At 70.1% G+C, this 57360-nt stretch carries 47 protein-coding genes (2 of these 47 running past the window's edge); 18 read left to right on the top strand and 29 right to left on the bottom strand.

Annotation, left to right across the window (positions count from 1 at the left end; translation table 11 throughout):
* Nucleotides 1–826: the 5' portion of a glutamate--cysteine ligase gene (locus tag ACJ7VY_RS03010; RefSeq protein ID WP_409476339.1), read on the bottom strand. 554 nt of this gene lie to the left of the window's left edge; the window shows 826 of its 1380 coding nt (coding positions 1–826); its start codon is at nt 824–826; its stop codon lies beyond the left edge, outside the window.
* Nucleotides 827–1167: 341 nt separating this feature from the next.
* On the opposite strand from ACJ7VY_RS03010, the gene ACJ7VY_RS03005 reads away from it, so the two are divergent.
* From ACJ7VY_RS03005 to ACJ7VY_RS02995, 3 genes are all read left to right on the top strand, one after another.
* Complete coding sequence (locus ACJ7VY_RS03005; RefSeq protein WP_161613223.1) at nt 1168–1872, top strand: VIT family protein; 705 nt, start codon at nt 1168–1170, stop codon at nt 1870–1872.
* Nucleotides 1872–2705: a helix-turn-helix transcriptional regulator gene (locus ACJ7VY_RS03000; RefSeq protein ID WP_409476338.1), complete on the top strand. Its 834-nt coding sequence runs from the start codon at nt 1872–1874 to the stop codon at nt 2703–2705. Before ACJ7VY_RS03005 ends, ACJ7VY_RS03000 begins: the two co-directional genes overlap by 1 nt.
* Before the next feature lie 109 nt (nt 2706–2814).
* Nucleotides 2815–3777 (top strand): MBL fold metallo-hydrolase, encoded by a 963-nt coding sequence (locus ACJ7VY_RS02995; protein ID WP_409476337.1) that lies wholly within the window; start codon nt 2815–2817, stop codon nt 3775–3777.
* A gap of 214 nt (nt 3778–3991) precedes the next feature.
* Here the strand turns inward: ACJ7VY_RS02995 and yihA are convergent, their stop codons facing one another.
* A complete protein-coding gene (gene yihA / locus ACJ7VY_RS02990; protein WP_409476336.1) occupies nt 3992–4591 on the bottom strand; it encodes a ribosome biogenesis GTP-binding protein YihA/YsxC in 600 nt (199 codons plus the stop codon).
* Between the two features lie 125 nt (nt 4592–4716).
* Between yihA and ACJ7VY_RS02985 the strand changes: the two genes are divergently transcribed.
* From ACJ7VY_RS02985 to ACJ7VY_RS02970, 4 genes are all read left to right on the top strand, one after another.
* Nucleotides 4717–5493 (top strand): c-type cytochrome, encoded by a 777-nt coding sequence (locus ACJ7VY_RS02985; RefSeq protein WP_161613220.1) that lies wholly within the window; start codon nt 4717–4719, stop codon nt 5491–5493.
* A gap of 97 nt (nt 5494–5590) precedes the next feature.
* On the top strand, nt 5591–6238 hold the full coding sequence (locus tag ACJ7VY_RS02980) for a thiol:disulfide interchange protein DsbA/DsbL (protein ID WP_104938058.1): 648 nt from the start codon (nt 5591–5593) through the stop codon (nt 6236–6238).
* A gap of 119 nt (nt 6239–6357) precedes the next feature.
* On the top strand, nt 6358–7182 hold the full coding sequence (locus ACJ7VY_RS02975; RefSeq protein ID WP_293760758.1) for a thiol:disulfide interchange protein DsbA/DsbL: 825 nt from the start codon (nt 6358–6360) through the stop codon (nt 7180–7182).
* Between the two features lie 70 nt (nt 7183–7252).
* Nucleotides 7253–7990 carry an endonuclease/exonuclease/phosphatase family protein gene (locus ACJ7VY_RS02970; protein ID WP_104940113.1) on the top strand — a complete coding sequence of 246 codons (738 nt, stop codon included), beginning with the start codon at nt 7253–7255 and terminating at the stop codon, nt 7988–7990.
* A 140-nt stretch (nt 7991–8130) separates the two neighbouring features.
* Here ACJ7VY_RS02970 and ACJ7VY_RS02965 read toward each other — a convergent pair whose 3' ends face one another.
* Nucleotides 8131–9009: an EamA family transporter gene (locus ACJ7VY_RS02965; protein ID WP_104938057.1), complete on the bottom strand. Its 879-nt coding sequence runs from the start codon at nt 9007–9009 to the stop codon at nt 8131–8133.
* Between the two features lie 109 nt (nt 9010–9118).
* Nucleotides 9119–9526, bottom strand: a complete 408-nt coding sequence (locus ACJ7VY_RS02960) for an ExbD/TolR family protein (RefSeq protein WP_409476335.1) — start codon at nt 9524–9526, stop codon at nt 9119–9121.
* Between the two features lie 187 nt (nt 9527–9713).
* Here ACJ7VY_RS02960 and ACJ7VY_RS02955 point away from each other — a divergent pair, with 187 nt between their 5' ends.
* Complete coding sequence (locus tag ACJ7VY_RS02955; RefSeq protein ID WP_409476334.1) at nt 9714–11672, top strand: transglycosylase SLT domain-containing protein; 1959 nt, start codon at nt 9714–9716, stop codon at nt 11670–11672.
* On the top strand, nt 11669–12895 hold the full coding sequence (locus tag ACJ7VY_RS02950; RefSeq protein ID WP_409476333.1) for a multifunctional CCA addition/repair protein: 1227 nt from the start codon (nt 11669–11671) through the stop codon (nt 12893–12895). The genes ACJ7VY_RS02955 and ACJ7VY_RS02950 overlap by 4 nt, the downstream gene beginning before the upstream one ends.
* Nucleotides 12896–12905: 10 nt before the next feature.
* Here ACJ7VY_RS02950 and ACJ7VY_RS02945 read toward each other — a convergent pair whose 3' ends face one another.
* The 6 genes from ACJ7VY_RS02945 to ACJ7VY_RS02920 form a co-directional block, all read right to left on the bottom strand.
* A complete protein-coding gene (locus ACJ7VY_RS02945; RefSeq protein WP_409476332.1) occupies nt 12906–13946 on the bottom strand; it encodes a S41 family peptidase in 1041 nt (346 codons plus the stop codon).
* A gap of 161 nt (nt 13947–14107) precedes the next feature.
* Nucleotides 14108–15196 carry an acyltransferase family protein gene (locus tag ACJ7VY_RS02940; RefSeq protein ID WP_409476331.1) on the bottom strand — a complete coding sequence of 363 codons (1089 nt, stop codon included), beginning with the start codon at nt 15194–15196 and terminating at the stop codon, nt 14108–14110.
* A gap of 569 nt (nt 15197–15765) precedes the next feature.
* Complete coding sequence (gene nagA, locus ACJ7VY_RS02935) at nt 15766–16905, bottom strand: N-acetylglucosamine-6-phosphate deacetylase (RefSeq protein ID WP_161613210.1); 1140 nt, start codon at nt 16903–16905, stop codon at nt 15766–15768.
* A 173-nt stretch (nt 16906–17078) separates the two neighbouring features.
* Nucleotides 17079–18104, bottom strand: a complete 1026-nt coding sequence (locus ACJ7VY_RS02930; RefSeq protein ID WP_293760736.1) for an SIS domain-containing protein — start codon at nt 18102–18104, stop codon at nt 17079–17081.
* Nucleotides 18105–18108: 4 nt separating this feature from the next.
* The gene (locus tag ACJ7VY_RS02925) at nt 18109–19185 is read right to left on the bottom strand and encodes a LacI family DNA-binding transcriptional regulator (protein ID WP_240213452.1); all 1077 of its coding nucleotides are present in this window, start codon (nt 19183–19185) and stop codon (nt 18109–18111) included.
* A 43-nt stretch (nt 19186–19228) separates the two neighbouring features.
* The gene (locus ACJ7VY_RS02920; protein WP_161613207.1) at nt 19229–20512 is read right to left on the bottom strand and encodes a sugar MFS transporter; all 1284 of its coding nucleotides are present in this window, start codon (nt 20510–20512) and stop codon (nt 19229–19231) included.
* Between the two features lie 371 nt (nt 20513–20883).
* On the opposite strand from ACJ7VY_RS02920, the gene ACJ7VY_RS02915 reads away from it, so the two are divergent.
* The 6 genes from ACJ7VY_RS02915 (at nt 20884) to ACJ7VY_RS02890 (ending at nt 33894) form a co-directional block, all read left to right on the top strand.
* Nucleotides 20884–21936, top strand: a complete 1053-nt coding sequence (locus ACJ7VY_RS02915) for a glucokinase family protein (RefSeq protein WP_409476330.1) — start codon at nt 20884–20886, stop codon at nt 21934–21936.
* A gap of 60 nt (nt 21937–21996) precedes the next feature.
* Nucleotides 21997–24699 (top strand): TonB-dependent receptor, encoded by a 2703-nt coding sequence (locus ACJ7VY_RS02910; RefSeq protein WP_313254051.1) that lies wholly within the window; start codon nt 21997–21999, stop codon nt 24697–24699.
* 109 nt (nt 24700–24808) lie between these two features.
* Nucleotides 24809–27109 (top strand): beta-N-acetylhexosaminidase, encoded by a 2301-nt coding sequence (locus tag ACJ7VY_RS02905; RefSeq protein ID WP_409476329.1) that lies wholly within the window; start codon nt 24809–24811, stop codon nt 27107–27109.
* A 312-nt stretch (nt 27110–27421) separates the two neighbouring features.
* Nucleotides 27422–28468 (top strand): glucokinase family protein, encoded by a 1047-nt coding sequence (locus ACJ7VY_RS02900; protein WP_409476328.1) that lies wholly within the window; start codon nt 27422–27424, stop codon nt 28466–28468.
* A 115-nt stretch (nt 28469–28583) separates the two neighbouring features.
* On the top strand, nt 28584–31385 hold the full coding sequence (locus tag ACJ7VY_RS02895; RefSeq protein WP_409476327.1) for a TonB-dependent receptor: 2802 nt from the start codon (nt 28584–28586) through the stop codon (nt 31383–31385).
* Nucleotides 31386–31551: 166 nt separating this feature from the next.
* Nucleotides 31552–33894 (top strand): beta-N-acetylhexosaminidase, encoded by a 2343-nt coding sequence (locus ACJ7VY_RS02890; RefSeq protein WP_409476326.1) that lies wholly within the window; start codon nt 31552–31554, stop codon nt 33892–33894.
* Nucleotides 33895–33941: 47 nt separating this feature from the next.
* Here ACJ7VY_RS02890 and ACJ7VY_RS02885 read toward each other — a convergent pair whose 3' ends face one another.
* Nucleotides 33942–35174 carry an exo-beta-N-acetylmuramidase NamZ domain-containing protein gene (locus tag ACJ7VY_RS02885; protein ID WP_409476325.1) on the bottom strand — a complete coding sequence of 411 codons (1233 nt, stop codon included), beginning with the start codon at nt 35172–35174 and terminating at the stop codon, nt 33942–33944.
* A 99-nt stretch (nt 35175–35273) separates the two neighbouring features.
* Here ACJ7VY_RS02885 and ACJ7VY_RS02880 point away from each other — a divergent pair, with 99 nt between their 5' ends.
* On the top strand, nt 35274–37571 hold the full coding sequence (locus ACJ7VY_RS02880) for a beta-N-acetylhexosaminidase (protein ID WP_409476324.1): 2298 nt from the start codon (nt 35274–35276) through the stop codon (nt 37569–37571).
* Nucleotides 37572–37637: 66 nt separating this feature from the next.
* Here ACJ7VY_RS02880 and ACJ7VY_RS02875 read toward each other — a convergent pair whose 3' ends face one another.
* From ACJ7VY_RS02875 to ACJ7VY_RS02860, 4 genes are all read right to left on the bottom strand, one after another.
* Entirely contained in the window at nt 37638–38003 is a 366-nt protein-coding gene (locus tag ACJ7VY_RS02875; RefSeq protein ID WP_287130790.1) for a cupin domain-containing protein, read from the bottom strand.
* A gap of 62 nt (nt 38004–38065) precedes the next feature.
* The gene (locus ACJ7VY_RS02870; protein ID WP_409476323.1) at nt 38066–38461 is read right to left on the bottom strand and encodes a hypothetical protein; all 396 of its coding nucleotides are present in this window, start codon (nt 38459–38461) and stop codon (nt 38066–38068) included.
* A gap of 473 nt (nt 38462–38934) precedes the next feature.
* The gene (locus tag ACJ7VY_RS02865) at nt 38935–39339 is read right to left on the bottom strand and encodes a VanZ family protein (RefSeq protein WP_409476322.1); all 405 of its coding nucleotides are present in this window, start codon (nt 39337–39339) and stop codon (nt 38935–38937) included.
* Nucleotides 39336–40520: a class I SAM-dependent methyltransferase gene (locus tag ACJ7VY_RS02860; protein WP_409476321.1), complete on the bottom strand. Its 1185-nt coding sequence runs from the start codon at nt 40518–40520 to the stop codon at nt 39336–39338. The genes ACJ7VY_RS02865 and ACJ7VY_RS02860 overlap by 4 nt, the downstream gene beginning before the upstream one ends.
* A gap of 54 nt (nt 40521–40574) precedes the next feature.
* On the opposite strand from ACJ7VY_RS02860, the gene ACJ7VY_RS02855 reads away from it, so the two are divergent.
* Nucleotides 40575–41312, top strand: a complete 738-nt coding sequence (locus ACJ7VY_RS02855) for a pteridine reductase (RefSeq protein WP_104938039.1) — start codon at nt 40575–40577, stop codon at nt 41310–41312.
* 162 nt (nt 41313–41474) lie between these two features.
* Here ACJ7VY_RS02855 and folK read toward each other — a convergent pair whose 3' ends face one another.
* From folK to ACJ7VY_RS02790, 13 genes are all read right to left on the bottom strand, one after another.
* Nucleotides 41475–41963, bottom strand: coding sequence for a 2-amino-4-hydroxy-6-hydroxymethyldihydropteridine diphosphokinase (gene folK / locus ACJ7VY_RS02850; RefSeq protein WP_104938038.1), 489 nt, complete (start codon nt 41961–41963; stop codon nt 41475–41477).
* Between the two features lie 177 nt (nt 41964–42140).
* Nucleotides 42141–43661, bottom strand: a complete 1521-nt coding sequence (locus ACJ7VY_RS02845; RefSeq protein ID WP_104938037.1) for a response regulator — start codon at nt 43659–43661, stop codon at nt 42141–42143.
* 6 nt (nt 43662–43667) lie between these two features.
* Complete coding sequence (locus ACJ7VY_RS02840; RefSeq protein WP_054662938.1) at nt 43668–44108, bottom strand: response regulator; 441 nt, start codon at nt 44106–44108, stop codon at nt 43668–43670.
* A gap of 11 nt (nt 44109–44119) precedes the next feature.
* On the bottom strand, nt 44120–45925 hold the full coding sequence (locus ACJ7VY_RS02835) for a sensor histidine kinase (RefSeq protein WP_240213298.1): 1806 nt from the start codon (nt 45923–45925) through the stop codon (nt 44120–44122).
* 193 nt (nt 45926–46118) lie between these two features.
* On the bottom strand, nt 46119–46478 hold the full coding sequence (locus tag ACJ7VY_RS02830) for a BON domain-containing protein (protein ID WP_240213299.1): 360 nt from the start codon (nt 46476–46478) through the stop codon (nt 46119–46121).
* Between the two features lie 18 nt (nt 46479–46496).
* On the bottom strand, nt 46497–47411 hold the full coding sequence (gene gnd / locus ACJ7VY_RS02825; RefSeq protein ID WP_104938035.1) for a phosphogluconate dehydrogenase (NAD(+)-dependent, decarboxylating): 915 nt from the start codon (nt 47409–47411) through the stop codon (nt 46497–46499).
* A 2-nt stretch (nt 47412–47413) separates the two neighbouring features.
* Entirely contained in the window at nt 47414–48679 is a 1266-nt protein-coding gene (locus ACJ7VY_RS02820; protein ID WP_409476320.1) for a hypothetical protein, read from the bottom strand.
* Complete coding sequence (locus ACJ7VY_RS02815) at nt 48676–49221, bottom strand: DUF2242 domain-containing protein (RefSeq protein WP_161615595.1); 546 nt, start codon at nt 49219–49221, stop codon at nt 48676–48678. The genes ACJ7VY_RS02820 and ACJ7VY_RS02815 overlap by 4 nt, the downstream gene beginning before the upstream one ends.
* A 97-nt stretch (nt 49222–49318) precedes the next feature.
* Nucleotides 49319–51493: a carboxy terminal-processing peptidase gene (locus tag ACJ7VY_RS02810; RefSeq protein WP_161615594.1), complete on the bottom strand. Its 2175-nt coding sequence runs from the start codon at nt 51491–51493 to the stop codon at nt 49319–49321.
* Nucleotides 51494–51883: 390 nt separating this feature from the next.
* Nucleotides 51884–52891: a lipoyl synthase gene (gene lipA, locus ACJ7VY_RS02805; RefSeq protein ID WP_161615593.1), complete on the bottom strand. Its 1008-nt coding sequence runs from the start codon at nt 52889–52891 to the stop codon at nt 51884–51886.
* Between the two features lie 15 nt (nt 52892–52906).
* Nucleotides 52907–53611 (bottom strand): lipoyl(octanoyl) transferase LipB, encoded by a 705-nt coding sequence (gene lipB, locus ACJ7VY_RS02800; RefSeq protein ID WP_312348949.1) that lies wholly within the window; start codon nt 53609–53611, stop codon nt 52907–52909.
* Nucleotides 53599–53877, bottom strand: a complete 279-nt coding sequence (locus ACJ7VY_RS02795; protein WP_104940108.1) for a DUF493 family protein — start codon at nt 53875–53877, stop codon at nt 53599–53601. Before ACJ7VY_RS02795 ends, lipB begins: the two co-directional genes overlap by 13 nt.
* A 168-nt stretch (nt 53878–54045) precedes the next feature.
* On the bottom strand, nt 54046–54999 hold the full coding sequence (locus ACJ7VY_RS02790) for a CsgG/HfaB family protein (RefSeq protein WP_104938032.1): 954 nt from the start codon (nt 54997–54999) through the stop codon (nt 54046–54048).
* Between the two features lie 303 nt (nt 55000–55302).
* Here ACJ7VY_RS02790 and ACJ7VY_RS02785 point away from each other — a divergent pair, with 303 nt between their 5' ends.
* Nucleotides 55303–56361, top strand: coding sequence for a lipid A deacylase LpxR family protein (locus ACJ7VY_RS02785; RefSeq protein WP_409476319.1), 1059 nt, complete (start codon nt 55303–55305; stop codon nt 56359–56361).
* Between the two features lie 63 nt (nt 56362–56424).
* On the opposite strand, the gene ACJ7VY_RS02780 is transcribed toward ACJ7VY_RS02785, so the two are convergent.
* Nucleotides 56425–57360, bottom strand: the 3' portion of a protein-coding gene (locus tag ACJ7VY_RS02780; RefSeq protein WP_104938031.1) for a D-alanyl-D-alanine carboxypeptidase family protein. The gene runs 264 nt beyond the window's last position; only the last 936 of its 1200 coding nucleotides appear in the window; its start codon lies off the right edge, out of view — the gene reads right to left on this strand; the stop codon is at nt 56425–56427.

Raw genomic sequence — 57360 nt, 5'->3', positions numbered from 1 at the left:
CGCCGTCGCGGTAGGAGAAATACATCGGCACGTCGAGCAGGTAGTCGACGTAGCGCTCGTAGCCGAAGCCGTCCTCGAACACGAAGTCGAGCATGCCGGTGCGGTCGGCATCGGTGTCGGTCCAGATGTGCGAGCGGTAGCTGAGGTAACCGTTGGGCCGGCCCTCGGTGAACGGCGAATCGGCGAACAGCGCGGTGGCGATGGGCTGCAGCGCCAGCGACACGCGGAACTTCTTCACCATGTCCGCTTCGCTGGCGTAGTCGAGGTTGACCTGGACCGTGCAGGTGCGGGTCATCATGTCCAGGCCGAGCGAGCCGACCCTGGGCATGTAGTCACGCATGATGCGGTAGCGGCCCTTGGGCATCCACGGCATGTCGGCGCGGGTCCACTTCGGCTGGAAGCCCATGCCGAGGAAACCCAGCTGCAGCTCGCCGGCCACCTGCGCCACCTCGTTGAGGTGGGTGCCGGTTTCCACGCAGGTCTGGTGGATGCTCTCCAGCGCGGCGCCGGACAGCTCCAGCTGCCCGGCCGGCTCCAGCGTCACCGAGGCGCCGTCGCGCAGCAGCGCGATGGTGTTGCCCGGCCCCTGATCGATACGCTCCTGCACCGGCTCCCAGCCGAAACGGGTCAGCCCGGTCAGCAGCGCCTGGATGCCGCGCTCGCCCTCGAACGTCGGCGGGCGCAGGTCGTCCAGGCGGAACCCGAACTTCTCGTGCTCGGTGCCGATGCGCCACTGCGGGCGCGGCTTCTCGCCGGAAGCGAGCACCTCCACCAGCTGCGAGCGGTCGGTAATGGGCGTATCGGCAACGTGGCTGGGGCTCGACAAGGGCTGGCTCGCAGTGTTCTGGCTGGGCGGGGAAATGGGGGCCTGCCCCCGGCATCACAAGAACCGGCCCGCAGTCCGTCGCGCGCGTCACCGCGTCCCGTCCAGCGCCGGCAAGGCGCGCATCCACGCACGCTGCGCCTGCCCGGCTCCGCCACGGGCCACCGGCCCTCGCCCGCGATGGACCGCGAACAGCTCCCGAGCGCGCACTATATCGCGGCCCCTATTGCCGGCATGTCGCGGTGGCGGTTTTCAGCATCCCACCGGCGGCGACTTGACCGGTCCGGCGCCGCGGCTGCGAGTCGTTTTCACCAACGGTCCACGTGCCGTCCTACACTGCGGCCATGAAACCGACCCGACACACCGAATCCCACCGCTCCGAACGTGTCGGCTGGCTGCGCGCGGCCGTGCTCGGGGCCAACGACGGCATCGTCTCCGTCGCCGGCCTGGTGGTCGGCATCGCCGCCAGCGGCGCGCCGGCCTCCACCATCCTGGCCACCGGCGTCGCCGGCACCGTGGCCGGCGCCATGTCGATGGCCGCCGGCGAATACGTGTCGGTGCAGTCGCAGGCCGACACCGAGCATGCCGACCTGGCGCTGGAACGCCGTGAACTGCGCGAAGACCCGCATACCGAGCTGGAGGAACTGGCCGGCATCTACCGGCGGCGCGGGCTGACCCCGGAACTGGCGCACGAGGTGGCCGTGCAGCTGACCGCGCACGATGCGCTGGCCGCGCATGCGCGCGACGAGCTGGGCATCACCGAGGAACTGCGGGCGCGGCCGCTGCAGGCGGCGCTGGCCTCGGCCGGCGCGTTCGTCGTCGGCGCGATCCTGCCGGTACTCACCGCACTGCTGGCCCCCTACGCCTACGTCGCGCAGATCACCACCGCGTCCACCCTGGTCGGGTTGTGCATCACCGGCGCGATGGCCGCCCACGCCGGCGGCGCCTCGCGCCTGCGCGGTGCGCTGCGGGTGGTGTTCTGGGGCGCGCTGGCGATGGGCGCGGCGGCGGCCATCGGCAATCTGTTCGACACCCACCTGGCCGGTTGATGATGGCCCTGGCGACGACGCCCGGCCCGCTGCTGCAACAGCTGGCGACGCTGGCCGACTGCCAGAACGCCGGGGACTATGCCTGCATCACCGCGCGCCGCGAGCACGGCGCGTCCTCGGTCGAGATCCCGCGCCCTCAGTTCGCGATCCTGCTGCAGGGACGCAAGCACGTGCGCACCGCGCAGCAGGCGCTGGACCTGGCACCCGGCGACCTGTTCCTGATCACCCGCCGCTGCCGGATCGACGTGGTCAACGTCCCCGACCCCGACAGTGGCCTCTATCTCAGCGCCATCGTGCCGCTGTGCGCCGAAGTGCTGCACGCCACCCGCACCTTGTGGAGCGGGCCGTTGCCCGAAGCCGGCCCGCCGCTGGCGCGGCTGCCGCTGGCCGCGCATGGCGCGCCGCTGCTGCATTGGCGGCAGGCGCTGGAACACGGCGACTACACCGCGGCCCGGCTGGCGCTGGCCTGCCTGGCCGTGGCGTTCTGCGCGTCCGGCCATGGCAGCCTGCTGGTCGCGCCCGAACCCGGCCTGGGCGAGCGCATCCGCGACCTGGTCGCCGCCCAGCCCGGACGCAACTGGCAGTCGCGCGATTTCGAACAGCACCTGGGCATCAGTGGCGCCACCCTGCGCCGGCGCCTGGCCAGCGAACGGCTCGGCCTGCGCGAGCTGATCGGCGATGCGCGGCTGGCGCAGGCGATGCAGCTGCTCTACACCACCCGCCTGCCGCTGAAGACCGTGGCCGCGCGCGTCGGCTACCGCTCGCTGTCCAGCTTCAACCGGCGCTTCCACGAACGCTATGGCATGGAGCCGTCCGCGATCGGCAACCAGTGACGGCGCGGCGGCGGTGAGCGGATCGCGCGGCATTGCGAGCGCATCGCAGGCTGGGCCGGGCGCAACATGGCGGCTCCGCGGCGCGATGCCGCCCCTGACGGAACTGCCCATGTCCCACGCTGCCCTTCGTCCCCTTGCCCTGGCCCTGCTGCTGGCCGCCGGCGGCGCCCACGCCGGCACCGCCCATGTCCCGCGCGCGCAGGTACCCGGCGTGTATCACCAGCAGATCGGCGAGGTGCACGTCACCGCGCTGTTCGACGGCACCGTCGCGCTGCCGCGGCAGGCACTGGCCGGCATTGACCCGGGCGCGGTCACCCGCCTGCTCGAACACGGCTACGTGCCCGAGGACGGCAAGGGCCTGCAGACCGCGGTCAACGCCTACCTGGTGCAGCGCGGCACACACCTGGCGCTGGTCGATACCGGCGCCGCGCAGTGCTTCGGCCCGGGCCTGGGCCAGGTACTGGTCAACCTGCGCGCCGCCGGCTACGACCCAGCCGAGGTGGACGACGTGCTGTTGACCCACGCCCATCCGGATCACCTGTGCGGGCTGCTCGACGCCGACGGCAAGCCGGCGTTCGCCAACGCCCGCGTGTGGCTGTCACAGGCCGATGCCGGTTACTGGCTGGACCCGGCCAGTGAAGCCGGCGCGCCGCAGTCGCTGCGCTTCGCCTTCCCGATGGCGCGCAGTGCGGTGGCGCCGTACGCCGCGGCCGGACGCCTGCGACGTTTTGTCGCGGGCGATGCCCTGCCCGCCGGCATCACCGCGCTGGACAGCCACGGCCACACCCCGGGCCACGTCTCCTGGCGGATCGACGGCGGCAACGGCCAGCAGCTGCTGGTATGGGGCGACATCGTGCACTTCCACGCGGTCCAGTTCGCGCGGCCCGACGCCAGCTACGAAGCCGACAGCGACCGCACGGCCGCCATTGCCAGTCGCCGCCGGCTGATGGCCGAGGCCGCGGCGGGGCGGTGGTGGGTCGCTGGCGCGCACCTGCCGTTCCCCGGCCTGGGCCACGTGCGCCACGCGGGTGAAGCCTTCGCCTGGGTGCCGGGCGAGTTTTCGCCGCTGTGAGCGACCGCCCGCGCCGCGCGCTGGCACCCCACGGTCCGCACCGCAGACCGTGGGCCCCGTCTTCCGTTTGCCACACCCCCCGCCTTCGGCGCGCCCCCTGACTCAGGGGCTTTGCTCCCGTCACGTTCCGGCTTGGCCGGGCGTGGGAGCAGCCGCCCCACGGGCGGGTGCGCGGCGCGTGGGGAAGGGCTGGAGTGCCCGCCTGGTGCCGGCGTTACAGGTCCAGCCAGCCACCGATCACGGCGCGGGCCTCGTCCACGCCCTGCCTCGACTCGCCGGAGAACGCCTGCACGCTTACCGAATCGCCGAACGCGTCGGCCAGTTCCCTGCGCACCTTCTGCAGTGTCTGCGCCTGCTGGCCACGGCCGAGCTTGTCGGCCTTGGTCAACAGCGCATGCGCCGGCAGGCCGCGCTGCACCGCGTAGGCCAGCATCTGCCGGTCGTAGTCCTTGAGCGGGTGGCGGATGTCCATCACCACCACCAGTCCCTTGAGCGCGTCGCGGGTGCGGAAATAGTTGTCGATGAAGGCCTGCCAGTGCGCCTGCAGTTCCTGCGGGACCTTGGCGTAGCCATAGCCGGGCAGGTCGACCAGGTGCGCCTGCGGGGTGACCTGGAAGAACACCAGCTGCTGGGTGCGGCCCGGCGTCTTGGAGACGCGGGCCAGCGCGTTCTGGCGGGTCAGCGCGTTGAGCGCGCTGGATTTTCCGGCGTTGGAGCGACCGGCGAAGGCCACCTCGGCACCCTCGTCCGGCGGCAATTGCCGGGCATTGTGGGCCGAAAGCAGATATCGGGCGCGTTCTAGGAGCTGTGACATGTCCATAGGATCGCACGCCGCGGGCCCCGCTGGCGCCCGTGCGTTGACCCTGCCATGAAACGGCGTGGATAATCCGGTCGATGCCGGCGCGGACCCGCCCGGCCCGTTCCACACGGAGCTTCTGCATGCGCCACGCTCGTGTCTTAGCCGTTTCCGCCCTTGTCATCCCGCTGATCGCGGTCGTCGCGTTCGCACAGAGTTCGGTCACGCCGGTGCCCGACAACGCGCCGGTGCAGACCGCGCCGCTGGAGATCGACCTCAGCAAGACGCTGCCCGGCGATGCCGAGGCCGGCGAAGGCAAGGCACAGGCCTGCGCCGCCTGCCATGGCGCCGACGGCAACTCCGCGGTGGAGATGTATCCGCGGCTGGCCGGCCAGAGCGAGCGCTACATCGCCCGCCAGCTGGCGCTGATCGCCGGCGGCCAGCGCACCGAGGGCGCGGTCGCCGCCATGTTGCCGTTCGTGCAGGGCATGACCGCGCAGGACATGCGCGACATCGGCGCCTTCTTCGCCCGCCAGAAGTCCGGCGCCGGCGTGGCCGACGACACCGCCATCGCCGACGGCCCGTACGCCGGCATGAAGTTCTACGAGGTCGGCCAGAAGCTGTACCGCAACGGCGACGCCAGCCGCGAGATCCCGGCCTGCATGGCCTGCCACGGCCCGACCGGCGCCGGCAATCCCGGCCCGGCCTACCCGCACATCGGCGGCCAGCACGCCATGTACGTCACCCAGCGCCTGCAGCACTACCAGGCGGGCCAGACCCAGGAAACCGATCCGTCGCAGTTCCGGATCATGGCCCAGGTGGCCGGCAAGCTCACCGAGCAGGAAATCCAGGCGCTGGCCAGCTACGTGCAGGGCCTGCACGCGCGCGCCGACGACGTGGCCGTGGCCGCCGCGCGTTGACCGCCTGACGGTCGCGGTCGCCACGGCGACGGGCAGTCGTGTTCCCGGATACGCCGACCCCTGTGGTCGGCGTCTCTTTTTCCAGTTGGAGATCCCGATGACGTATTTCGCGCGCTTGTCCCTGCTGTTGCTGGCCCTGCTGCCCCTGGCCGCCTGTGCCGCCGACGCCGCCGCACCGGTGGAAGGCCAGGACTATGAGCTGATCGCAGAACCCGGCCCGTTCGCCCCCCTGGCCGGCAAGATCGAGGTGGTCGAAGTGTTCGGCTACCCCTGCATCCACTGCGCCCATTTCGAACCGCTGCTCGAAGCCTGGGTCGCCAGGCTGCCGGGCGACGTGCGCTTCACCGCGGTGCCGGCTGCCTTCGGCGGCCATTGGGACGCCTATGCGCGCGCCTTCTACGCCGCCGAGCAGACCGGCGTGCTCAAGCGCAGCCACGCCGATGTGTTCAAGGCCCTGCACGAACGGCGCAGCCTGCCGATGCAGAACGTGTCGCCACAGGAACTGGCGACGTTCTATGCCGCCTACGGGGTGCAGCCGGAGCGCTATGTCGATGCGCTGCGCAGCGACCAGACCGACGCCAGGGTGAAGGCCGCGCGCGCCTTCGCCCTGCGCGTGCGGGTGCCCGGTACGCCGGCACTGGTGGTCAACGGCAAATACCTGGTCAAGGGCCGCAGCTTCGAGGACCAGTTGCGCATCGCCAGCGCCCTGGTGGAACGCGAGCGCGCTGCCGCCCGGCGCCGCTGAGCCCATGCCGGCGCGCTCCGGCGACCGGTTCAGCCGCCGCCGCAGATAATGTCATCATGCGCCCCGCGGTCGCCGCTGGCGGCCCGACGACCCGACGAATCCCTGCTGGAGATCCACCCATGAAGATCCGTTTCGTACTCGCCTTGGCCGCCCTGCTGCCGCTGATGGTGGCCTGCAAGGCCCAGGACGGCTCGGCCGACGCCGTCGCCCCGGCCGCCGAACAACCGGCCGCCGCCAACGCCCCGGCCGCCCCCGCCGCCGACGCTGCCGCCGAAGCCGCCGCCACGCCGGAAGCGGCCAGCGGACAGGCCGCCGCGCAGAGCGCGGAGAACACCCCGGTGCCGGCGCAGGCGCGCCTGGTCGGCCCCGAGCCGGTGGCCGGCACCGACTACCTGGTCATCGACGGCGGCCAGCCGATCCAGCCGGCGACCGGCAAGATCGAAGTGGCCGAGGTGTTCGGCTACGTCTGCCCGGCCTGCGCGCGCTTCCAGCCGCTGATCGGGCCGTGGAAGGCCGGCCTGCCGTCGGACGTCAACTTCGTCTACGTGCCGGCCATGTTCGGCAGCATGTGGGACGACTACGGCCGCGCCTTCTATGCCGCCGAGGCACTGGGCGTGCAGGAGAAGACCCATGAGGCGCTGTACTCGGCCATCCATGTCGAGCAGTCGCTCAAGGGCGAGCTGGGCCGCGATTCGGTCGAGGACATCGCCAACTTCTACGCCAAGTTCGGCGTCAACCCGAAGACCTTCGCCGACACCATGGGCAGCTTCTCGGTGGTGGCCAAGACCAATCGCGCCAAGCAGTTCGCCCAGCGCAGCAAGATCACCGGCACGCCGTCGCTGATCGTCAACGGCAAGTACCTGGTCAAGGGCAAGAGCTACGAGGACATGCTGCGCATCGCCGACCACCTGATCGCACGCGAACGCGCCGCCAACGCCAAGTAAGGTATCAAGGGCCTCGTCGACACGAGGCCCTGGTTCCACCGCCGTGAATTCCCCCACCCACACCCTGCGCCTGCTCACGGCCAACATCCAGGCCGGCTCCAGCACGCGCCGCTACAGCGACTACGTGACCCGCAGCTGGTCGCACGCGCTGCCGTCGGGCAGCAAGCGCTCCAGCCTGGATGCGATCGCCAGGCTCGCCAGCGGCCGCGACATCGTCGGCCTGCAGGAGGCCGACCCCGGCAGCCTGCGCTCGGGTTTCACCAACCAGACCCACTACCTGGCCCAGCGCGCCGGCTTCAACTACTGGAGCCACCAGCCCAACCGGCGCATGGGCGGGGTCGCGTCCAGCGCCAATGGCCTGCTCAGCCGGCTGGAACCGGTGGAAGTGCAGGATCACGCCCTGCCCGGCCGCATCGGCGGCCGCGGCGTGCTGCTGGCGCGCTTCGGCGACGGCCGCGAAGGGCTGGCGGTTGCCGTCGCGCACCTGTCGCTGGGCGTGGGTTCGCGCCTGTCGCAGCTGGATTTCATCGCCGACCTGATGTCCGACTACCCCAACGCGGTGCTGATGGGCGATTTCAACTGCAAGGCCGAGCGCCCGGAAATGCAGGTGCTGTACCGCAAGACCCGGCTGCAGCCGCCCGGCTGCCTGGTGCCCACCTTCCCCAGCTGGCGCCCGGAACGGGCGATCGACCATATCCTGGTCAGCGACAGCCTGCGCGCGCTCGAAACCGGCGCCGTCGCCGCGGCCCATTCGGACCATCTGGCGGTGGAGATGCAGGTCGAAGTCCCCGCCAACAGCCTGCGCTAGCGTCGCCGCACGCGGCCGCGCCAAGGGCCGCAGCGCCGACGGGGCCACTGTCCCGATTCCCCGCAGCGACGCAGCCGCGCCCCTGGAACCGGGTGTCCCTGCGGCGCATCCCCGGCACAAGGGCTACGCCCGGCAACGGCTCATGTCACCACGGCAGCCGCGGGCGGTGGCCGGCGCCGCGCGGTCGCCGCGCTCCCCACCGAGGCCAATACCGTGCAGCCGATCGCCAGCCACTGCAGGCCGGACAGCTGTTCGTGCAGCAGCAGCAGCGCCCACAGCGCGGCCACCGCCGGCTCCATGCTGATCAGGATGCCGAAGGTCTCTTTCGGCAGCCGCTTGAGCGCCATCATCTCCAGCGACATCGGGATCGCGCTGGACACCACCGCCACCAGCAGCCCGGCCAGCAGGATCGACGGCTGCAGCAGTGCCGTTCCGGCGTGGGCCACGCCCACCGGCACCACCACGAGCGCCGCGACCGCCACCCCCAGCGATACCGAGTGCCCGGCATGCAGGTGCCCGGCGCGCTTGCCGAACACGATGTACAGCGCCCAGCAGGCCGCGGCGCCCAGCGCGTACAGCACGCCGGCCACGTCCAGCGCCGGCCCGCCGCCCAGCGGCAGCAACAGCAGCAGCCCGGCCAGCGCGCAGCCGACCCACAGGAAATCGATCGCCCGCCGCGAGGAGAACATCGCCACCGCCAGCGGCCCGATGAACTCGATGGCCACCGCGATGCCGAACGGAATCGTGCGCAGCGCCATGTAGAACAGCAGGTTCATCAGCCCCAGCGCCAGCCCGTAGCGCAGGATCGCGGCGCCGTCGGCGCGGCGGGTATGCCAGCGCCACGGCCGCCACAGCAGCAGCAGGAACAGCGCAGAAAAGCCCACGCGCAACGCGCTGGTGCCCTGGGCGCCGATCAGCGGGAACAGGTGCTTGGCGTAGGACGTGCCGATGGCCAGCGAAGTCACCGAGCCGAGCACCGCCAGCGCCGGCAACAGCGGCGCGAATCGTGAAGTCTGCATGCGCGTAGTGTAGTGCGGCGGGCGCCCCCGGCCGCCGCACGCGGCTCATCGTGCGCCGCCGCGCGCCTGTCCCGGGCCGCCCGCCTTCGCGCACGGCCCGGGCACCCCTTCATCGCAGGAAGGCGATGCGCTCCATCCGTGCGTTGTCGGCCGCCGCCAGCACCTTGGCCATCGTGTCGTACTCGGCGTCCGGACTGGCGTCGATGCGCAGCTCCGGCAGGTTGCCGGCATGCAGACGCGCCTGCTCCTGCAGCCGCGCCTGCAGCGAAGCGACCGGCAGCGCCTGGCCATTCCAGGTGAGCTGGTTGGCCGCGTCCACCCGCAATTTGATCGGCGGCGGCGGATCCACGCGGGGGACCTGGCGGGTGGTGGACTGCGGCAGGTCCACCGGGATCGGCCAGGACACCAGCGGCGCGGTGACGATGAAGATGATCAGCAACACCAGCATCACGTCCACCAGCGGGGTGACATTGATGTCGGCGATCGGTCCGGAACTGCCAGCTGCACTGAATGCCATGCTCCGCTCCTTCGGCGAGGCGTTGCGCCCCGGTGTCGACACTACGCCGGCCACAGCGGCGCACGGCAGCGGCGCGGCCGGTCACGTTCAGCCCGCGTTTCGGTTCAGCGGCCGCGCGACGGCGATGTTCATGCGCGAGCCGGAATCGCCGCGGCGCTGTTGACGATGCCCCGGCTATGCTTTGCCGATGAAACGAACGACCTGCCTGCTGCCTTTCGCCGCGTCCCTGCTGCTGGCCTGTACCGGCACCGGCGCACAGACCCTCGACGCCCGGCGCGCGGCCATGCGCGTGGCCATCGACAACGCCGAACGCGGCCAGTTCGATGCCGCCACGAGCGCGGGCCTGCGCGACCACCCGCTGTACGGCTGGCTCGAATACAGCGCGCTGCGCCGTGGCATCGACACCTTGGACACGCCGCAGGCGCTGGACTTCCTCAAGCGCTACCAGGGCCAGGCCGTGGCCGAGGCATTCCGCGCCGCGTGGCTGCCGGCGCTGGCGCGGCGCCAGGACTGGCCGACCCTGCTCGCCAACTGGCGGCCCAGCAACGACCCCGGGCTGCAGTGCGCCGAGCTCAACGCACGCCTGGCCACCGGCAAGGCCGATGCCGGCTGGATCCGCGACGCGCAGGCGCTGTGGCGCAGCAGCGGCAAGTCGCTGCCCGATGCGTGCGATCCGGTGTTCGCCGGTCTGGCCGAGCGCGGCGGGCTGACCCCGGCACTGCGCTGGGAGCGCATCGACGCCGCGGCCGACGCCCAGCAGCCCGGGGTGATGCGCGCGGCCGCGCGCGGCCTGCCGGCCGCCGAGCTGGCCCTGGCCAATGATTACGCCGCGTTCGTCGACAAACCGGACGGGCGCGCGTTGAAGTGGCCGCAGAACGAACGCAGCCGGCGCATCGCCAGCGACGGCCTGGCAAAGCTGGCGCGGACCGACCCCGACGCCGCCGAACGGCAGTTGCCGCAGTATGCGCAGGCGCTGCGGCTGGACGCCGCGCAGCAGGCGCAGGTGCGCTACCAGATCGCGTTGTGGACGGTGGCGTCCTACCTGCCGGATTCGGCGCGGCGGTTGGCCGCGGTGCCGGAATCGGCGTACGACGAGCGCCTGCACGAATGGCGCGCGCGCGAAGCGATGGCGCGCGGCGACTGGCCCGCGGCGCTGGCCGCGATCCGGGCGATGCCCGCGGGCCAGCGCGGTGACTCGCGCTGGCGCTGGTTCGAGGCACGGCTGCTGGAAAGGACCGGCAGGGCCGCCGAGGCCATGCCGCTGTACCGCGCCGTCGCCACCGAGCCGACCTTCCATGGCTTCCTTGCCGCCGACAAGCTGCGCCAGCCCTACGCACTGTGTCCGTGGAACCCCGGCAGCGATGCGCAGGCGCGCGCGGCGGTGGCGCGCGACCCGGCGCTGGTGCGCGCGCTGGAACTGTTCCGCATCGACCGCGCCACCTGGGCCGCGCGCGAATGGGCCGACGCGCTGTCGCGGTTCGACGACACCCGGCGCCGGCTGGCCGTCGAAGTGGCGGGTGAGGCGGGCTGGTTCGACCGCGCCGTGTTCGCCCTCAAGGGGCCGCAGGAGATGCGCCTGTACGCGCTGCGGTTCCCGCTGTACCACGACGACACCATCCGCCGCGAAGCGGCGCGCAACGCGCTGGATCCGGCGTGGGTCGCCGCCGAGATCCGCGCCGAGAGCATCTTCAACCCCAACGCGCGCTCGCCGGCCAACGCCCTGGGGCTGATGCAGGTGCTGCCCGCCACCGGCGCCAGCGTCGCCCGGCGCATCGGGCTCGACGGCTACGGCGGCGCGGCCAGCCTTTACGACCCGGACACCAACATCGCCATCGGCACCGCCTACCTGCGGCAGCTGCTGGACACCTACGGCGGCCTGCCGTACGTCACCATCGCCGCCTACAACGCCGGGCCCACGCCGACGGCACGCTGGCAGTCGCAGCGGCCGGGCTACGACCCCGACTTCTGGATCGAGACCATCAGCTACAAGGAGACGCGCGAGTACGTCGCGCGCGTGCTTGCGTTCAGCGTGATCTACGACTGGCGCCTCAACGGCAAGGCGGTGCCGCTGGGTGACCGCATCGCCGGCCGCAACGTCCCAGCCTCGCGCGGCTTCGCCTGCCCGGCGGCCAAGGACGGCGCATGAAGACCTACCTGGTCGGCGGCGCGGTCCGCGACCGGCTGCTGGGGCTGGATGCGGGCGACCGCGACTGGGTGGTGGTCGGCGCCACCCAGCAGCAGATGGAGGCACGTGGCTTCAAGGCCGTGGGCCGCGACTTCCCGGTGTTCCTGCACCCGCATACCGGCGAGGAACACGCGCTGGCGCGCACGGAGCGCAAGAGCGGGCGCGGCTACCGTGGCTTCGTGGTCGACGCCGACCCGTCGGTGACGCTGGAGCAGGACCTGCAACGCCGCGACTTCACCATCAATGCCATCGCCTGCGACGAGGACAGCGGCACGCTGGTCGACCCCTGGGGCGGCGCGCGCGACCTCCAGGCGCGCGTCCTGCGCCACGTCGGCCCGGCCTTCGTCGAGGATCCGCTGCGGGTACTGCGCGCGGCACGGTTCATGGCGCGCTTGGCACCGCTGGGTTTCACCCTGGCCCCGGAAACCGCCGCGCTGATGCGGGAGATCGCCGCCAGCGGCGAACTGGACGCGCTGGTACCCGAACGCATCTGGCAGGAACTGCGCAAGGCGCTGCGCGCAGCGCGTCCTTCCGCGTTCCTGCGCACCCTGCACGATACCGGCGCGCTGGCGCCGATCCTGCCGGAAGTGGCCGCGCTGTACGGCATCCCGCAGCGCGTCGAATTCCACCCGGAAGTGGACACCGGGGTGCACCAGGAAATGGTCAGCGACATGGCCGCGCGGCTGGCGCCGGGCGACGACCTCATCGGCTTCGCCGCGCTCACCCATGATCTCGGCAAGGCACTCACCCCGGCCGACCAGCTGCCACGCCATGTCATGCACGAACAGCGCGGGCTGAAGCCGCTGGCGGCGCTGTGCGACCGCCTGCGCATCCCCGCCGACCACCGCCAGCTCGCCACGGCGGTGTGCCGCGAGCATCTCAACGTGCACCGGATCGACGAACTGCGCGACGCCACTGTACTGGACCTGCTGCAGCGCTGCGACGGCTTCAGGCGCCCGGAGCGCATCGCGCAGATGGCGCTGGCCTGCGAATGCGACAAGCGCGGCCGGCTTGGTTTCGAGGACAGCGACTACCCGCAACGCGCCACGCTGCTGCGCCTGCATGCCGCGGCGCTGGCGATCAATGCGCGCGACCTCGCCGCCGAAGGCCTCAGCGGCCCGGCGGTGGGCGAAGCCTTGAACAAGGCCCGGATCAACGCCATCGGCGCGGCACGCCGGGCGTAGGGAGAACCAGTCAGGGGGCGGTTTTCCAGGATGGCGCGCCCGGCCCTGCACTTCCCGTGGGTTTTCCGCCACAGGCCGGCTGCGCCAGCAGCCATGCCTGCGCCAGGCGCAGCGCATCGGCCGGCAGCGCCGCCGGAACATCCGCAACGATGCGGCTGCCATCGCCCATGCCGTTGCGGTCCTTCATCACCGTGGTGGTGAGCAGCAGCGTGCTGCCGTCGACCAGTGTCACCGGAACGTTGCCAGTGGAGTAGCCCATCGTCGGCGTACCGAAACTGCGGCTGGCGCGACGTCCGCGCAGCGCCAGCACGATGGCCTCGCCGGAACTGGCGGTACGCCCGGACTGGAGCACCGCGAGCGGTGCCTCGGGATGGCGCAGGCGCCGGCTCCCATCGTCCGCCGCCAGCCGCAGGGCCTGGCCCACCCAGACCGCACCGTCGCGGTAGCGCCATGGCTGCAGCCCGCCTGCATCCTGGAAATGCCCGACCACGTCCGTGCCACCGACGCGGCCGGGCAGCAGCGGCCCCACCCCCAGCAGCATCGGCCACATGTTGCCGCCGGTGTTCTCGGCCAGGTCCACGATCCAGCCGCAACGGCTGCCATCGTCCAGGCGCCAGAGCGTGTCCCGCAGACGCTGCGCGTGCTGCTGCTCGGCTTCCCGCTGCTGCGCACGGGTGAGCCCCGGATCGGGCAGATAGGGCCCGATCGTGATCCGACCAAGCCGCGGGTCGATCCGCGCGGCCTCCGGCGCAGCAGACGCTTCCACAGCCGCGGGCAGCGCGGCCGCGGGCGCCGCCGCGCGGTACCTGTCGCGCAGCTCCGCGGCCGCCATCCACCCGCCATGACCGGCGGTCGCGCGGTGGATGGCGTCGGCCAGCAGCGCGCGTTGCCGTTCGGCATCGGTGGTCGCGGCAAGCTCGCGACGCAACGCCCTCCAGTCCACCAGGTTCCGATGCAGCGCCCGTTGCTCCAGCAGGCCCAGCATCTGCTCCCGCGCAGGCAACGAGGGCACCGGGGTGGCCGATAGCGCCCACGCCGGCAGCATCGCCATCCACAGCGTCACCGCCAGCGCGCGTTTCCGCTTCCTGCACATCGTGGTTCCATCCCATGGCACGTCGCTAATCGCTACCGATGCAGGATAGAACAGCGCCGGGAACAGGCCCAGGTCAACGTCCGTTGCCCGGGGAATGGGCGCGGACCCGGCTTTGGGGGCTAGATCTTCAGGTAGATCCGGCGCCGGTCCAGCCACCACATCGGCAGCCACCAGGCCGCGACGAAGGCGACGGCCATCGCCAGCGAGGCGGCTTCGGCACCGGCCAGCGGGGTGATCCAGCGGTCGAACACGTGGCTGTACAGCCACCCCCAGCTGCCGGTGCCCAGCAATGCCAGCACCGTCACCCCGGAGCCGGCGTAGGCGGTGATCGCATTGACGCCGAAGCGCCGGCCCAGCGGCGGCCACTGCACGCGGTCGATGAGCACGTGCGCCAGCCACAGCGCCACCAGTGCCCAACCGGACGTCCACAGCACGTAGGACGGCGTCCACAGGTTCTTGTTGAGCGGCTGCCAGCTGGACCACAGCGCCCCCAGCAGCAACAGCACCAGCGCGGCCGGGAGCAGCCGCGCCGCACGGCCCTGGCGCAGCAGCGCGCCGGCGCGCAGGCCAAGCAGGGTCGAGGCCAGGGCGCCGAGCGTCGACAGCAGCCCTTCCGGATCATGCCCCAGCCCGGTGGCGGCGTCGTAGCGGTAAGCCAGGTCGCCGAACACGACGGTGTCCACGCGACTGGGCAGGTTGTGCCACGGCTCGAGCGTGCCCCCCGCGGCCAGCAGCGCCGCGTAGCCGGACAGCAACAGCAGCAGGCAGGCCCACTGCGTGGTCGCGCGCGCCCAGATCGCCAGCACCCCGACGGCGGCGAAACACACGCCGATGCGCTGCAGCACTCCCAACGGACGGTAGTGCGCCAGGTCCAGCCACCACCACGCCAGCAGGTGCAGCAGCAGGCCCAGGCCGACGATGCGTGCCGCCCGCACCAGCACGCTGCGGGTCAGCGCGGCGCGGTCGGCGCCCTGCTCGACCCGCGGCACCACGCCCAGCGCGATCGACACGCCGACGATCACCAGGAAGAACGGGAACACCAGGTCGGTGGGCGTGCAGCCGTTCCACTCCGCGTGTTCCAGCGGCGCGTACACGTGGCTCCAGGTGCCCGGGTTGTTGACCAGCAGCATGGCCGCGACGGTGATGCCGCGCAGCGCATCGACCGATGCAAAGCGGGTGGGTGTCTGGCTGGATGGGGAACTGCTCATGGAGGGTATCCCGTGCGGTCAGGTAGCGGAGGCCGGCAGACACCGCATCGAGAAGCGATTGACCAGCCCTTCGGTCTGTTGAAAAGAACTGCCACCTTTGCCGGAACCGCAAGCAGAGGCCTGCTGTTGCTGTTGCTCGTGATTTGACTTGCCGGGTCCCCTTCCGCAGCGACGGCGCCGACGGACAAGTCCCCGCAAGCGGCGACGTGCTGGGATGCACGTCGTTCTTCGACGAGACAGTGATGTCTCGTCAAAAAAATCCCGGCGGCGGAGTGGACCCACGGCACGTCACTGCCGTGGGCGCGAAGGCAGGCGTGCTTGCTCTTGGCTACCTTCTCTTTGCACGAGCCAAAGATGAGTAACCGGCTCACGCGAAGCGGGAGCGAAAGCCGTTGCCGTTGCCCGGGGCCGATCAAAACGGGGCTTCGCACGATCGAACGCTGTGAGGCTCCGCCCGTACCCTCCCGCTCCGCGTCCCGGTCCACGCCAGCGGCGTGGGCGCTCGAACGCACACGCGCGCCAGTGGCGCGCAAACCGTGCCCTCCCGCCCCGAAGGGAGAGCGGCTCCCTCACTCGCGCTGCCCGGCGATCCACGTCGCCTGCACCTGCAGCCCTTCATCCAGCAGCACGAAATCCGCCTGGTAACCCGCGGCGATATGCCCGTAACGGTCGTCCACGCGCAGGAACTGCGCCGGATACGTCGAGGCCATGCGCGCGGCTTCGGCCAACGGCAGACCCAGCAGATCGACCGTGTTTCGCACCGCGGTGGCCATGTCCAGCGCCGAGCCGGCAAGCGAGCCGGCGGCGTTGCGCACCACGCCATCGACGGCGGTGATGACCTCGCCATACAGCGCGAACGACGGATCGTCGGCGCCGACCATCGGCATGGCATCGGTCACCAGCATCACCTTGCCGCGCGGCTTGGCCGCCAGCGCCACGCGCAGGCTGGCTGGGTGCACGTGCACGCCATCGACGATCACCCCGCACCAGCTGTGCGGGTCCTCCAGCGCGGCGCCGACCACGCCGGGTTCGCGCCCCTGCAGCGGCGTCATCGCGTTGTAGAGGTGGGTGAAGCCGCTGATGCCGGCCTCCAGGCCGGCGCGGGTTTCCTCGTAACTGCCGGCGGTGTGGCCGGCGCAGACGATGGCGCCGTTGCCGACCATCGCGCGGATGGTCTCCACCGGCACCCGCTCGGGTGCCAGCGTGATCACGGTGACACCGTTGTCGAGCGCGGTCGCCATCGCCACCTCGTCCGGCCCCGGCACGCGGAACTTGCCGGCATCGTGGGTGCCCTTGCGCGCCGGCGCGATGTACGGGCCTTCCAGATGGATGCCGAGGATGCCGGGGACGCCTTCGGCGATGGCCTGGCGCACCGCGGCGATGGCTTGGGCCATCACCGCCGCATCGTCGCTGATCAGGGTCGGCATCATGCCGGTGGTGCCGAAGCGGCGGTGCCCGCGCATCATCGTGCGCAGCGACGCCACGTCCGGGGCGTTGTTGAGCAGCGCGCCACCACCGCCGTTGACCTGCACGTCGATGAAGCCCGGCAGCAGCCAGCCGCCGCCCAGATCGTGCCGCGGCACGCCTGCCGGCAGCGAGGCCTCGGGCAGTACCGCCGCCACCTTGCCGTCCTGCACCAGTACCGCGTGGCCGGAGTGGAAGTCGTCGTTGCCCAGGATGCGGGCGTGGGTCAATGCGTAGCTGGTCATCTTCTTGGTTCCGGATGCCCTCCCGCGGCCCTGCGCCGGGAGGATGAACAACGGCAGCGTCCGTGCCCGTTCGATGGCGACGGCGGCAGGTCGCGCGCCTGGGTGGTGAGCCGGCGGCGGCCTGTGCCGCCCCCTGCGACGCGCGGCCCGCCGCGCAGGCCGGGGACCGGCGCTCAGACGGTTTCGGTCACCTTGTTCAGGTGCGGCGGCAGGTCCGGATTATGGCCCCGGCGCAGCGCCAGCGCGTTGATCGCGCGGTAGAAGCTCTGCACCGTCAGCAGCGGCGCGCACAGCGGGTGCGGCGCGGCCGCCACCGGCAGGTCGCCGCCCTCGCCCGCCAGCCACACGCGTGCGCCACGCGCGGCGAACTCGTCGGCCAGGGCGCGGGTACCGGCGCCGGTCTCGTCCGGCTGGGCGAAGGCCAGCACCGGGAAATCGCGGCCGACCAGCGCCATCGGCCCATGCTTGACCTCCGCCGAGCTGTAGCCTTCGGCATGCAGGCCGCAGGTTTCCTTGAACTTGAGCGCCGCTTCCTGCGCCGCGGCCAGGCCGGGGCCGCGGCCGACCACGAACAGGTTGTGGGCATCGACCAGGCCTTCGGTGAGCGCGCTCCAGTCGCACTGCCAGGCCTGGGTCAGGGCCGCGGGCAGGGCGTCGAGCGCGGCGATCAGGGTCGGGTCATCGCGCCAGTAGGCGCACAACTGCAGGATCGCGGCCAGCGAGGCCAGATAACTCTTGGTCGCGGCCACGCTGCGCTCGGCACCGGCACCGAGCGGGATCACCGTATCGGCCAGCTGCGCCAGCGGCGAATCCTCGACGTTGACCAGCGCCACCACGCGCGCGCCGGCGGCCTTGGCCGCCTCGGCGTTGCGCAGCAGGTCCGGGCTCTTGCCGGACTGCGAGATCACCAGGTACAGCGCGCCCTGCAGCTGCTGCCGGGCCTCGTAGACCGACCCCACCGACGGCGAGGCCGAGGCGGTCACCAGCCCCAGCCGGGTCTCGAACAGGTATTTGGCGTAGGTGGCGGCATGATCGGAACTGCCGCGCGCGCAGGTGACCACGAACGGCGGCGGGTTCTGGCGCAGGTCCGCGGCCAGCGCGCGCACGCGCTCGTGGTTGCGGGCGAACTGGGCGGCGATCACCGAGGCGCTGGACGCGGCCTCGTTGAACATCAGGGTTTCGGTCTCGCTGGGCAACATGGTTCTACTCGGAAAGATCGGGGGAAGGGGAAGGCGGCCGCAACGGCTGCTGGCGCAGCGGCGCGGTGGAGCCGCGCACCACCAGCTGCGGCACGAAGCCCTGGTTCTGCAGCTGCACCGGGTTGTCCTCGTAGGCGTCGGTGCGCAGCTGGCTGATCAGCAGCCGCGCGGCATGCCGGGCGATGTCGCCGGTGGCCTGCTTGGCGGTGGTCAGCGCCGGCCACGACTGGCGCGAGAACGGGCTGTCCTCGAAACCGGCGATGGACAGGTCGTAGGGCACGTTGAGCCCGGCCGAGTTGGCCGCCGCCAGTACCCCGGCGGCGATCTCGTCGTTGGAGCCGAAGATCGCGGTGGGCGGCTCGCGCAGCGCCAGCAGCCGGCGCGCGCCGCGGAAGCCATCGTCGAAGGTGTAGTCGCCCGGGATCACCAGGTGCTTGTCCAGCGGGATGCCGTAGTCCTTGAGCGCGGCCTCGTAGCCGGCATAGCGCTCGCCGCTGGAGCGGTGCTCCGGCCCGCCCCACAGGAAGCCGATGCGCTGGTGCCCGAGCTGGATCAGGTGCTCGGTGATCTCGTAGGCGGCATCGCGGTCGTCGACGAACACGCAGGCGCCGTCGGCCGGGTCTTCGGTGGCGGCGATGATCCGCACCGTCTTGATCCCGCGCGCGTTGAGCGCGGCCACCAGCTCCGGGCGCTCGGACATCGGCGCGGTCAGCACCAGCCCGGCCAGGCGCGAACGCTGCACCCAGTCGGCCAGTTCCTCGGCCAGCATCGGCGAGGTCGAGTCGCACGGATGGATCTGCAGGCCGAAGCCGGTCTCGCGGCAGGCCGACAGCACGCCGTTCTGCACGCCGATGATGTGGTACGGGTTCGGGTTGTCGTAGACCAGCCCGATCACGAACGTGGTGTTGCTGCGCAGGTTGCGCGCCGACGGATCCGGCTCGTAATCCAGCTCGGCGACCGCGCGCAGCACCCGCGCGCGGGTGGCCTGCATCACCGACGGTTCGTTGTTGATGACCCGCGACACGGTCTTGAGCGACACCTTTGCCCGCTCGGCGACGTCCTTGATGGTGGGCCTGCGCATGACGGTTTCCTGCCTGGACTGACTGGCCGCCATGATGCTCGATTCAGCCGCCATGCGCGCGGCCCGCACGCTGCCCGCGGACAGCGAAATAGAGGATGTACAGGTAGCACGGCACCATCAGCGCGGCGAACACCAGCTGGAAGTCGAAATGCTGCTTGAGCACCGCGAACGCCTGCGGAATGATCGCGCCGCCGGCGATGCCCATCACCAGCAGCGCCGAGCCGGTCTGGGTGAAGCGGCCCAGGCCGCGGATCGCCAGCGGGAAGATCGCCGGCCACATCATCGCGTTGGCGAAGCCCAGCGCGGCCACGAAGCCCACCGAGACGTAGCCGTGGGTGACGTAGGCGCCCACGCTGAACAGCACGCCGAGCGCCGCCGAGACCGCCAGCCAGCGCTCCTGCGAGATGAAGCGCGGGATCAGCACCAGGCCGACCAGATAGCCGACCAGCATCGCCGTCAGCGTATACGAGGTGAACAGCTTGGTCTGGTCCAGCGGCAGGTCGAAGCCATGGCCGTAGGTGCCGATGGCGTCGCCGGCCATCACCTCGGCGCCGACGTAGACGAACAGGCACAGCACGCCCAGCCACAGGTGCGGGAACTGGAAGATGCTGTGCTTTTCCGCGGCGCCGTCGGCGGCCACGGCGTTGGCCTCGGCCGCGCGCACTTCCGGCAGCGGCGAGAACAGCACGCCCACCGCCACCAGCAGCAGCACCCCGGCGATCACCATGTACGGGGTATGGATCTTGGCGGCGAAATCGCTGAGCAGCTGCGCCTTGGTGGCCGCGTCCGCGACCTGCACCTGGGCGTCGAGATCACCGATGCCGTGCAGCACCAGCGAACCGATCACGATCGGCGCCAGGATGCCCGCGACCTTGTTGCAGATGCCCATCAGCGCGATGCGCTGGGCCGCGCCCTCGATCGGGCCGAGGATCGAGATGTAGGGGTTCACCGCGGTCTGCAGCAGCGCCATGCCGCCGCCGATCACGAACAGGCCGCCCAGCGCACCGGCGAACCAGCGCTGCGTCGCGAACTGGCCGAACAGCATGGCCCCCACCGCCATCACCGCCAGGCTCAGCGCCAGGCCCTTCTTCATGCCGGTGCGGTTGAGGATCAGCGACGCCGGCAGCGCCAGGAAGAAGTAGGACAGGTAGAACACCATCAGCACCAGGAACGCCGACACCTCGCTGACCTCGAAGGCCAGCTTGACGAAGGTGATCAGCGGCCCGTTGATCCAGGTACAGAATCCAAGGATGAAGAACAGGCCGCCGACGATGGCGATCGACGACGCCATGCCGGTGCGCGGCGTGGAAGCGGGAACAGCGGACATTGGTCAAGGCTCCTGCAGCTGCGAGAGGGACGGCTCACGCCGACCGGTGGTAACTGGAAACAACGTTGTCACATTTATGGTTGGGTGCCGACGCGTTTGTCAACAACGCGTGTACGCGTGACCCGCCTGCCGCCCACGCTGGCAGCGCGCCGCACGGCATGCAGCCAGTGCTCGCGTGCTTGAAAACGCAGGGTTTGCCGGCCGCCTGCTTTCGAATGCAACCGAACCGCAGCCGTCGCCGCCGCGCAGAACGGCGCTGCGGCGCAGCATCGAAAGTTTCAACTATTCGTTGACATCGTTGTCAGAACGATTACAGACTCGGCTCCCGATGGCGCCTGACGGGCGCTCCCCCAACGCCATAGGGAAACCGAGTGACCGCTGCCGCCCCCACACTGCAGACCTTTCCGCTCGACAGCGCGTCTCTACCTTTCATGGCCGCCGACGTCGGCGGCACCCATGTCCGCGTCGGCCTGATCCGCGCCGGCGGCAGCGATGGCGGGACCATCGAGATCCTGTCCTACCGCAAGTACCGCTGCGGCGACCATCCGAGCCTGAGCGCGATCCTGTCCGACTTCGCCAGCCACCACCCGCAGGTGGCGCACTGCGTCATCGCCAGCGCCGGCTACGCGCTGGCCGACGGCAACGTGATCTCGGCCAACCTGCCGTGGCCGCTGTCGGCCAGCCGCATCCGCGACGACCTCGGCTTCGAGGCCGTGCACCTGGTCAACGACTTCGAGGCCGTCGCCCACGCCGCCGCCCACATCGACGGCAGCCAGGTGCTGCAGCTCACCGGCCCGGCGCAGGCGCCGCGCGGCCCCACCCTCGTCGTCGGTCCCGGCACCGGCCTGGGCGCCGCGCTCTGGATCCCCGTCGGCGAGCGCTCGGTCGTGCTCGCCACCGAAGCCGGGCAGGCCGCGCTGGCCGCCGGCACCGAACTGGAAATGGCCGTGCTGCAGCACATGCTGCGCAACCGCAGCCATGTCTCCATCGAGCACGGCGCGCTGTCCGGGCCCGGCCTGCTCAACCTCTACAACGCCCTGTGCGCGGTGCGCGGCACCGCGCCCGTGCACGCCACCCCCGACGCGGTCAGCGCCGCCGCCTGCGAGGGCAGCGACCCGCTCGCGGTCCAGACCCTGGAGCTGTTCTGCGGAATCCTCGGCTCCACCATCGGCGACATGGCCCTGCTCTACGGCGTGCAGGGCGGCATCTACCTGGCCGGCGGCATCCTGCCCAAGCTCGGCCCGTTCCTCATCGGCAGCACCTTCGTCCAGCGGTTCCTCAACAAGGGACCCATGGCCACGGCGCTGCAGCGCATCCCCGTGAAACTGGTCGAGCACGGGCAACTGGGCGTCATCGGCGCAGCCAGTTGGTATCTGGAAAAGTTGGCCACGCAAGCCTCGCAGCATAAGCAACAGATGCAATAGCAAGACCAGACGTAAAGCGGCACGCCCGTGCCTTTCATTCCGATGTTGAGGAGAGACAACATGCACCGCAAGACCCTGCTTTCGGCAGCCATCGCCGGCTGCCTTGCCTTCAGCGCCCACGCGCAGGAAGCGCAGCCCAAGGCGACCGACCTGGACACCGTCACCGTCACCGGCATCCGCGGCTCGATGGAAAAGTCGCTGGACACCAAGCGCGAGGCCAATGCCCGCGTCGAAGTGGTGACCGCCGAGGACATCGGCAAGCTGCCGGCGCACAACGTCGCCGACACCCTGCAGCGCCTGCCCGGCGTGAACATCAGCTCGTCCAGCGCCGACGAAGGCGGCTTCGACGAAGCCGACCGCGTCAGCCTGCGCGGCACCAGCCCGAGCCTGACCCAGACCCTGATCAACGGCCACAGCGTCGGCTCGGCCGACTGGTTCGTACTCAGCCAGGGCAACAACGTCGGCCGCAGCGTCAGCTACACCCTGCTGCCGTCGGAACTGGTGCGTTCGGTGGAGGTGAACAAGTCCTCGCAGGCCAAGCTGCAGGACGGCGGCACCACCGGCACGGTCAACATCATCACCCGCAAGCCGCTGGAGTTCGCCAAGCAGATCACCGCCGAAGCCTCGATCGGCGCGGTGCGCTCGGACCAGGCCAAGTCCAACGATCCGCAGCTGTCCGGCCTGTTCAATTACAAAAATGACGACAACACCTTCGGCGTGATGGTGCAGGCGTTCAGCCAGAAGCGCGAACTGCGCCGCGAAGCCCAGGAAGTACCCGGCGGCTTCTTCCAGATCGGCGCCTCCGACCCGGTGGCCGCGACCAACCCAGACCTGGTCGGGGTGTGGGCGCCCGGCCTGCTCGGCTCGACCCTGTTCGAACAGACCCGCGAGCGCAAGGGCGGGCTGGTCGCACTGCAGTTCAAGCCGTCCGACTCCCTCATCCTGGGTGTCGAGGGCTTCAGCTCGAAGATGGACGCCAACAACTACAACCGCAACTTCATGTTGTGGGGCAACCACTTTGCCGGCGCGCAGGCACCCAACCCCGGCTACGTGGTCAAGGATGGCGTGCTGACCGATGCCACGTACACCGGCCAGGCGGGCACCGACTACGCGGTGTACGACATGATCTACCGCGAAGCCACCGCCAAGAGCAGCTACGTCACCCTGGATGCCGACTGGCAGATCAACGACAACCTGAGCGCCAAGTTCCAGGCCGGCTCGACCAAGGGCACCGGCTCCACGCCACGCCAGTTCATCGCCGAAGTGACCCTGGCCAATGGCGGCGGCGCCAGCTGGAGCACCCACGGCAACGGCGCACCGATCGACTGGAACGTCGGCGGCGACCTCACCCCGAGCGGTGTGACCAGCTTCGGCACCTGGGGCAACCAGCAGGTCACTGCCGAGGACAAGGAAAAGTGGTTCACCGCCGACTTCAGCCAGTACTTCAACGACGGCACGCTGAGCTCGCTCGACTTCGGCGCCCGCTACGCCGACCACAAGCGCGAGGCAATGTCGCCGGAAGGCGCGAGCCCGGGCGACATCTGGAGTGCGCTCAAGAATGGCGCCACCGCACCGTACCCGGATGGCTTCGCCAGCAGCATCGGCGGCACCTTCCCGCGCAACCTGTGGTATTTCACCCCCGGCGCGCTGAAGGACGCGGTGGTCAACAACTCCACCTGGCTGTCCAACGACGACGGCCCCAACGGCCGCCACAACTATGGCGCCGAGTGGAAGGTCCAGGAGAAGAACTTCTCCGCCTATGTGCAGGCCAACTTCGTCGGTGACCGCTGGAGCGGCAACGTCGGCCTGCGCTACGTCAATATCGACCAGGACATCATGTCCTACCAGTCGGTCAGCGACGTCGCCAATGCGGATGTCACCAGCCTGTTCGCCCAGGGCCCCGGCCCCGGCTGCGGCTGGGCCTGCCCGGTGTGGGGCGGCTGGAAGATCATCAACACCAACAACAAGCACAGCCGCATCCTGCCGAGCGCGAACCTGAAGTTCGACATGGCCGACAACCTGGTGTTCCGCTTTGCCGCATCCCAGACCCAGACCCTGCCGGACTTCTCCGCGCTCGGCGCCTCGTCCTGGGGCTCTGACCTGAACAAGACCGGTGGCGGCGGCAATCCGAACCTGAAGCCGATCGTATCGACCAACTTCGACGCCAACCTCGAGTGGTACTTCATGCCGCGCGGCCTGCTGTCGATCGGCGCCTACTCGATGAACCTGAAGGACTACGTGGCCTTCGGCACCGAGACGCAGATGCTGTTCAGCGAATTGACCCACAAGCTCGAGCCGTACAACGTCTCGGTTCCGGTCAACTCCAACGGCAAGGTCACCGGCGTCGAACTGGTCTACGAGCAACCGATCGGCGAAAACTTCGGGGTCACCAGCAACTACACCTACGCCGATGGCAGCACCTCGCACACCTGGGCCGACGGCAGCAACAACCTGACCGGCACTTCGAAGAACACCTACAACGTGGGTGCCTACTTCGAAAACGAAACCTTCGGTGCACGCGTGGGCTACACCTACCGTTCGAAGTTCCTGATCGGCCTGTCCGGCGCCAATCCGTACTACCAGGACAGCTTCGGCACCCTGTCGGTGGCACTGAGCTACAAGTTCAACGACCACCTGAGCTTCAGCCTGGATGCGCTGAACCTCAACGACCCGACCTACAAGTACTACCAGAGCGCCAGCATTCCGACCGCGTTCTACAGCAACGGGCGCCAGTACTACCTCAATGCCCGCGTGAAGTTCTGATCCATCCCGGCACGCCGCACCGCCGGGCAGCATGACGCGCCGGGCCTGGATCATTCCGGGCCCGGCGTTTTTTTGAGTACCCTCCAGAAAACACAGGAGCTCCGCCCCGATGACGAAGTCCCTCCGTGCGCGTCGTCGCGCAACCCTGCTCGGCAGTTGCCTGCTGCTCGGCCTCACCGCCGTGCAGGTCCACGCCGCCGGCGCACCGTCGCTGATCCCGCTGCCCGCCAGTTACCAGGCCGACGGGGGCAAGGACTTCGTACTGAAGGATGCCGCCCGGGTCGGCGGCAATGACGAGGCTTCGCGCCGCGTCGCCGCCCAGTTCGTCGAGCTGCTCAGGCAGAACGGCGGCCCCACGCTTGCGGTGGCCGAGAACGCCAGCAAGGCGCAGATCCGCTTCCGCCTGGACCCGTCGGCGACCAAGCCGGCCGAGGCCTACACGCTGAAGGTCTCCAATACCGGCATCGATGTCAGTGCCAGCGATGACCGCGGCCTGTTCTACGGCGCCGTCACCGCCGCGCAGCTGCTGACCGACCAGACCCCCGGCGAGGTCGCCGCCGCCACCATCACCGATGCGCCGCGCTTCGTCTGGCGCGGGCTGATGCTGGATTCGGCCCGCCATTTCCAGAGCATGGACGAGATCAGGAAACTGCTCGATGCCATGGCCCAGCACAAGCTCAACACCTTCCACTGGCACCTCACCGACGACCAGGGCTGGCGCATGGAGATCAAGCGCTACCCGAAGCTCACCGAGGTGGGCAGCTGCCGGGTGCCGCTGGGCGACGCCGGCCGCGACCCGGCCACCGGCGAGCCACGCCGCTACTGCGGTTACTACACGCAGGCGCAGATCCGCGAGATCGTGGCGTACGCCGCCGAGCGCCACATCCAGGTGATCCCGGAGATCGACGTCCCCGGCCACGCCACCGCGGCCATCGCCGCCTACCCCGAGCTGGGCGTGACCGGCCGGAAGCTGGCCATCGATAACCAGTGGGGGGTGTTCCCCAACCTGTTCAACACCGAAGAGAGCACCCTGCAGTTCCTGGAAAACGTGCTGCTGGAAGTGATCGACATGTTCCCGGCCAGGTACGTGCACGTCGGTGGCGACGAGGCGGTCAAGGACCAGTGGATCGCTTCCCCCCGCGTGCAGGAGCACATGCGCCGGCTCGGCCTGAAGGACGAGATGGAAATGCAGAGCCATATGATCAAGCGCCTGGAGAAGTTCCTGGAGCAGCACGACCGCCGCCTGATCGGCTGGGACGAAATCCTCGAGGGCGGCCTGCCGCCCGAAGCCACGGTGATGTCCTGGCGTGGCACCGAAGGCGGCCTGAAGGCGGCCAGCGAAGGCCACGACGTGATCATGTCGCCGGTCACCCACATGTACATGGACTACCTGCAGACGTCCTCGCCGGACGAGCCGCCGGGCCGGCCGACGACCATCGAGCTGCGCAAGGCCTACGGGTTCGAGCCGGTGCCCGCGGAACTGGCCGCCGACAAGCGCCAGCACATCCTCGGCCTGCAGGCCAACATGTTCACCGAGCACACGCGCAACGACCGCAATCTGGAGCACAACCTGTTCCCGCGCCTGGCCGCGGTGGCCGAAACCGGCTGGAGTCCGGCGGACAAGCGCGATTTCGATGGGTTCCTGCAGCGCCTGCCGCGCCAGCTGCAGCGCTACCGCGCGATGGGCATCCACTACGCGCAGACGCCGTTCCAGGTGGACATGCACGACCAGGGCGACCGCAGCGCCGGCACCGCCACGGTCACGCTCGACAATCCGCTCGGCTACGCGGTGCATTACACGCTCGACGGCAGCGCGGTGAGCGCCGCGTCGCCGCGCTACGTACAGCCGCTGCAGGTCAGGCTGCCGGCCGAGGTGCGCGCCGCGGCGTTCTTCGACGGCAAGCCGCTTGCCGCGGCCAGCCGCTTCGCGATCACCGCCGATTCGCTGCTCACCCGCGACGACACCCGGCTCGGCCTCTGCCCCGGCGACGGCAAGCTGCTGTTGCGCCTGGAGGACGACGGCCCCGCCGACGGCGAGCGCGCGGTGTTCAACGTCAACATCTTCAGCCCGTGCTGGCTGTGGCAGGACGCGGACCTGGCGGGCGTGAGCGCGGTGAAGGTCCGCGCCGGGCGCATCCCGTACAACTTCCAGCTCGCCCACGACGAACCCAGCCGCCGCTTCGCGCCCGCCCGCACCGCGCATGGCGAGCTGGAGATCCTGGCCGACTGCAAGGGCACGCCGCTGGTGTCGGTGCCGCTGCCGGCGGCGCCGGGCGCCGACGGGTTCGTGGAGCTGCGCGCGCCACTGCACGCGGCGGCGCCGCGCGCCGACCTGTGCATCCGTTTCACCGGCGACACCCGGCCGGCGCTGTGGACGCTGGACTGGATACAACTGGAAACCACGCACTGAGCACGCCCCAGGGGCCACCGGAAACGGTGGCCCTTTTCTTCATGGGGACGGACCACGCAGGCCGCTGCGGTGCAGGCCCCCGGGCGCGGGCAGCGAGCCAGGTCCGGGCGATGCGAAAAAATTTCACGAATACAACCGACCGGTCCTGCGCACCGTCCAAATTTGAAGCATCGTTTCGAATGAAATAATTTTTGCCATTGCAATCATTGGGTTATTTGAAATTCTGGCGGCATTGTTGATCTGAAAATTTTTTGCATAACAGCTTGACATCGTTGTCAGGCAACGCCGAAACTCCGGATGCCGCAGCTCCCCATGGAACTGCAGACACTCCGGGGGAACCGCGTGGTCGCCAGCTTCAGTCCAACCCAGCACCAGCCCATCGCCGCGCCGGCCGTGCCGCTGATCGCCGCCGATGTCGGCGGCACCCATGTGCGGGTGGGGCTGGTCCGTGCCACGCCGGGCCAGGCCGTCGACGTGATCGCCTACCGCCGCTACCGCTGCGCCGACCACGCCGGGCTGGGCCAGATCCTGGCCGACTTCCACGCCCACGCCCCCGGCGCGCGCGAATGCGTCATCGCCAGCGCCGGCTACGCGCTGGCCGACGGCAGCGTGATCTCGGCCAACCTGCCGTGGCCGCTGTCGGCCAGCCGCATCCGCGACGACCTCGGCTTCGAGGCCGTGCACCTGGTCAACGACTTCGAGGCCGTCGCCCACGCCGCCGCCCACATCGACGGCAGCCAGGTGCTGCAGCTCACCGGCCCGGCGCAGGCGCCGCGCGGCCCCACCCTCGTCGTCGGCCCCGGCACCGGCCTGGGCGCCGCGCTCTGGATCCCCGTCGGCGAGCGCTCGGTCGTGCTTGCCACCGAAGCCGGGCAGGCCGCGCTGGCCGCCGGCACCGAACTGGAAATGGCCGTGCTGCAGCACATGCTGCGCAACCGCAGCCATGTCTCCATCGAGCACGGCGCGCTGTCCGGGCCCGGACTGCTCAACCTCTACAACACCCTGTGCGCGGTGCGCGGCACCGCGCCCGTGCACGCCACCCCCGACGCGGTCAGCGCCGCCGCCTGCGATGGCAGCGACCCGCTCGCGGCCCAGACCCTGGAGCTGTTCTGCGGAATCCTCGGTTCCACCATCGGCGACATGGCCCTGCTCTACGGCGTGCAGGGCGGCATCTACCTGGCCGGCGGCATCCTGCCCAAGCTCGGCCCGTTCCTCATCGGCAGCACCTTCGTCCAGCGGTTCCTCAACAAGGGGCCCATGGCCACGGCGCTGCAGCGCATCCCCGTGAAACTGGTCGAGCACGGGCAACTGGGCGTCATCGGCGCAGCCAGTTGGTACCTGCAGCACCGCAGCACCTGAGCACGCTCCCACCCACGCAGCCACGACACCGCCGCACGGGCACGCGCCCGCGCACCGGCCCCCCCCAGCAACCGCGGTTCAACCCACAATCACGCCAATGATGAGGAGAGACATCATGAGGTACCGCAAGTCCGTACTGTCCGCCGCCATCGTCACCTGCCTGAGCTTTTCCGCGCATGCGCAGGAGGCCGGCAAGAAGGAGGCCACCGACCTCGACCGCGTCGTCGTCACCGGCATCCGCGCCAGCCTGCAGCAGTCGCTGGAGACCAAGCGCAATGCCGACGCCATCGTCGACGTCATCACCGCCGAGGACGTGGGCAAGTTCCCGGCCACCAACGTGGCCGAGGCGATGACCATCATCCCCGGCGTGACCATCGACCGCGCCTACGGCCAGGGCGAGAAGGTCTCGATCCTCGGCACCGATCCGGCGTTGAACCGCACCCTGCTCAACGGCCAGTCCATCGCCTCCGGCGACTGGAACATGTCCGACTTCCCGACCCGCACCTTCAACTACTCGCTGCTGGCGCCCGAGCTGGTCGGCAAGGTGGAAGTATTCAAGTCGCCGGAAGCGCGCATCGATGAAGGCTCGATCGGCGGCACCGTGATCGTCTCCACCCGCAAGCCGCTGGACATGCCGGAGAAGGTCAGCCTGTCCGGCCGCGTCAGCTATGGTCGCAACGACCGCGTCGAGAAGACCGATCCCAATGCCTCGGCCGCGTTCGCGTGGAAGAACGACGCCGGCAGCTTCGGCGTGATCGTCTCGGCCCAGGCCTCCAACGAGAGCATCCGCCGCGACGGCATCGAGTCCTACGGCATCGTGCGGGCCAAGGACTACATCGCCGGCGTCGGCGGCGCCCCGGGCTCGGTGACCAACCTGCCGCCGGACTGGTCCAAGCCGCCGGTCAACGGCGTGCAGCCGACGCTGCCGGCCACCTGTACCGGCACCTGCGCCGAAACCCTTTACGCCAACCCGAACGCGGTCGGCCCCAACTCCACCAGCGCACACTTCTTCGAGCAGCAGCGCGAGCGCAAGACCTACTCGCTGGCGCTGCAGTTCAAGCCGGTGGAGCAGATGAACATCGAGCTGAACGCGCTGAAGATCGACGCCAACTTCGACCACATGGCGCAGTCGATGTTCACCCACCAGGGCAACACCTGGAACAGCCTGAAGACGCTGAGCGACATCACCGTCAAGGACGGGCTGATCACCAGTGCCAGCCACAAGAACGGGCTGGTGGTGTTCGACCTGCAGAACCGCCGCGCCAACGTCGAGTCGTCGACCTACGACGTCAAGCTCGACTGGAACGACGAGCGCTGGTTCGCGTCCACCCATATCGGCCGCACCAAGGCCGACGGCGGCCCGAAGCAGGTGTTCGGCGAGTTCCTGGCGCGCACCGACTACACCTGGTCCATCGCCGACGCCCCGGGCAATCCCGGCAGCGTCACCTTCACCGGCAGCAATCCGTTCCTGAACCCGGACCAGTTCCAGATGGACGGCGGCTGGGGCGGCGACCCGTCCAAGCCCGGCTGGAACACCGGCTGGGGCGGCAACCTGGTCGAGAAGCCGACCGTCGACAAGGAAACCTACGGCCAGGTCGACTTCGGCATCAAGCTCGACTCGCCGGTCTACCTGGTCCGCTTCGGCTACAAGCAGCGCAAGCACGAGACCAGCCAGGTCCAGCAGGGCATCGGCCTGGCCGCAGTAGCCACCTATGGCGACGCCAAGGCCTCGCAGTTCGATCCGCGCGAGCTGCCCGGCAACTACCTCAACGGGTTCAGCGGCTACGGTGACCTGGGCAAGCGCTTCACCATCGATGGCTGGAAGCTGGCCGAGTACATCAGCAGCGGCAAGTGGCTGGCACCGTGGCAGACCATGCCGGTCGTCTCGCCGTTCAGCGCCGAGGAGTTCGCGCGCAACAACTGGTCGATCAACGAGGACATCGGCGCGGCGTACGTGCAGGCCGACTTCAGCTTCGACAAGCTGCGCGGCAACGTCGGCGTGCGCTACGTGCGCACCGACCTGGAGTCGGGCAGCTACGAATGCAACACCGGCCTGGCCGGCTGTACCAAGCCGGAATGGTCGGCCGAGAAGCTGGCGGCGTCGTACGACCCGGTGGTGAAGAAGAACAAGTACAACAACGTGCTGCCGAACCTGAACCTGGTGTACGACGCCACCGAGTCGCTGGTGCTGCGTGCGTCCGTGGCCAAGACCATCGCCCGCCCGAACTACACGGACATCTCCTCCTACCTGTGGCTGTCCGACACCGCGCTGACCGGCGGCGGCGGCAACCCGAACCTCAAGCCGTACCAGTCCACCAACGTGGATTTCTCGGCCGAGTGGTATTTCTCGGAGAACGCCATCGTCGCCGGCTCGATCTTCTACCGCGACGTGGCCGACTACATCCTCACCGAGTCCACCCCGGAGACGCACTGGAACCAGAACCAGAACAAGAACGACACCTACCTGGTGGACCGTCCGCGCAATGCCGGCGACGCGAAGATCAAGGGTTATTCGCTGGCCTGGCAGCAGAACTTCGGGCTTGGCTTCGGCATCGTCGCCAACTACACCTACTCCGACGGCGAAGCCACCGGCGGCCGCCCGCTGCCGTTCAACTCGAAGAACCAGTTCAACATCAGCCCGTTCTTCGAGAACGATACCTGGACCGCGCGCGTCACCTACGGCTGGCGTGACAAGTACTTCACCAACATCAGCGCCGGCCGCCAGCTGTGGACCATGGACTATGCCTCGCTGGATGCGTCCATCGCCTTCCGGATCAACGAAAACCTGTCCGTCGGCCTGGAAGGCATGAACCTGCTGGACGAGCAGTACCACTCCTACTCGGGCGTGGAACAGCTCACCCGCGGTGCCTACCTGAGCGGCCGCCGTTACATGGCCTCGCTGCGCTTCGCCTTCTAAGGGCGGAGCTGCAGGAATACCGATTGCGTTCTTTCTCCTCCAACGGGCCTGGAGCTTTTCCAGGCCCGCTTTTTTTTCAGTGGCGGCCGGCGGCCCGCGTCGCAGGCCCCACCGCCCGGACACCGGCGCGGGCCGCCACGCCGCCATCCAGTTCCAGGGAGTCACGATGATCCGAAACCGAACCGCCGCCACACTGACGGTGGCCGCCCTGCTCGCCGCGGCCGCCATTGCCACCGGCTGCACGCCCAGCGCCTCCCCCGCGCCCGCACTGGCCGTGGCCGCCGCCGACGTGCAGGGCGCGCCGGTGATTCCATTGCCGGCCGTGGTGCAGCCGGCCGAGGGCCGCTTCGTCGTCGATGCGACCACCGCGGTCCGCGCACCGGGCGATGCCGCCGGTCGCGTCGCCACGCAATTCACCGAACTGCTGGCCAGGACCACGCCGCTGCGGCTGGCCGACGGCCAGGGCCCGGGCATCGAGTTCCGCATCGTGCCCGCAGCCGCCGGCACCTCGCCGGAGGCCTACACGCTGCACATCGGCGACGACGGCATCAGCGTCCAGGCCGGTGACGAACACGGGCTGTTCAATGGCGCGATGACGCTGTGGCAACTGCTCGCCGGGCCGCAGTCCAGTGCGGTGGCGCTGCCGGCGATGCGGATCGAGGACACCCCGCGTTTCGCCTGGCGTGGGCTGATGCTCGATTCGGCGCGGCATTTCTGGAGCGTGGAGCAGATCAAGGCGGTGCTCGACGCGATGGCCACGCACAAGCTCAACACCTTCCACTGGCACCTCACCGACGACCAGGGCTGGCGCATCGAGATCAAGCGCTACCCGCGCCTCACCGAAGTCGGCGGCTGCCGCGTGCCGCCGGGCGAGGCCGGGCGCAGGGCCGACGGCTCCCCCAACCGCTACTGCGGCCACTACACGCAGGCGCAGATCCGCGACGTGGTGGCCTATGCCGCCGCCCGCCACATCACCATCGTTCCGGAAATCGACGTGCCCGGCCACGCCCAGGCGGCGGTGGCGGCCTATCCCGAGCATGGTGTGGTCGATGGCCCCACCGAACCGTCGCACAACTGGGGCGTGAATCCCTACCTGTTCAATCCGCGCGAGGAAACGCTGCAGTTCCTGGAAGGCATCCTGACCGAGGTGATCGAGCTGTTCCCGGGGCCGTACGTGCATATCGGCGGCGACGAGGCGGTGAAGTACCAGTGGCAGGCATCACCCGCGGTGCAGGCGCACATGCGCCGGCTCGGGCTGAAAGACGAAGAAGCGCTGCAGTCGCACATGCTCAAGCGGCTGGAAGCGTTCCTGGAGGCGCGCGACCGCAAGCTGATCGGCTGGGACGAGATCATCGAGGGCGGGCTGCCGCCGCAGGCCACGGTGATGTCCTGGCGTGGCATCGAAGGCGGCATCGAGGCCGCCACCCATGGCCACGACGTGGTGATGTCGCCCGGCAACACCCTGTACCTGGACTTCCTGCAGACCAACCTGCCGGACGAGCCGCCGGGCCGGCCGAAGTTCACCTCGATGCAGAAGATCTACGCGTTCGACCCGGTGCCGGCGCAGTTGCCGGCGGCGCAGCGCCGGCACGTGATCGGGGTGCAGGCCAACATGTGGACCGAACACACCCGCACCCGGGAGCGGCTGCAGCACAACCTGTTCCCGCGCATGGCGGCGCTGGCGGAAATCGCGTGGACGCCGCTGGAGCGCAAGGACTACGACGGCTTCCTCGCACGCCTGCCGGTACAGCTGCACCGCTACCGCGCGCTTGGCATCGCCTACGGGCAGACCGCACTGTCGGTGGCGATGCAGCGCCAGGACGACCGCGCCGGCAACCGGGTGCGGGTCGAGCTGTCCAATCCGCTGGGTTATGGCGACATCCGCTACACCACCGATGGCAGCGTGCCGACCTCGCGGTCGCCTGCCTACACCGCGCCGCTGGACGTTCCGGTGCCCACCGAGCTGCAGGCCGCGGCGTTCTTCGACGGCAAGCCGCTGGCCGACCGCGCGAGCCAATGGACGCTGGACGCCGCCGCGCTGCTGACCCGCACCGACAAGACCCTGGCGCAGTGCCCGCAGGGCGGCCGCCTGCTGCTGCGGCTGGAGGATGACACCCCCACCGAAGGCCCGCGCGCGAGCTTCGACGTGACCATCTTCAACCCGTGCTGGTTGTGGGAGGACGCGCAACTGCAGGACGTGGCGTCCATCCAGGTGCGCGCCGGCCGCATCCCCTACAACTTCGGCCTGCTGCGCGAGGAAGAGGCCAAGCGCGGCTTCCGCAAGGCGGTGGCGGCACATGGCGAGTTCGAGGTGCGCGATGGCTGCGAGGGCCCGGTGCTGGCGTCCCAGCCGTTACCGCAGGCCACGGACGCCGATGGCTTCATCACCCTGGAGGCGCCGCTGCGCGTCCCGGCCAGCGGTCGCGCCGACCTATGCATGACCTTCAGCGGCGACACCCGGCCGCAGATGTGGGTGTTGCAGCAGGCGACCCTGCGCACGCGCGATTGAGCCCGCATGGCCGCCGGCGGACAGCCGGCGGCCGCGCGCGGGTCGGCTCACGGGTACAGCAGATAGCGCGTGCGCAGCGCCTCGAACCGCTGCAGCGCCGGCTGCCAGCGCGCCTGCATCGCATCGAGCGTGTCGCCGCGCCCGATCGCCTCGCGCAGCCAGGCGTTGCCGGCCAGTTTGTCGAAGAAGCCGGGCGTCGCGCCCGGCGCATCGGACTGGAAGCGGAACGCGTCCGGATACAGGTCGTGCAGGGTCTTGACCACCGCCAGCCCGGTGCGGAACGGCAGGAACGCCTCGCGGTCGGTGACGTGGATCTGCACCCCGCCGCAGGCCTTGCCGGCGTGCTTGGAGAAACTCGGGGTGAACGCGGTCGGGCGGAAACGCACGCCCGGCAGGTCGAGCGCGTTGAGCGCATCGGCCAGTTGCCGCGCATCGACGAACGGCGCGCCGAGGGTCTCGAACGGGCGCGTGGTGCCGCGGCCCTCGGACACGTTGGTGCCCTCCAGCAGCGCCGTGCCCAGGTAGACCAGCGCGGTGTCGCGCGTGGGCATGTTCGGCGACGGCGGCACCCACGGCATCGCCCCGCCCGGCTCGGCATCGCCGCGCCGCCAGCCACGCATCGGCACCACGGTCAGATCGGCGCCGATGCCGAACGCGGTGTTGAACAGCCGCGCCAGCTCGCCGATGGTCATGCCGTGACGCACCGGGATCGGGAACATGCCGACGAACGAGGCCTGCGCCGGCTCCAGCACCGGGCCTTCCACCTGCAGCCCGCCCACCGGATTGGGCCGGTCCAGCACCCACACCGGGATGCCATCGCGCCGCGCCGCGCGCAGCACGTTGGCCAGGGTGTACGGGTAGGTGTAGAAACGCGCGCCGACATCCTGGATATCGAACAGCAGCAGGTCGATGCCGCGCAGCATCTCCGGCGTCGGTTCGCGGTGCTCGCCATAGAGGCTGTGCACCGGCAATCCGGTGGCCGCGTCGCGCGACGAATCCACGTGTCCACCGGCCTGCACGTCGCCGCGCACGCCATGTTCGGGGCCGAACAGCGCGACCAGCTCGACGTCGTCGCGCGCGGCCAGCAGGTCGATGTCGCTGCGCAGCGCGCGGTCGACGCCGGTCATGTTGGTGACCAGGCCGATGCGCTTGCCGTGCAACCCGGCGGCGCGTTCGCGCAGCAACACCTCGATGCCGGGTTCGGGCCCGTTGCCGGGCGCCGTGGCGGCCTGCACGGGCGTCGCCGCCAGCAACAGTGCGCACAGGAAAAGGTTTCTCATGTATCCATGCATGCGTGCGTCCGCAACGGCTTCGGCGATGCGCAACGATAGCCGATCATCGGATAATCCGGCCTGGCCTTGGTCCAACCGGAACCCCTGATGCGTCGATCCGCGTGGCTGTCCCTCTGCCTGCTGGCGCTGTGCCAGCCGGCCCGCGCCGGCGGCGACGCCATCGTCCCCTCGCTCATCCCACAACCGGCCTCGATGCGGGTCGATGCCGGTGCCGCGGCCTTCGCCGTGGACGCCAGCACCGTCGTGCAGGCCGAGGGCGACGCCGCGATGCGGGTTGCGGGCCAGCTCAACGCGTTCCTCGCAAAGGCCGGGCGCACGCCGTTGTCCATCGCCGCGCGCGGCCAAGGTGCACGCGGCATCCGCCTGGCTGTCGACCCGGCCAGCGGCATCCCGGCGGAAGGCTATGCGCTCAGCGTCGGCGACGACGGCATCACGATCCGCGCCAGCAGCGAGGCGGGCCTGTTCCATGGCGCGATGACCCTGTGGCAGCTGCTCACCCAGAGCGACGCGGCGCGGGTGATGCTGCCGGCGATGCGCATCGAGGATGCGCCGCGTTTCCCGTGGCGCGGCTACATGCTCGATTCGGCCCGGCATTTCCAGACCCCGGCCCAGATCAGGCAGCTGCTCGACACGATGGCGCTGCACAAGCTCAACGTGTTCCATTGGCACCTGACCGACGACCAGGGCTGGCGCATCGAGATCAAGCGCCATCCGCGATTGACGCAGGTCGGCGGATGCCGCATCCCCGCCGGCGACGCCGGCATCGATCCGGCCAGCGGCAAACCCGCGCCATACTGCGGCTGGTACTCGCAGGACGAGATCCGCGACATCGTCGCCCACGCCACCGCGCTGCACATCAGCGTGGTGCCGGAGATCGACATGCCCGGCCATGCCACCGCCGCCATCGCCGCCTACCCGGCGCTGGGCACCGAGGGCCGGCAGATCCCGATCTCGGCACACCGCGGCATCCACGCCAACCTGTTCAACGTGGACGACGCCACGTTCGACTTCCTCGACGGCGTGTTCGCCGAAGTCGCGCAGCTGTTCCCCGGCCGCTACATCCACGTCGGCGGCGACGAGGCCATCAAGGCGCAATGGCGGGCATCGCCGCGCGTGCAGGCACGCATGCGCGCGCTCGGGCTGGCCGACGAGGATGCGCTGCAGAGCTGGTTCATCCACCGCCTGGAAGCGCTCGTGCACGCGCACGGCAAGCGCCTGATCGGCTGGGACGAAATCCTCGATGGCGGCCTGGCGCCGGACGCCACGGTGATGTCCTGGCGCGGCATCGACGGTGGCTTGGCCGCGGCGCGCCAGGGCCACGACGTGGTGATGTCGCCCAACGCCGACCTGTACCTGGACTACCTGCAGACCGACTCGCCGGACGAGCCCGGCGGGCGCCCGCGGCCGAAGCTGATCCCGATGGAGCGGTTCTACCGCTTCGAGCCGGTGCCCGAGGCGCTGGACGCGGAACGGCGCCAGCACATCCTTGGCCTGCAGGCGAACATGTGGACCACCGACGACGTGCGTTTTGCCGCCGTCGAGCACAACACCTTCCCGCGCCTGCTGGCGGTGGCCGAGACCGGCTGGACGCCCAAGGCCGGCAAGGACTACGCCAGCTTCCTGCAGCGGCTGCCGGCCTGGACCCGGCGTTACGCCGCGCTGGGCGTCGGCTACGCAAGTACGCCGTTCCGCGTGCTGCTGGCCGACGCGCCCGCCGGCCACGACAGGGCGTCGCTGCAACTGTCCAATCCGCTCGGCTACCCGGTGCGCTACACGCTCGACGGCAGCGAGCCCACGCTGCGCTCGCCGCTGTACACCGGCCCCATCGAGACCGCGCTGCCGGTGCAGCTGCGCAGCGCCGCCTTCGCCAGCGGCGCCGCGCTGCAGCCGGCGGACCGCTTCGAGGTGACCGCCGCCAGCCTGCGCAGCCGCGGCAACGCCCAGCTGCAGCCGTGCAGCGCCGAAGGCCCGGTGCTGCGCATGCAGGACGACACCGTGCAGGCCGACGGCCGCCGCGCCCTGTTCAACGTCGCCTTCATGCAGCCGTGCTGGCGCTGGGAGCAGGCGCCCATGACCGGCGCGCAGCGCATCGAAGTACGCGCCGGCCGCCTGCCCTACATCATCGACCAGAGCGAGGAAGAGAACGCCCGCCGCCGCTACCTGCCCGCGCGCAGCGCGCACGGCGAGCTCGACATCCGCGCCGGCTCCTGCGACGGCGAGCGCATCGCCACCGCACCGCTGCCCGCACGCCCCGACGCCGACGGCTTCATCACCCTGCGCGCGCCGCTGCTGCGCCGCGCCGACAGGACCGAAGCGCTGTGCATCCGCTTCAGCGGCGACTTCCGTCCGGACATGTGGGTGCTGGACCGGGTGACGCTGCGCTAGCGGCGCACACGGGCGCGGGCGGGCCGCGGCAGGGGCCGTCCGGCTGCGCCGGCAGCTGCGCGCGGGTTACACCCAGACGTCGTTCGCTGCGGTGTAGGCGCCGCCGGCGTCGCCGGTGTTGATCACCCCGCGCGGCTCCACCAGCATGATGCTGCACTCGCTGGACGCCACCGGGCGGTGCTCCACGCCCCTGGGCACCACGTACATTTCGCCAGCGGCCAGTGCGACCGTCCTGTCCCTGAACTCGAGCACCATTTCGCCGGCCAGCACGATGAACACCTCATCGGTGTCCGCATGCGAATGCCAGACGAACTCACCCAGCACCTTGGCGAGCTTGAACTGGTAGTCGTTCATTTCCGCGATGACCCGGGGCGACCAATGCTCCGAGAACCGGGCCAGCTTTTCCTGCAGGTTGATGGCGGTGTCCGACATGCGCTTCCAAAGCCTGGGTTGAGTTGTGCCGCAAAGCGGCGGTCGCAGGGACGAACCAAGATCTATCGCGGCCGCTCGGAGACCACCGGAGCATGGGCACTGAGTACATGAGTGACCGCGTTCTCCGCGTACACGATGTGGTGCCGCAAGCTCCCAGGCTCAATATCGCGCGCGAGTTCCAGCCGCTCCCCCATTTCCTTCATGTAGGCGCTGGAAGACTCCTGGAACAAGAAGGCCCTCACCTTCTCGGCCCCTTCCGAGACCTCATCGAACATCTCTGGCACGGTCTTGAATGCACCGACCTCCCCGAAGTGCACTGAAAAGCGGGGCGACTCAGGTTTGACTACAAGGGGAAGACCGATAAATTCATCCTGCTCACCACACACGAGTTGCGCGAGATGAAGGACGAGCGATTCCCCGTCGTGCTCCATTTTTTCGAGCCAGTAATAGCTATGCATGCGTCCCGATGCCTGAGTTGGACCGCGCCATGATGCTGCATCGGCCTGAAGTGTTCGCCGTACGCCCCTTGGTAGAAGCGGCCAGCAGATGTTGATGCGGCGATGATCCTGATACCAAAGGAGATCGCGCAAGATCTGCACAATGACAGCGATCGGTACTCCGCACTCCGTGAAAGACTCCCGCTCGGAAGATGGAGGGCGGGTACTTCTCACCCGATCCTGGCATGTATCACTGGTGCGCAGGCGTGCCGTGTTGCCTGCATGGACGGTATCCAGGCGGTACGCTCTCAACGCAGGTGCCGGACTCCGGAAAGCGGGGACATTTTCGACAGAGGCCGGTCAGCATCCTCCCGAAACAACACGTGGAGGCAGCGGCAGCGGCGAAATCGCCTTCCCGCCACCTCGAACTGCCGGCAACCCTCAGGAGGCACCGCCTGCCTGCTCCTGGGCATGGAGGCGCGCTTCTACTGCTTCTACGCAGCTTCGCGGCGCGGCTGCAGCCGCAGCAGCAGGTCACGCAGCGGGGTGAATGCCGTTGCCAGTCCCACCGCCACGCCGAGAGTATTGGCCAGCGCGTCGAGCGGGTCGGCGCTGCGGGTGTCGGTCAACGCGCCCTGCGCGAATTCGATGCATGCGCCCATCGCCACCAGCGCCAGGCCCACGGCCAGCAGCGTGCGGCCACGGCGGAACAACTGCACCGCGCTGGCCGAGAGCAGCAAATAGGCGATGAGATGCTCGGCCTTGTCGCCGTTCTCGGGCAGCGGCGGCAATGGCGGCGGGGGGATCAGGCACACCACGATCACGCCCAGCACCGCCAGCGCCCACAGCCCGATCCAGAACGGCAGGTGGCGCAGCGGCTTGAACGGCGGGCCGCTCACAGGCGCCAGGTCAGGTCGCCCATCGCGAACGCCGCCGACAGGTCGACGTCGCGACTGAAGCCCATCACCTGGAAGCGCTCGCCCATTTCGGTGGGGAGGGTCAGCCGCTTGAACTGTTCGCGCAGACGCACGCGCCCGACCTCGTCGGTGCGTTCATCGGCCTCCTCGAGCAGGCCGGTGATGCCGTTGCCGAACAGGAAGCCGGCCTGGTGGCAGTAGCCGGCCAGGTCGAAGCCGGCGCCGGTGCCGGCCTCGGCCAGGGCGGTGAAGTCCACCGAGGCGGTGATGTCCTGCAGGCCCGGCCACAGGTACACGTCGTTGTGCACGCGGTGGCGGTAGAACGCGCGCACGGTGCCGTCGCGGCGGTCGTCCTGGTAGAACTCGGCGCGGGTGTAGCCGTAGTCGACGAACAGCATGGCGCCGCGGCGCAGGCCGCCGGCCACCGCCTGGATCCAGTACGGCAGCTGCGGCAGCAGTTCCGAACGGTAGCCGTGGGCGAACGGGCGTTCCAGGTAGCGCTCGAGGTGGCGGACCGCCGCCGACAGCAGCATGTCCGCCGGCTGCGCGCCGCGCACGAAGCGGCCTTCGCCGTCGAGCTCGACGGTTTCCTCGTAGACCTCGCCCTGGTCGATGAGGAAGCGCGGCGTGGGCAGCGCGTCGATCACCTCGTTGGCGAACAGCACCCCGTCCCATTCATCCTCGAACGGGCGGTCCAGCCATTCCACCCGCGCGAACACCGCCGGGTCGAGCGCGCCCTGCAGGCGCTGGCGCTGGCGCTGGCGCAGGTCGGCGCTGGGCTCGAGGATGGCGTAGCGCGCCGGCAGCGCGTCCAGCCCGGCCAGGTGGCGTAGCGCGGCCTCGGCGAACGCGCCGCTGCCGCCGCCCAGTTCCAGCACCCGTGCCTGCGTGCCCAGCTGGCGCAACACCGGCGCCAGCGCGTTGGCGGTGGCCGCGGCGAACAGCGTGCCCAGCTCCGGCGCGGTGACGAAATCGCCGGCGGCGCCGAACTTGCTGGCGCCGGCGCTGTAATAGCCCCAGCCCGGCGCATACAGCACCAGTTCCATGAACCGCGAGAACGGCATCGCGCCGCCCTGGGCGAGGATCTCCGCGCGCAGGTGCGCGGCCAGCTGCTCGCTGTGGGCCAACGCGTCGGATTCGGGCAGGGGCAGGTCGGAATGCATGGGACGGCGGTTTGCGGAGACAATGCACAGGATAGCCGAGCGAGGAAAACGCAGATGACGGATCCGCAACGGGTGGCTTTGGTGACGGGCAGCGCGCGCCGTATCGGCGCGGTCATCGCCCGTCACCTGCACGCCCATGGTTACCGGCTGGCGCTGCACGCGCACCAGTCGGGCGAGGAGCTGCAGGCGCTGGCCTTCGACCTGGAGAGCGAGCGCCCGGGCAGCGTGCTGGCGGTGCAGGCCGACCTGCGCGACCCACGGGCGCTGCCGGAGCTGGTCGAGGAGGTAGTGGCGCATTTCGGCCGGCTCGACGCGCTGGTCAACAATGCCTCCAACTTCTTCCCCACGCCGCTGGGCCAGGTCGAGGTCGAGCAGTGGGACGAGCTGTTCGCGGTCAACGCGCGCGCGCCGTTCTTCCTGGCCCAGGCCGCCGCCGGGCACCTGCGCCGCCAGCGCGGGGCCATCGTCAACCTGACCGACCTGCACGCCAGCCAGCCGCTGCGCGACCACCCGGCCTATTCGGCGGCCAAGGCCGCGCTGGAAATGACCACCCGTTCGCTGGCGCTGGAGCTGGCGCCGCACGTGCGGGTGAACGCGGTGGCGCCCGGCGCGATCCTGTGGCCGGAACAGGGCAAGAGCGAAGCCGCCAAGCAGAAGCTGCTGGAACGCACGCCGCTGGCGCGTACCGGCACCCCGCACGAGATCGCCGCGGCGGTGCGCTGGCTGCTCGACGATGCCGGTTACATCACCGGCCAGACGCTGCGGCTGGACGGTGGGCGCACGCTGACCTGAGCGATGGCGGCGGCGGTCGCGCCGATGCCGGCCAGGTTCAGCGGCAGGAGCCAGATGCGGGCGATGCCTGGCCAGAACCGCCGCCGCCGCGGCCCCGGCGGCGCACCACGTGGCTTTCCGCGGTGCCGCGGAAAGCGGGCCACCGGCCGTCGGACGGCGCGCTCAGTCCGCCAGTTCGACCGTATCGAACACGTCGCCATGCTGCGGGTGTGCCTGCCACATCTGCCGCAGGCTGAGGCCGCGGACCGGATCGATGAAATCCGGCGCGATGTCGGCCAGTGGTTTGAGCACGAAGGCGTGCTTGAGCTCAGGCCGGGGAATGCGCAGGTGCCCGGGGCCTGCCACCACCAGGTCGCCGTAGTACACCACGTCGATGTCCAGGGTGCGGTCGCTGAAGCGCGGCCCGCTGCGGTCGCGGCCGTGCGCGTCCTCGACCGCATGCAGCCAGTCGTCCAGCTCCAGCAGCGGCATGCCGGTGTCGAGCATGACCGCGTTGTTGAGGAAATCCGGGCCGTCGAAGCCCACCGCCGGGGTGCGGTAGGCCGGGGAAACGGTGATCTGCCCGAAGCGCCCGCGCAGCACCCGCAGCGCCGCCTGCAGGTGATGGTGCGGGCGCACGTTGCTGCCCAGGCTCAGTAGGACGGTCGTCATCGAAGGGGAGGCGCGGTGTTGCGCCAAACGGTCGGAATCGGGACGCACATGATAGGGCTTCGGGCCAGGAACCACTGCAGCGGAAGCAGGAACCAGGGAGGGCGCAAGCACGGGCGGTTGCCGCGGCTGTGACCCGCTCCCGCCTTCCCCCACGGGTTCCTGGCTTGTCCCGGCTTCCTACCCCGTGCCCAGTGCGTCGGCCACGACCCGGAACACGCGCCGCATCTCCAGCGGGCGCGGCAGCACGTGCACGCTGATGCCAGTGGGCGCACCGCCATCGGCAAACGCGGCATTGCCGCTTTCCTCCAGCACGATGGCCGGCCCGCGGTAGCCCATGCCGTGCATCTCGGTGAGCAGCTGCCCGGCGGACAGCAGCGGGATGCCGCTGTCGACCAGTACCGCGTCCGGCATGCCGGCCTCCTGCAGGTGGCGCATCGCCGCGGCACCGTCGGCGGCCAGCCGCAGCCGGTAGCCCTGGCTGGCCAGCGCGTTGCCCAGCAGCGACAGGCGCGTGGCCTCGTCGTCCACCACCAGTATCCGCTGGCCACGGCCGGCCGGGACCACCGGCATGGCGCTCTCCTCGCGCTCCACCACCGCGCCATGCAGTGGCAGCAGCAGGTCGAAGCGGGTGCCCTCGCCCGGGCGGCTGGACACCGCAATGGTGCCGTCCAGGCTCTCGACGATGCGCTTGCACGACACCAGCCCCAGCCCGGTACCGCTGGCCTTGGTGGTGAAGAACGGGCTGAACAGCCGCTCCACGGTCGCCGCGTCCATGCCGATGCCCTGGTCCTGCACGCGGATGCACAGGCGCTCGCCGTCGGTGGTGGCCACGCGTTCGGCCACCAGGCTCAGGCGGCCACCGTCGGGCATGGCCTGGATCGCGTTGAGCGCCAGGTTGAGCAGCACCTGCTGCAGTTCGGTGTAGTTGCCCTCCACCGCCAGGCGCTCGTCGCGCACCTCCAGGTGCAGGTCGATGTTGCCCGGCAGGCTGCTCTTGAGCAGCATGCCGACCCCCTGGAACAGGCGTTGCAGGACGATGCGCTCGCTGGGCAGCCGCGAGCCGCGCACGAACGACAGCATCGACTCGACCATCTCGTGGCCGCGCCGCCCGCACTCGGCGATGACATCGGCCAGCCGCACCACCTTGGGGTCGTCGCTGCGGTCGCGGATCAGGTCCGGCACGATCAGCAGCGGCTGCAGGATGTTGCGCAGGTCGTGGCTGAGCCCGGCCGCCAGCAGCGCCAGGCTTTCCAGCCGCTGCGCGCGCATCAGCTCGTCCTCGACCCGCAGCCGTTCCATCTCGCGCCGCGCCTCGCGGATGGCGCGCGCCACCGCCGAGGGCAGCCGTGCCGGCTGGTGCTTGATGATGTAGTCGTTGGCGCCTTCGTGCAGCGCCTGGACCGCGGTTTCCTCGCCCATCGTCCCGGAGACGAAGATGAAGGGCACCAGCGGATGCGTCTCGCGCAGGATGCGCAGCGCCTGGTAGCCGGAAAAACCCGGCATGCTCAGGTCCGACAGCACGATGTCCGGGGTCCACTGCGCCAGCAGCGTGCGCAGCTCCGGCTCGTTGTCGACCCGCTCGAAGCTGCATTCCAGCCCGGCTTCGAGCATCTGGTCGCACAACAGTTCAGCGTCCTCGGCCGAATCCTCGACCAGCAGGATGCGCAATGGACCCAACGGCGTCCCTTTGTTGGGCATGGCGGCTTACTCCAGCTCCGGGGCCTGGTTGATGACCGCCCAGAAGGTGCCGAGCGTCTTGACCGCGTTGAAGAACTGGTCGACGTCCACCGGCTTGACCACGTAGGCATTGACGCCCAGGTCCCAACTGCGCGCCAGGTCGCTTTCCTCGCGCGAGGACGACAGGATCACCACCGGCAGGCGCTTGAGCTCGTCCTCGGCGCGGATGCGCTGCAGCACTTCCAGCCCGTCCATGCGCGGCATCTTGATGTCCAGCAGCAGGACCGCCGGCAGGCCCTCCTCGCGGTTGGCATACGCCCCGCGGCGCATCAGGAAATCCAGCGTCTCCACGCCGTCCTCCACGTGCACGATGGGATTGGCCAGGCGCGCGTCGCGCAGCGCGTCGATCGCCATTTCGGCGTCGGCGGGGCTGTCTTCGGCGATGAGGATGGTACGCAGGGGACTCATTCGGGTGGACCTCAGCTGTGCGCCTCGGGCGCAGGGGGTGGCAGGATGAAATGGAAGGTGGCGCCCTGGTCGACCTGGGCCTCGGCCCAGATGCGGCCGCCATGGCGGGTGAGCACGCGGCGCACGCTGGCCAGGCCGATGCCCGTGCCGGGATAGTCGCTGGCCTTGTGCAGGCGCTGGAACACGCCGAACAGCTTGCCGGCGTACTGCATGTCGAAGCCGGTGCCATTGTCGCGCACCGTGAACTGGTGGCTGCCGTCGGGCAACTGCTGCGCGGACACCTCGATCAGCGCATGTTCGCGGCCGGCGGTGTATTTCACCGCGTTGCCGAGCAGGTTCAGCCACACCTGCCGCATCATGTTCTCGTCGGCCACCAGCACCGGCAGCGGGCCGATGTTCCACTGCACGTCGCGCACCGCGCCGTCGGCACCGGCTTCGGCGCGCAGGTTGGAATCCAGCAGCGCGCGGGTGTCGGCGACCAGCGACTGCATGTCCACCGCCTGCAGGCGCATCGCGCCACGGCCCAGCCGCGAATAGACCAGCAGGTCGTCGATCAGCGCCGCCATGCGCCGCGCCGAGTCGCCGATCACCTGCAGGTAGTGGCGCGAGCGTTCGTCCGCGTCCTCGCCCAGGTGCCGCGCCAGCTTGTCGGAGAAGCCGGCCACGTGCCGCAGCGGCGCGCGCAGGTCGTGCGACACCGAATAGCTGAACGCCTCCAGCTCGCGGTTGACCTCGGCCATCTGCTCGACCTTGCCTTCCAGCTGCCGGTTCAGTTCCTCCACCCGCAGCTGCACGGCACGCTGCAGGGTGATGTCGCTGACCGTCATCAGCACCACTTCGTCGTCGCTGTCGGGCAGCGGCATGCGCCTGGCATTGACCAGCATGATCCGCACCAGGCCGTCGACGCCCCGCTGTTCATGCTCGTAGTCCCACAGCTCGCGGCCGCGCAGCAGCACGTCGGCCAGGCGCTGGTGGATGATGGGGTCGGCCCAGGCGCCATCGCCGATCGACTGCAGCAGCTGGCCGTTGGCATCACGGCCCTCGACGCCGTACAGCTCGGCGAACGCGGCGTTGTGCAGCACGATGCGCTGCTCGGCGTTGAGCAGAACGATGGGTTCGCGCACCGTCTGCAGCACCGCGCTGGCGCGGGCGCTGGCCTGCAGCAACCGCTGCTCGGCGCGGGTGCGGCGGCCGATCTGCCGTTTCAGCAGCCACAACACCAGCCCCAGCAGCAGCAGCTGCGCGGCCAGGGTGCTCCAGGTCACCAGGGTGGACAGGCGTTGCTGGCGCTGCGCCGCGGCCACGCGCTTGGCCAGCAGCTGCTCCTCGTGGCGCTGCAGCTCGACGACGATGTCGCGGATCGGATAACTGAACGTCATTTCCTCGATCAACTGCCGCTGGCGCGGCGAATCGACGCTGTCGGCGATCTGCTTGGCCAGCGCCATGCGCCGTTCCAGCATGGAGGTGATGCGGCCGATGCGCACCAGCTGCTCGGGGCTGTCGCTGACCAGGCTGGACAGCTCGCCGACGGTCTGCCCGACATCGTCGGCCCGCCGCAGGCGTTGCCGCAGCGCGTCCGACGACACGCCCTTGGACATGGTCAGCGCGGCCGACTCCACGTCGCGGATGTCGGCCTGCAGCACGTACAGCCGCGCGCTCACCGCCTGGGTGTGCGCCACCCAGTTGGCGGCATTGACGCTGTCGCGCGAAAGCTGCAGCAGCAACAACGAGGGCACCACCACGATCAGCAGCGCGGCGAGCGCCAGGCCGGCGAAGCGCCAGCGGTCCCAGCCCTCGTCGGTGAATCGATAAGCCATCCTCATTCCTTAAGCCTGTGGCCGGTACGAAAACCGGGATCAGCGTGAACGGTTTCCCAGGGACGCCAGGCCGTTGGCAGGCAGTGCCGCGGGCACGGCTCCCCTGGGACTGGAGCCGGCCGAGTGCATGCGAACCGGTACGCAAGCATTGCATGATTCGGCGCCGGAGTGAACGCGGCGCACGCGGCCGTCGTCACGGCTGCGGCGCTGCCCCGGCAATCCGCAGCGCCTGCGCCTCGACGCCGCGCACGCCCCTGACCGCGGCCACCCGCTCGAGCACGCGCTCGCGGGCCAGTGGGCTGTCGACCACGCCTTCCAACGTGACGATGCCCGCCGTCGTGTTCACCCGCACGTCGACCGCGGCATCGCGCTGCAGCGGCACCAGCGCCGCACGGATCCGCGTGGTGATCCAGGCATCGCTCATCGGGTCGGTTTCCGGCGCTGGCGGTAGCGGCAACGGCCCCGGCGCTGGCAGCGCCTGCAACGGCAATGCCAGCGACAGGCCGCACCCGAGTGCGGCCAACAGCATCCACGTGCGCGCGTGCGTGCTCATCGTTCCGCCCCTCCGCATTCATTCAGCATCGTTGGCCGCCTTCACCGCATGCCCGCCGAACCCGCTGCGCATCTGCGCCAGCATCCGGTCGGCGAAGGAATTGGCTTCGCGCGAGCGCAGCCGCTCCAGCAGCGAGAGCGTGATGACCGGCGCCGACACGTCCAGCTCGATCGCCTCGCTGACCGTCCAGCGGCCCTCGCCGGAATCCTGGACATAGGGCGCGATGCCTTCCAGCAGCGGGTTGTGCCGCAGCGCATCGGCGGCAAGGTCCAGCAACCACGAGCGGACCACGCTGCCGTGCCGCCAAGTCTCGGCCACCTGCGCCAGGTCCAGGTCGAACTCGCGCTTCTTCTGCATCAGCGCGAAGCCCTCGGCGTAGGCCTGCATCATTCCGTACTCGATGCCGTTGTGGACCATCTTGCAGAAGTGCCCCGCGCCAACCGGCCCCACGTGCGCCCAGCCACGCTCCGCTGCCGGCGCCAGCACCCGCAGCGCCGGCGCCAACCGCGCCAGTGCCGCCGGCTCGCCGCCCAGCATCAGGCAGTAGCCTTCCTGCAGGCCCCAGACGCCGCCACTGGTGCCGCAGTCGACGAACGCCACCCGCGCCTGCTGGCAGCGCTGCGCGCGGCGCAGCGAATCGCGATACCAGGAATTGCCGCCGTCCACGACCAGGTCGCCCGGCGACAGCAGCGGCAACAGCTGGTCCAGCAGCGCGTCGACCGCGCCCGCCGGCACCATCAGCCACAGCGCGCGCGGTGCCGGCATTGCCTGCACCAGCGCTTCGAGCGAGGCGGCCGTGGCCACGCCGGCCCCGGCCATGCGCTCGCGCGCGGCCAGCCCGGGGTCGAACCCGGTCACGCCGATGCCCCCACGGTGCAGGCGCTGCGCCATGTTGGCGCCCATGCGCCCCAGCCCGATCATGCCCAGTTCCATGTTCAACCTCGTTCGTCGATGTCAGCGGGTACCGGCGCACAGTCGCGCAACTGCGCCTGCAGCCAGCGTTGGTACAGCGTGGTGTGCAGATTGTGCAGCGCCAGGTCGATGCTGTACGGGGTGCGCGGGTTGCGGTCGAGCAGGCGCGCGATGTGGTAGCCCAGCGGGCGGATGCCCTTGGGGTGCACGTAGAGCATCAGCCCGGCGTAGACCGGGTCGGCCAGCACCTGGTCCATCTGCGCCAGCAGCGGCCGCTGCGCTTCGGGAACGGCGGCACGCAGCGCCGGGTCGCGTTCGTGCAGCAGCCGCTCGAAATAACGCCGGCCGGCGCGGGGCAGCTGCCGCGACAGTTCCCACAGGCGCCGGTTCTGCCCGTCGTAGTAGCTGAAGCCGCCGTGCCGCGCCAACGCGTCGGCCGCCTGCGCGCTGACGTCGGTGATGACGAAGTTCTCGGCCTGGTTGTTGATGTCGTCCAGGTAGCGCTTGTCGAACACGTGCTCGATGAAGCCGGGCACGCCCATGAACGCCTGCCGCCCCAGGCGCGCCGTGCGTACCGCCTTGCCGTCGGCGAAGAACTCGCCCGCGTTGCCCCCCAGCAGGATGCTGGGCGTGTCGTGCAGGGTGAGGAAAGTGCCGATCGACAGCTCGCCCGGGGCGAATTCGCGGTCGAAGCCGGCGTCGCCATACAGCTCGCGCTGGGTGGCCAGCTGCGCGACCTGGCGGCCGACGCCGCATTCCGAGCGCACGCGGCCGCTGTAGAACGCCTCGATCGCTGCGGAATTGGAACCGGCCGGCGCATAGCCGCGGCCGAAGCTGCGGAAGCGCTGCCAGCCCTGCGCGCGGGCGCCGCCGGGCCCGAAGCCGATCCAGCCCAGCTGCAGCGCGGAGAAGCGATACCCGCGGTTGTCCTGCAGCTGCGTGGCGGCGCGGCGGGCGGCATCGCCCAGTTGGAAGGCGTAGGCGCACAGGGTCGCAGGATGCCCGAGCAGGTCGCGCTGCAGGCGCTCACGCAAGGCACCGGCGTAGCCGCGCGGCACCTGCACCTGCAGGTCGCCGTGGCGGCGCGCGTCGTCCAGCGAGGCGCGCCGGCAGGGTTCGCCCCCGTGCACCACCGGTGCGGTCACGTCGCTTTCGCGTATCTGCCAACCCAGCCGCTGCAGCAGCGGCGGCAGGCATGCGGCGCCATCGGCGGCCGTTGCCGGCGGCGCCAGCCCCAGCGCCAGCGCGCAGCCGCCCAACCAGGCCGGGACACGACGGACGCGCCTCACCGCGCGGCGTCCCCGGGAGCCGCCGGGGCCAGGTACTGCTGCAGGCGATCGAAGAAATGGCGGTAGAACACCGGGTCCTGCACCGTACTGCTGGCCACCCGCACCAGCGAATCGTCCTTGCCGCCGAACGGCAGCGACACCGAGCCCAGCGCGCCGACGCCGACGCTGGCCGAGGTCGGCGATTTCTTCAACGCGTAGCGGTCCTGGACCGCGCTGGCGAACACCTGCGCGCGGCCATCGCCATGCGCCGCGCAGGACACCCGCAGCACCAGCTGCTCGTGGAGTTCTTCCCGGGGCTGGAAGTTCTTGTTGGCCTCGACGCTGTCGGCGCCGGCGCGGGTGATCGCATACCCCTGCCCCAGCAGCGCGCGGCGCGCGGCTTCGCAGGCCTGCGCCGGGCTGGCGTCGATGTCGCGGGTATAGGTGTCGCCGGAGTCGAACGACTCGCGCAGCAGCGTGGTGTCGGCCGCGCGGCCACCGCAGCCGCCGAGGGCGGCGCAGCAGGCCAGGACCAGCACGACGCGTGAACGATGCCTGTGCATGGCGCCTCCACTTGCCGAAGGCCCCGAGCATAACGCCGCCGGCGTGCAGGCACGCTGACGGCGGCTTGAACGCGGGCGGGGGCGCCCCGCCCTGCGCTCAGTCGGCCCAGCGGCCAGGGCCGGTGGACTGCGGCAGCACCTGCGCCGACAGCGGCCGGTCCTTTTCCAGCAGGTTCACCGCGTCGGCCAGGATCGACGCCGACTCCTTGAGCAGCGGATCGGGGCGCTTCTCGGCGGCCTTCTCGCGCGCGGCGTCCTTGACGATGTCGCGCTCGTTGCCGGTCAGGCCGTCGTCGCTGCCATCGTCGGCCAGCGGGTCCAGCGGCAGGCCCAGCTGCCGGCGCACTTCCTGCCGCTGCTTGCGCTGCGCGTCCTGCTTGTCGCGCTCGGCACGGCGCTCGGCCTCGTTGAGCGAGACGTACTTCTTCTCCGCTTCGGTGCGGAACTGCTGCACGTCCTCTTCCCACCACTGGAACTCGCGGTCGCCGCGGATGCGCGCGGCATGGCGGGTTTCCAGCTTCGGCAGGATCGGCGCGAAGTTGCCGTACTGGGTGTGCGGCACCGCGGCGATGCGGGTCCACGGCAGCGCGTTGTCGTAGGTGCTCTCGCCGAACTCGCTGGCATCGACGCTGGCCGGGAACGCCAGGTCGGGCACCACGCCCTTGTGCTGGGTGGACGAGCCGCTGACGCGGAAGAACTGGGCGATGGTCAGCTTGACCTGGCCGAAGCGCTCCTTCTCGCTGGCCGGCCAGCGGTCCAGCGGCACCACGTTCTGCACGGTGCCCTTGCCGAAGGTGGTCTCGCCGATGACCAGGCCACGGCCGTAGTCCTGGATGGCGCCGGCGAAGATCTCCGACGCCGAGGCCGAGCCGCGGTTGATCAGCACCGCCAGCGGCCCGTCCCAGGCCACGGCCGGGTTGCGGTCGCTGTTGACGGTGACCCGGCCGCCGGACTCGCGCACCTGCACCACCGGCCCCTGTTCGATGAACAGGCCGGTCAGCTCGATCGCCTCGTCCAGCGAACCGCCGCCGTTGTTGCGCAGGTCCAGCACCACGCCGTCGAGCTTGTCGGCCTTGAAGCCGGCCAACAGGCGCGCCACGTCGCGGGTGGCCGACGCGTAGTCGCTGGCGTTGCGGCGGCGGCCTTCGAAATCCTGGTAGAAGGTCGGCAGCTTGACGACGCCGATGCGGCGCGCGGGTTCGCCGGCCGCGCCGGGGATGGTCATGGTCTCGCCCTTGGCCGCCTGTTCGGCCAGGCGCACCTTCTGCCGGGTCAGGGTCACCATGCGGTGCTTGCCGTCCAGGCCTTCGGCGGCGGGAATGAACTCCAGCCGCACCTGGGTGTCCTTGGCGCCGCGGATCTTGGCCACCACGTCGTCGATGCGCCAGCCGATCACGTCCTCGACCGGGCCCGAGCGGCCCTGGCCGACACCGACGATGCGGTCGCCCGGCTTGAGCGTGCCGTCCACCGAGGCCGGACCGCCGGCGATGATCTCGCGGATCACCACCACGTCGTCCTGGCGCTGCAGCTGCGCGCCGATGCCTTCCAGCGACAGCGACATGGCCTGGTTGAAGTTCTCGGCCGTGCGCGGGGTGAAGTAATCGGTGTGCGGGTCGACCGCGCGGGTGTAGGCGTTCATGAAGAAGGAGAACACGTCCTCCCCCTTCACTTCGTTGACCGACTTGAGCAGCGTGGCGTAGCGCTTGTCCAGGGTCTTGCGGATGTCGGCCGCCGGCTTGCCGGCCAGGCGCAACCGCAGCCAGTCGTTCTTCACCGACTTGCGCCACAGCTCGTCCAGCTCGGCGCTGGTCGCCCACGGTACGTCCTTGCGGTCGTAGTCGAAGCGCTCGTTGCTGGTGAAGTCCGGCTCCTGCCGGAGCAGGCGCCGCGCATAGGCGACGCGTTCGCTCACGCGCTGGCGGTAGACCGCGAACACCTGGAACGCCGGGTCGAGTTCGCCCGTGCGGATCGCCGCGCCGGTCCGCTCGGCCAGCGGCGCGAAGCGCTCCACGTCCTCGCGGGTGAAGAACTGCTTGCCGCTGTCCAGCGATTCCAGATAACGCTTGAACACATCCTGCGAGGTCGCCGCGTCCAGCGGACGCGGGCGGTAGGCGTAGCGGCTGTCGGACAGCAGCCCGTAGACCAGCTTGGAGGTGGTGGCCTGGTCGAGCGTCGCGGCGGACGGCAGCGCCGAGGTGTCGGCGCGCGCCAGCAGCGCGGCCGGTGCGGTCAGCGCGAAGGCCAGCAGGAAAGCGGGTACTCGGTAGTTCATCAAAATACTCGTGGCACCGGGCGGTGGAGTGAGACTGCGGATGACTCGGACAACGGGACAGTGCCGGAAGTTGCAGCGCTTGTCATCCGGACCGCCCACAGCCTAGCGGCCCGACCGTAGCGGAACGTGAACCGAGCCGGGGCACTGCGGCGGCGGCCACCCCGGCGACGGCCGCGGTGGTCGTTCCCGCAGGGGCAAGCGTGGTGCCCGGCGATCGCCCGGCGGCCGGGGCGAGGCTCCCGGGCCAGGACGCGGCCGGGGCGGCGGAACCGGAAAAGCAGGCCTGTGCCACGTGGCCGGGCCGCGCGGCGCGGGTACCGGCGGCGACACGGCGCCGTGCCCCCCTGCGGTGGCACGGATCAACGGCCGGCGGCGTGCGCCGGACGCGGGTCAGCCGACCCCGGCGCCGGCGGCCTGGCGGTCGGCGTGGTAGGACGAACGCACCATCGGCCCGGACGCCACGTGGTGGAAGCCCAGCGCGTAGCCGTACTCCTCCAGCGCCTTGTACTCGTCCGGCGTCCAGTAGCGCAGCACCGGGTGGTGATGCGGGGTGGGCTGCAGGTACTGGCCGATGGTGACCATTTCCACGTCGTGCGCGCGCAGGTCGCGCAGGGTGGCCTGCACCTGCTCCAGGGTTTCGCCGAGGCCGAGCATGATGCCGGACTTGGTCGGCACGCCCGGGTGCTGCGCCTTGAACTTCTGCAGCAGGGTCAGCGACCACTGGTAGTCCGCGCCCGGGCGCACGTTGCGGTACAGGTCCGGCACGGTCTCGATGTTGTGGTTGAACACGTCCGGCGGATTGGCCGCCAGGATCTCCAGCGCGCGCTCCATGCGCCCCTTGCCACGGAAATCCGGGGTCAGGATCTCGATCCGGGTGCCCGGGCTGAACTCGCGGATAGCGCTGATGCAGTCGACGAAATGGCCGGCGCCGCCATCGCGCAGGTCGTCGCGGTCGACGCTGGTGACCACCACGTACTTCAGGCCCATGTCCTTGACCGTCTGCGCCAGGTGCAGCGGCTCGGCGGCGTCCGGCGGCTTGGGCCGGCCGTGGGCGACGTCGCAGAACGAGCAGCGGCGGGTGCAGACCTCGCCGAGGATCATGAACGTGGCGGTGCCGTGGCCGAAGCACTCGTGGATGTTCGGGCAGCTGGCCTCCTCGCACACGGTCACCAGGCGGTTCTCGCGCAGCTTGGCCTTGAGCTGCTGGACGGCGTTGCCGGAGGGGATGCGCACGCGGATCCACGACGGCTTGCGCAGCACCGGGGCCTCGGCGAACTGCACCGGCGAACGGTTGATCTTGTCGCCACCGAGCTGCTTGGCGCCGGCCTGCAGCGGCGCGGACGGGGTGTCACCCTGCAGGACCTGCAGGGGAATGGAGCGGTGGGAGGATTCGTTCATGGCGTTCCGGCGGCGTCAGGGCCGCATGGTCAGGTCGGGCAGTCCGGGGTCGTCGCGCAGGTCCAGCCCGAACTGCCGGGCCAGGTGGGACAGCAGCACCGGCTTGACCGCCGCGATGCCCGAAGGACCGCCCAAGTCTAGCACCGAGGTCACCTGCATCCCGGCATAACCGCAGGGATTGATGCGGTGGAAGGGCTCCAGGTCGAGGCTGACGTTGAACGCCAGCCCGTGGAAGCTGCAGCCACGGCGCACGCGGATGCCGAGCGCGGCGATCTTGGCGCCGCCGACGTACACGCCGGGCGCGCCTTCCAGGCGTTCGGCGACGATGTTCCACTCGTCCAGGGTGTCGATGATGGCCTGCTCGATGCGGCACACGTAGTCGCGCACGCCGATGCCCAGCCGGCGCAGGTCCAGCAGCGGGTAGACCACGATCTGGCCGGGGCCGTGGTAGGTCACCTGGCCGCCGCGGTCCACGTGCAGCACCGGGATGTCGCCCGGCGCCAGCACGTGTTCGTCCTTGCCAGCCTGGCCCAGGGTGAACACCGGGTCGTGCTCGACCACCCACACTTCGTCGACGGTGGCGTCGTCGCGGGCGTCGGTGAAGCGCTGCATCGCGTGCCAGACCGGCGCGTAGGCCTGGCGGCCGAGGTCGCGCAGCGTCGCCACGCGGACCCTGCCGCCGCCTGCCGCCGCAGCCGCGCAGGCGCCTACAGCGTCCACTTCACTTCCGGGTGGTTGCGCAGGGCCACGTGCGCGGCGTCGTACTGGGCGCGGCTGTCGGCCTTGAAGGCGATGCGCACGGACACGTACTTGCCGTTGGACGAGTGCTTCCAGCTGATGCGCTCGTTGAGCACATCCACGCCCGCCTGCAGCAGCAGCCGCGGCAGCTCGTGCTCCAGCCCGATGTTGGCCGCGCCCATGGCGCTCAACTCGAAGGTGCCGGGAAACTGGAAGCCGTGTTCGGGGTTGTCGGACTTGATTTCCATGCCCGCCATTATCGGGGCGCGGGCCGGCAAACCCAAGGTCCGGGAACGCGGAAGGGCCGCTGCGGGCGGCCCTTCCGTGGAAAGCTGCGTTGTCGCTGGCGCCGGTGCATGTGCCGGCCAACGGCCGGCACCTACCCGAAGCGTACCGGCCGCGGCCGGTACCCTCGCTTATTTGGACAGCTCCAGCAGGGTCGAGGAGACCCAGCCCTTGTTGCCCAGCTCGTCCTCGACTTCCCACATCACGCCTTCCTTGTTGCCGGTGGGGTACAGCATCATGCCCGGATCCAGCGAGCGCACCGGCGCGCCGGTGCCCTTGGCGTTGGCCAGCAGGCGGCCCGGGCGGGTCACCGTGACCGCCTGCTGGGCGTTGGCCGCCGAGGCGTTCTCCGGCAGGCCGCCGAGCTGGGCGACGATGTCGGTATAGGCCTGCAGGTAGGCCATGGTGATCACCTGGCCGATTTCGGTATTGGCATAGCCGCCGACGCCGGCCGCACCGAAGCCGCCGCCGCCGAACAGGCCGCCGCCGGCACCGAAGCCGATGTCGCTCTTGCGCGCCGAGCCCTCGGAGATCGCCACCTGCTCGGAGGAGCGCACGTCGGTCACGGTCAGCACCACGTCGGCGGTCTTGCTGCGGAAGTTCAGGCCACCGACGATCGCGCCGGCCTTGCCGCCGATCAGGCCGCCCAGCAGGCCGCCGATGGCGTTGCCGCCGGCGTTGCTGTTCTGCGACACCAGGTCGGGGATCATCACGTAGTCGGCGGCCTTGATCTGGCCCTTGCCGACGTTGGAGCGGCCGCGCAGGTCGCCGCTGGCGGCCAGCTCACGCTCGAACTGGCCGGCGGCCATGCCGGCGCCGCGGTCCACCAGGGTGAAGCAGCGCGAGCGGCTGACGAACACCTTGATCAGCCGCGACGGCGCCGGCAGCTGCTGGCCGGTCCACCAGTTGGTGGCGTCTTCGGGCTCGATCACCGAAATGGTGCCGATCGGGCGCTGGCACACCGGGATCTGGGCGGCCGCCTGCTTGCGCTGCTCCTGCGCCTGGGTACCGGTGTTCTTGAACGACGCCTGCGCCGGCTGGCTGGACAGGACCGCGGCGACACCCACGGTCAGGGCAGCCGCCATCAGCGGCGAAAAGACATTACGCATAGTGTTGTATTCCCCGTTAACCTGCGCCGCGTGGCGGGCGCGTTCCTTTGGTCTGAAAACCCAGCGACAGGGTCCTGGTCCTTGCAGGCAGCCAGTATGGCAAGCGCGGAGTGGTCGGCGGCGATGCTACCGCAGGGCCATGACGCTTTCCAACCGGCACCGGTCACGGTTCGCGGCGCCCGCCGGCGGCGCTGCAACGATGTGATCCGCGATCGCCACTGCGCCCACCCGGGCCGCGCGGGTAAGCTGCGCGCACTTCAACGACCCGGATCCGAGCGCATGCACACCCGCCTGCGGCTGCCCCTGGCGCTGGCCCTGGCGCTGGCCGGCAGCCCCCTCAGCGCCGCGGCCGCGCCGCCCGATAGCTGCAGCGGCAGTGCGCTGCACGACCACCCGCCCGCGGTCAATTTCCGCGTGGACAACGACCTGTTCGGTGGTGCCCACCAGGACCAGGGCTATACCAACGGGGCCATGCTGACCCTGGTCTCGCCAAACCTGGCCGACTACACCGACGACCCCTGCCTGCCGGCGCCTGCACGCTGGATCAACCGCCACCTGGAGCGGCTGCAGCCGGGCGGGTTCGAGCAGCAGAACATGATCTTCAGCGTCGGCCAGGGGCTGTTCACGCCGACCGACAGCAGCCGCGCCGACCTGATCGCCGACGACCGCCCCTATGCCGGCGTGCTGCTGGTCAACTTCGGCTACAACGCCCGCAACGGCGACCGCCTGCGCACCACCCAGCTCGCGCTGGGCATGGTCGGCCCGTCCGCGCAGGGCAGGCAGGTGCAGGATGCCGTGCATGGCGTGCTCGGCGACGAGAAGTTCAGGGGCTGGAAGAACCAGCTGCACGACGAGCCGGTGCTGCGCCTGCTGCATGAACGGATGCGGCGCTGGCCGGCGAACAACGCCGCCGGCTGGGGCTGGGACGCGATCAGCCACTGGGGCGGCGCCCTCGGCAACCTGGCGACCTATGGCAACGGCGGCGGCGAAGTCCGCTTCGGCTGGCAGCTGCCGGACGATTTCGGCAGCTCGCCGCTGCGTCCGGCGGGCGAGAACACTGCGCCGACGCGCGGCGGCAGGGCGGCCGGCTGGTCCGGGCACCTGTTCGCGACCGCCGATGCGCGCTGGGTGCTGCGCGACATCACCCTGGACGGCAACACCTTCCGCGGCAGCCACCGCGTGGACAAGCGCGCACTGGTCGGCGAGATCGGCTACGGCGTGGCGTTGATGCGCGGCAAGTGGAAGTTCGCGCTGGCCCGCTACCACCGCAGCCGCGAATTCGATGGGCAGAAGCAGCGGCCGGTGTTCGGCAGCTTCACCATCAGCCGCACGCTGTGATCGCCACGGCTGGCGCCGGCCCATCGAAAAAGCCGGCTTGCGCCGGCTTTTTCGTGGGCAGGGTCAGGACTTCCACCACATCATGAAGGCGTCCCACAGGCGCTTGAAGAAGCCGCCCTCTTCCACCGCCTGCACCGCCACCAGCGGCGACTCGGCGACCACCTTGCCGTCCAGCGTCACCTTCACCGTGCCGATCTGCTGGCCGGCGGCGATCGGCGCGACGAGCTGCTTGGGCACGTCCATGCTCGGCTTGAGGTCGGCGTAGCGGCCGCGCGGCACGCTGACCAGCAGCGGCTGCGCCACGCCCAGCTGCACCTCGTCGGCGGCGCCCTTCCACACGTGCTGGGTGGTCACGGCCTTGCCGGTCTCGTACAGGCGGTGGGTCTCGAAGAAGCGGAAGCCCCAGTTCAGCAGCGCCAGGCTGTCATCGGCACGCTGCTTTTCCGACGCGCCGCCCATCAGCACCGCGATCAGGCGCTGGTCGCCGCGCTGGGCCGAACTCAGCAGGCAGTAGCCGGCCGCCGAGGTATGCCCGGTCTTGATGCCGTCCACGCTCGGGTCGCGCCACAGCAGCAGGTTGCGGTTGGGCTGGGTGATGTTGCCTACGGTGAATTCCTTGATCTTGTTGTAGGCGTAGGTTTCCGGGTAATCGCGCACGAAGGCGCGGCCCAGCAGCGCCAGGTCGTAGGCGCTGGACTGGTGGCCATCGGCGGTCAGGCCGTGGGCGTTGACGAAGTGCGAGTCCTTCATGCCGATCTTGGCGGCATAGTTGTTCATCAGCGCGGCGAAGGCTTCCTGGCTGCCGGCCGCATGCTCGGCCAGGGCGATGGCGGCGTCGTTGCCCGACTGGATCGCCATGCCCTTTTCCATGTCCTCCAGGCGCGCGGTCTGGTTGACCGGGAACCCGCTGTAGCTGCCATCGGTACCGGCGCCGCCCTCGCGCCAGGCGCGCTCGCTCATCATCACCTGGTCGTCGGGCTTGATCTTGCCGTTGCGGGT

Source organism: Stenotrophomonas sp. Y-13 (assembly GCF_046267925.1).
GTDB classification, from domain to species: domain Bacteria; phylum Pseudomonadota; class Gammaproteobacteria; order Xanthomonadales; family Xanthomonadaceae; genus Stenotrophomonas; species Stenotrophomonas acidaminiphila_A.
This window is presented reverse-complemented; position numbering and strand designations above follow the sequence as displayed.

Bases quoted from the DNA above. Each gene is read 5' to 3' on its own strand.
- ACJ7VY_RS03005 (WP_161613223.1), top strand. From the start codon at position 1,168: ATGAAACCGACCCGACACACCGAATCCCACCGCTCCGAACGTGTCGGC.
- ACJ7VY_RS03000 (WP_409476338.1), top strand. From the start codon at position 1,872: ATGATGGCCCTGGCGACGACGCCCGGCCCGCTGCTGCAACAGCTGGCG.
- ACJ7VY_RS02995 (WP_409476337.1), top strand. From the start codon at position 2,815: ATGTCCCACGCTGCCCTTCGTCCCCTTGCCCTGGCCCTGCTGCTGGCC.
- yihA (WP_409476336.1), bottom strand. From the start codon at position 4,591: ATGTCACAGCTCCTAGAACGCGCCCGATATCTGCTTTCGGCCCACAAT.
- ACJ7VY_RS02985 (WP_161613220.1), top strand. From the start codon at position 4,717: ATGCGCCACGCTCGTGTCTTAGCCGTTTCCGCCCTTGTCATCCCGCTG.
- ACJ7VY_RS02980 (WP_104938058.1), top strand. From the start codon at position 5,591: ATGACGTATTTCGCGCGCTTGTCCCTGCTGTTGCTGGCCCTGCTGCCC.
- ACJ7VY_RS02975 (WP_293760758.1), top strand. From the start codon at position 6,358: ATGAAGATCCGTTTCGTACTCGCCTTGGCCGCCCTGCTGCCGCTGATG.
- ACJ7VY_RS02965 (WP_104938057.1), bottom strand. From the start codon at position 9,009: ATGCAGACTTCACGATTCGCGCCGCTGTTGCCGGCGCTGGCGGTGCTC.
- ACJ7VY_RS02960 (WP_409476335.1), bottom strand. From the start codon at position 9,526: ATGGCATTCAGTGCAGCTGGCAGTTCCGGACCGATCGCCGACATCAAT.
- ACJ7VY_RS02955 (WP_409476334.1), top strand. From the start codon at position 9,714: ATGAAACGAACGACCTGCCTGCTGCCTTTCGCCGCGTCCCTGCTGCTG.
- ACJ7VY_RS02950 (WP_409476333.1), top strand. From the start codon at position 11,669: ATGAAGACCTACCTGGTCGGCGGCGCGGTCCGCGACCGGCTGCTGGGG.
- ACJ7VY_RS02945 (WP_409476332.1), bottom strand. From the start codon at position 13,946: ATGGCGATGCTGCCGGCGTGGGCGCTATCGGCCACCCCGGTGCCCTCG.
- ACJ7VY_RS02940 (WP_409476331.1), bottom strand. From the start codon at position 15,196: ATGAGCAGTTCCCCATCCAGCCAGACACCCACCCGCTTTGCATCGGTC.
- nagA (WP_161613210.1), bottom strand. From the start codon at position 16,905: ATGACCAGCTACGCATTGACCCACGCCCGCATCCTGGGCAACGACGAC.
- ACJ7VY_RS02930 (WP_293760736.1), bottom strand. From the start codon at position 18,104: ATGTTGCCCAGCGAGACCGAAACCCTGATGTTCAACGAGGCCGCGTCC.
- ACJ7VY_RS02925 (WP_240213452.1), bottom strand. From the start codon at position 19,185: ATGCGCAGGCCCACCATCAAGGACGTCGCCGAGCGGGCAAAGGTGTCG.
- ACJ7VY_RS02920 (WP_161613207.1), bottom strand. From the start codon at position 20,512: ATGTCCGCTGTTCCCGCTTCCACGCCGCGCACCGGCATGGCGTCGTCG.
- ACJ7VY_RS02910 (WP_313254051.1), top strand. From the start codon at position 21,997: ATGCACCGCAAGACCCTGCTTTCGGCAGCCATCGCCGGCTGCCTTGCC.
- ACJ7VY_RS02905 (WP_409476329.1), top strand. From the start codon at position 24,809: ATGACGAAGTCCCTCCGTGCGCGTCGTCGCGCAACCCTGCTCGGCAGT.
- ACJ7VY_RS02900 (WP_409476328.1), top strand. From the start codon at position 27,422: ATGGAACTGCAGACACTCCGGGGGAACCGCGTGGTCGCCAGCTTCAGT.
- ACJ7VY_RS02895 (WP_409476327.1), top strand. From the start codon at position 28,584: ATGAGGTACCGCAAGTCCGTACTGTCCGCCGCCATCGTCACCTGCCTG.
- ACJ7VY_RS02890 (WP_409476326.1), top strand. From the start codon at position 31,552: ATGATCCGAAACCGAACCGCCGCCACACTGACGGTGGCCGCCCTGCTC.
- ACJ7VY_RS02885 (WP_409476325.1), bottom strand. From the start codon at position 35,174: ATGAGAAACCTTTTCCTGTGCGCACTGTTGCTGGCGGCGACGCCCGTG.
- ACJ7VY_RS02880 (WP_409476324.1), top strand. From the start codon at position 35,274: ATGCGTCGATCCGCGTGGCTGTCCCTCTGCCTGCTGGCGCTGTGCCAG.
- ACJ7VY_RS02875 (WP_287130790.1), bottom strand. From the start codon at position 38,003: ATGTCGGACACCGCCATCAACCTGCAGGAAAAGCTGGCCCGGTTCTCG.
- ACJ7VY_RS02870 (WP_409476323.1), bottom strand. From the start codon at position 38,461: ATGCATAGCTATTACTGGCTCGAAAAAATGGAGCACGACGGGGAATCG.
- ACJ7VY_RS02860 (WP_409476321.1), bottom strand. From the start codon at position 40,520: ATGCATTCCGACCTGCCCCTGCCCGAATCCGACGCGTTGGCCCACAGC.
- ACJ7VY_RS02855 (WP_104938039.1), top strand. From the start codon at position 40,575: ATGACGGATCCGCAACGGGTGGCTTTGGTGACGGGCAGCGCGCGCCGT.
- folK (WP_104938038.1), bottom strand. From the start codon at position 41,963: ATGACGACCGTCCTACTGAGCCTGGGCAGCAACGTGCGCCCGCACCAT.
- ACJ7VY_RS02845 (WP_104938037.1), bottom strand. From the start codon at position 43,661: ATGCCCAACAAAGGGACGCCGTTGGGTCCATTGCGCATCCTGCTGGTC.
- ACJ7VY_RS02840 (WP_054662938.1), bottom strand. From the start codon at position 44,108: ATGAGTCCCCTGCGTACCATCCTCATCGCCGAAGACAGCCCCGCCGAC.
- ACJ7VY_RS02835 (WP_240213298.1), bottom strand. From the start codon at position 45,925: ATGGCTTATCGATTCACCGACGAGGGCTGGGACCGCTGGCGCTTCGCC.
- ACJ7VY_RS02830 (WP_240213299.1), bottom strand. From the start codon at position 46,478: ATGAGCACGCACGCGCGCACGTGGATGCTGTTGGCCGCACTCGGGTGC.
- gnd (WP_104938035.1), bottom strand. From the start codon at position 47,411: ATGGAACTGGGCATGATCGGGCTGGGGCGCATGGGCGCCAACATGGCG.
- ACJ7VY_RS02815 (WP_161615595.1), bottom strand. From the start codon at position 49,221: ATGCACAGGCATCGTTCACGCGTCGTGCTGGTCCTGGCCTGCTGCGCC.
- ACJ7VY_RS02810 (WP_161615594.1), bottom strand. From the start codon at position 51,493: ATGAACTACCGAGTACCCGCTTTCCTGCTGGCCTTCGCGCTGACCGCA.
- lipA (WP_161615593.1), bottom strand. From the start codon at position 52,891: ATGAACGAATCCTCCCACCGCTCCATTCCCCTGCAGGTCCTGCAGGGT.
- ACJ7VY_RS02795 (WP_104940108.1), bottom strand. From the start codon at position 53,877: ATGGAAATCAAGTCCGACAACCCCGAACACGGCTTCCAGTTTCCCGGC.
- ACJ7VY_RS02790 (WP_104938032.1), bottom strand. From the start codon at position 54,999: ATGGCGGCTGCCCTGACCGTGGGTGTCGCCGCGGTCCTGTCCAGCCAG.
- ACJ7VY_RS02785 (WP_409476319.1), top strand. From the start codon at position 55,303: ATGCACACCCGCCTGCGGCTGCCCCTGGCGCTGGCCCTGGCGCTGGCC.